Below are 56202 nucleotides of genomic sequence, written 5' to 3'. Positions count from 1 at the left end.
GGCGCTGGGGAAGGAACCGGACTGGTCGGCGATGACCGGCGAGGAGCTGGCCACTTTCAGCGAGACGGTGAATCGCAAGCGAGCGTCCCCGCTGGCTCGCGTGATCACCGGGTTCCCGGACCGCGGCGCCGAGATCCGCTGGGAAGAGGTCGCGTTACCCGGCAGGCTGCTCCCGGTCCGGGTGTACCGGCCGTCACCGAAGCACGGCGGTGAGAGCGCCGCCTTGCCGCTCGTGCTGCATGTCCACGGCGGCGGGTTCGTCGGGACGGCGGTGCAGAGCGACTGGGTGAACAGTCACCTCGCCGCCCGGCTGCCGTCGGTCGTCGTCTCGGTCGAGCACCGTCTTCTCCGTCCGGGGACTCCGCTGCTCTCGGCTGTCGACGACGGCTGGGACGTGCTGAACCACGTGGTGCGGCACGCCGCGCGATGGGGGATCGACCCGGAACGGGTCGCGGTCTTCGGCGAGAGCACCGGCGGTGCGATCGCCGCGCTGAACACGTTCCGGGCCAAGGAGTTCGGCCTGCGCCTGCGCGCACAGGTGCTGGTCAACCCCGCGCTCGATGTGACCGACGAGGGATTCGGCCATGCCTCGATGACCCAGTACGCGGACAGCCCGACGCTGAACATGGCGCAGATGCGGCTGCTTCAGCGGTTGGCCGTTCCGCCGGGCAGGGATCCTCGGGCGCTGTCGCCACTGCGGGCCGACGAGCTGAGCGGGCTGCCCCCGGCGTTGCTGGTGGTACCGACCTTCGACCCCCTTGCCGATCACGCCCGCCGGTACGCCGAACGGCTGCTGGAGGCCGGGACGCCCGCGGTGCTCACCGAGCATCCCGGGGCCACCCACGCGTTCCTCAGCATGCCGGGCGTGGTGCCGCAGGCCAAAGCGGCGCGGGCGGAGATCACCGAATTCCTCCGGAGCCGTCTGTGCACGACGGGCCAGGAACCTGACGGCACGTCTGGTCACAACGGGGGCTGACGCGGGGGAACTTGCCGGGCGGCATTCTCGGTCGCCCGCGCCACCCGGGACCGGGCGAATGGCAGGAATGTGTCGGGAGATGTCTTTTCCGATACTGGGACTGGAAGCCGGGCCCGGTCACAGTGATCCCATGGGTGCGACGGAAGCAGACATCGTGCGGACCGCGGCCCGGGTCGAGGGTGAGACGGCGAGCTATCTCACCGTGCGCCAGGACGGCCCGGTGGTGCTGCTGTTGCACGGAACATATTGGAGCCGCGTCTGGCTTCCCGTGCTGGGCAGCCTGGCGAGGGCGGGGCTGCGGCCCATCGCGGTCGACTTCCCCGGGACGGGGCGGTCGGGAGGAGAGTTGGCCTTGGAGACGGCCACGGTCCCGGCCCTGGCGGAGTGGACGACGCGTTTCGTGTCCGTACTCGAGGTTTCCGGGCCGATCGCCGTGGTGGGGCATGACATCGGTGGCGCGGTCGCGCAGCATCTCCTCGCGCGCGAACTGATGCCGATCCCCCGGCTGGCCTTGGTCAACTCGGTCATGTACGACTCGTGGCCGTCGCCTCACGTGGCGCGGCTTCTTCGGGTGGCGGCCACCGGCGAAGAGTTTCTCACCGCTCGCCGCAAGGCTTTGACCACGGATCTGGCCGGAGCCGCCACCGAACAGCGCATCGCCGAATACCTGGATCCGTGGACGGACCCTCGGGTCCGCCGCTCCTGGCTGGCCATGGCGGGTGCGGCCGCGAGCCGCTACACGCTGGATCTCGTTCCCAGGCTGCGCCGATCCGCGACGCCCAAGTTGCTGATCTGGGGCGAGGACGACCGCTTCGAAAAGGTGGAATACGCCGAGAAGTTCGCGCTGGAGATCCCGCGAACCACCCTTGTCCGCATCCCGGGCGCGAGCCACATTCCCACCGAGAACGCCCCGGACCGGATCGGCCGCGCTCTTGCCGATTTCCTCGGGTCTCAGTGCTGATTGCCCCGCTTCCCAAGGAAATCAGCCGACGGTGTCGATCAGCCGGGCTGGGCGCGTGTCCACATCGAACAGTGGTCGAGGGAGAACCCGTTGACGTCGCGGAAAACGGGTTGTGGGCAACGCCTCGTGCCGGCGGACGGGTGTCATGCCGCCGGTTCGGTGAATCCGCGCTAGGCTCACCAGCGATTGTCGATGCGGAGGACCTCCCGCGGACCTGGTGAAAGGCTCTTCATGGCTCAGAAAGTCGTCGTCCAGATCGTGGACGACCTCGACGGCGGGACCGCGACGCAGACGGTTCCTTTCGCGCTCGATGGTGTCACGTACGAGATCGACCTCTCGGACGAAAACGCCGACGCGTTGCGCGAGGAGTTCGCGCGGTACGTCGAAAACGGCAAGCGCGTCGGTGGCCGTCGCGTCAAGGTCGCGGCGGGACAGGCGACCGTGCCCGGCGCCTTCGACGGTGCGAAGAAGCCGACCGACCGCGAGCGCAACCAGCGGGTGCGCGCCTGGGCGGGGGAAAACGGTTACTCGATCGCCGAACGCGGCCGGATCCCGAACGACATCTACGAGGCCTTCGACGCCGCGGAGCAGGAAGCCGCCAAGCCGAAGCCCGTCGATGACGCTCCGGCGCGTAAGCGTGCGCCCAGGAAGAAGAAGACCGCGGTCAGTTAAGTCCCTTCTCCTGTGGTGGCCGCGCGACGCGGCCACCACAGGAGCCTGGAACAACGCCGCTCCGGGCGGCCGCGCACGCGGAAGCGAGCAGAGCGGCCGCGAACAACACGTACGAGGTGAAGAGCCCTCCCGTGCCGGCTGACGAGCTCAAGGTGCCGCCGATCGCGCGTCCCCAGAGCTGCCCGAGGCATTCGGCCGTGATCACGGCGGTGGCCAGTTCCGCGGCGGTGAAGCCGCTCGTTCCCGCGGTGGTCGCCCGGAGGTACAAACCGGGATAAGCGAACCCGACCCCGATTCCGCCCAAGGCCCACGCGACGAGCGCCACGGCGAACGAGCCGCCGACGGCGAGTTCGATCGCCAGCACGGCCGTGGCCAGAGCGGTCAAGCCCAACCCGGCGACGGGGAATTTCCGCGCCGCGGTGAATCGTGTGGCAACCAGGCTCGTCACCGCCCAGCAGAGCGGGGCGGCGGCGAGGACGATCGCCGCCTGCCCGAGACTCACCCCGAACCCACGCGTCAACAGCACGGTGATCAAGCTGTCCGCACCGAAATAGCCGACCGCGAACAACACCATCGCACCGAGGGCGGCGGGAGTCCCGTGCCGCAGACGCGTGGTTCCCGCAGGCAGGATCGCGATCATCCCGGCCACCGTGAGCACCGCACCGAGGGCCGCGAGCGGCCACCATCCCACGCCGAGCACGACACCCGCCGCGCCCAAGGGCACCAGCAGAGTCCTGCCCAGCGGCCGCGGCGGTCCCTCCTCGGCCGGAGCGTCCCGGATGGCACGCACGACCAGCAACCGTCCGAAAAGGACGAAGGGCACCGGCAGCAGCAACGTCCAGCGCCACCCCACGAGATGGTCCAGCGCGAGTGTCGCGGCCGGACCCACCAGTGCCGGCAGGATCCACATCGCCGACGACGCCGCGATCACCCGGACGCGCAGCCGCTCGTCGAGATGCCGGATCGCCGAACTGATCCCGAAAACGGCCAGGAGCCCGCTGGCGAGCCCGGCGGTGAGCTGTCCCAGTGCGAACATCCACGCGACCTGGGCGCAGGCCGCGAGCGCGAGCCCGCCGAGGTAGGCGCACATCCCGGCGGCCAACGTGCCGCGCGGCCCCCATCGCCGCAACACCCGGCTCGCCAACGGAAGCGCGACGAACAACCCCAGTGACGAGCCGGCGATCAGCAACCCGAGATCGCTTTTCGCGGCCAGATCATCGGCGACGATCGGAAGCAGGCTGGAAGCGACGAAGCCCGTCACCGCCGCCGCGAACTCGAGCACGACGACGCCGGTCGCGATGGCCAGCGGCCTCGTTCGCCCCGCGAGGCGGCCTTCGGTCATGTGTAGAGGTCTCGGTCGTACAGGTTGAGTTGCACCCAGACGCCGTCAGGATCCTGAACGCGCAGAGAGTGGCCGAAGCCTTCGTCGACGGGCGGCTCCGGCGCGAATCCGGCTGCCCGCAAGCGTTCCGCCACATCCTCGAGCGGCTCGCCGACTTCGAAGGCCAATTCGCAGCGGCCGACGTCTTCGCCGGACGCGCGATGAATGGCCAGCATGCCGCCTTCCGCGGGCATTTCGATCCAACCGCCGGGGCGCGACGTCGACCCGACGCGCAAGCCGAGCGCCTCGTAGAACCGGGTCATGGCCGCGACGTCCGAGCTGTAGCGGATCGGCATCACTCGCATCATGATCGTTCCTCGCTGGGGGAGTGGCTCTGTCGCAGGTGGTCCTCGAGCACGCGCTCGACGAACGCCGAGAGCGATTCGTCGGCGTCCACGGACGCGTGCTTCACCCGCCTGATGAGGTCGGCCGGCAGATACACGCTGAATTGCCGCTTGGCGACCTGAGTCATGCCAGTATGCTAGCAAATGAGCATGCGGGCATACTAGCCATAGAGACCGTGATCGGCCCGGCTTCACCGTCCGTCGAGTTGCCGGTCGTGCACCCGGCGCCAGACGAGCAGGGAAAGCACCGCGCCGCACAGGCAGAGGAACATGTCCCACTGCGTGTCCCAGACATCTCCTTGGGTGCCGAGGAAATCGTCCGCACCCGACCCGGCGAGCAACGCGCTGAACCATTCCACGAACTCGAAACCGGCGGCGATCGTCAGGCAGACGCAGACGGTCAGGAACCCGGTCCATCCACCGGGTCGCAACGGTGTGCGGCGCAGGAGCACTTCGCGGACGGCGATCGCGGGGACGAAGCCCTGGACGACGTGGGCGAACCGGTCGTAGTTGTTCCGCTGGGTGCCCAGGAGGTGCTGAACCCATTCCCCGGCCGGGGTTTCCGCGTAGGTGTACTGGCCGCCGTAACACAGCACGATCGCGTGCAGTACCAGCAGCCAGCAGAGCAGCCGCGTCAACGGGAACCGGCGGCGCAGCGCCACCACCAGCGGCAGCCCGATCAGTACCCAGACGACTTCCATGAACCAGGTGCCCGGCGACCTGGCTTGGAGCCCGGTCGCGGCGAGCACGACGACCACCACGCCGGCCAGCAGTATTCCTTCGGCCCGGCCGACTCCGCGCACCATGGAAAAACCCTACAGCGACGTGAAGATCGCCGCAGGTTCGTCAGCTCCCCTGGTGGCCGGAACGGAGTTCATCTGGCGGGACGAACCGCCGGTGTTTGCCACGTACCGGGTGCGGCCGGATTCTCCTTATGTGCCAACAAAGTACGCGCTTCAGGCTGATCAGGGTGCTGATCACCTTCCGCGGGCGGACCGGTGGTGGCAAGGACGTCCCCTCGCCGCCACCGGAACCGAGATGAGCCGGTCAGTTCAGCTTGCGGGTGTCGGCGGGCAGGCCGCCGCCTGCGTAGACGTCCTCGGCGAGCTTGGCCAGCGCGGTGAGGGCGACGTTCTGGCTCCACGGACCATAGGAAACCCGGGAGACGCCGAGTTCCCGCGCGGTCGCCAGCGGGATCGAACCGGGGATGCCGATGAGGTTCACCTTGCGCTCGCCCAGCGCCTCGACCAGCCTGCCGACCTGCGTCTCGTCGAGTTTGCCGGGTACGAAGACGTTCGACGCGCCCGCGTCGAGGTAGGCGCGGCCGCGGGTGATCGCCTCGGCCAGCACCTCTTCGGGGTCGCGGTCGCCAGCCTTGAGGAAGGCGTCCGTGCGCGCGTTGAGCACGAAATCGACACCAGCGGACTGAGCGGCGGCGACAGCGGCCTCGACGGCCTTCACGGACTCGTCCAGCGGCTTCATCTGGTCTTCGAGGTTGCAGCCGACCGCGCCGACCTCGATCGCCCTGGCGACCGTGCCGCCCGGGTCGCCGTAGCCTGCTTCCAGGTCGGCGGTGACCGGGAGATCGCCAGCCGTGCGGACGATGAGCGCGACCTCGGCGATCATCTCGTCGCGGGGGATCTTCTCGCCGTCGGGGTAGCCACGCGAGGCGGCGATCCCGTGGCTGGGGGTGGCGAGGGCCTGGGTACCGGGGGTCTCGGCGACGACCTTCGCGGTGATCGCGTCCCAGACGTTGACGACGAGCAGCAGGTCGGGGGCGGCGTGCAGTTCCTGCAGTCGGGTGGCCTTGTCGGCGGTGGAAACCATGCCCCCAATCTAGAGCGCCGGGTCGGGACGGGTCTCACGCCGCCGCGATGAAGCGGTCCGAGCCCGCTCGATCCGGGTTTCCGTCACCGGCCGGTAACGGGAATCACCGGTCAGATCTCAAGACGGAATTCTTGTTACGCCTCGAGCCCGGGCCACGACCTCTAGGAAAGTCATGTTCGAGTGGAGGTCTCGTGGAGCTAACCATCAACGCCGGCGGTGACGAACAAGCGCTGAAAGAGTTCTACAACTGGCTTCGCGACGACGTGGACTTGGTCCGGTCCGCGACGATCAGCACCGCGGCGTCCCGGGGTTCGGAGGAAATGGGGGCCTTCGAGGTCATCTGCATGTCCATCGGCTCCCTGGCCGGCCTGGCCAACCTCGGCATCGCTTGGGGCGCTTTCCTCCGCTCCCGCAAGGAAACTCCGCCGTTCACCATCACTGTGGAGGGTGAGTTGACGGAGGAGCAACATGCCATGTTCGCGAACCTGGACCTCCCGCGGGTCGTGAGTGGCGATCCGGGTTAGTACATGATGGCCCCCTTCCTTGCGCTAGGCGCAGTGAAGGGGGCCTTCATGTACTGGGGCAGGTGTGAAGGTCGAGCCTAAGCTCCACTTCCCAGCCATCGCAACGTTTCCAACGCGACGGCCACGTTCACCGCGTTCTCCGCCAACGGCCGGGGGAGCAGCTCGTCGGCCCGCGCCAGCCGCCGGACGACGGTGTTCCGGTGGGTGTAGAGCCGTTCGGCGGTCCGTGTCGTGTTGCCGAGTTCGCGCACATAGGACCGGACGGTCTCCCGTGTTTCCGCGTCGGCGTGCCGGAGCTCGCCGAGGGTGTCGGCGACGAACTCGCCCGCCTGCGCCGGATCGCCGGTGAGCAGGGCGAGCAGCTGGATGTCCTGATACCGCGCGATCTGCTGCGGTGAGGTGAGCCGGGCGAGCATCCGCTGCGTGGCGGCGGCGTCCAGATGGCTGCGGCGGAAGCCGTCGATGCCGCTGCCGGGCCGTCCCAGCGCCACGCGGACGTCGGGGTGCGGCGCGAGTTCTTCGGCGAGCCGGTCCGCTCGCGGCGGGGTCCGGCCGGGCAGCCAGACCCAGAGGGCGGCGGCGCTGGCGACGACGGTCAGCCGGTGCGAAGCGCCACTGGCCCTCATAAGCGTTTCCGCGGCGGTTTCGAGCTGTTGGGACGACGGCGTGGCCGAGCCGCTCCAGACGATCGCGGCCGTATGGGGCCCGGCGAGCGGGTAACCCAGCTGCGCTTCGGCCCGCGATCGGCTGATGGGCGCGCCTTCCAGCAGCAGGGTGACCGCGGCGCGCCGTTCGGCGTGGGCGCCGCGGGTCAGTTCGGTGCGTTCGGCGGCCATCCGCTCGGACACCGCCGCCACAGTGTCCTCGATGAACGTGGTGATCGACAGCGACGAGACGTCCAGCAGTTCGCGGAGCAGCATAGGGTCGGCGGTGAGATCGAAGCAGATCTCGATCCACCGCCGCCAGGCCACGCCTTGGGCCCGCCGGTAGGCGTCGAGGCCGCCGGAGTCGAAGCCCCGGCGCACCATGTCGCGGGCGCCGTCGAGCACTTCCTGGTTCAGATTGGCGGGGACCCGCCTGCCGGGATGCTGCACGTTGGCGGCCGCCCAGTGCAGGAGGTTCGCCAGATTCGCGCGTTTGGTCCCCTCGGTGAGCACGGGGTCTTCGGCCACCGCGCGCATACTGTCCCCGCCGAGCGCGGCTTCGTGCAGCTCCTCGATCCATTCGGCGCGTGGATGCAGGACGATCTCCGCCCCGCGCCGGAAGAGGTCCCGCGCCTCCGGGGACAGGGTGGGCCATCGCGCTGCGGCACTTTGCACCATGGTTCCATGATGGTGGTGCGGATAGCACTAGCGCAATGCCTCCGTGAACCCGCATCGTGGAGGGAACCGAGACGAGGCTGGAGTACCGCATGACGACGAGCACCCCCGTCGAGCACCTCGACGTGGTCATCATCGGTGCCGGAATTTCCGGGATCGGGGCCGCGCGCTACCTGAAGACCGGGAACCCGGGCAAGAAGTTCGCCATCCTGGAGGCCCGCGGCGCGTCGGGCGGCACCTGGGACCTGTTCCGCTACCCCGGCATCCGGTCGGACTCCGACCTCCACACCTTCGGCTACGAGTTCAAGCCGTGGCGGGACAAGCAGTCCATCGCCGACGCGCCGCGGATCCTTTCCTACCTGCGTGAGACGGTCACCGAGAACGGACTCGAACCCAGCATCCGGTACCACCACAAGGTGGTCTCGGCCGACTGGTCGAGCGACGAGGCCCGCTGGCTGCTCGAAATCGAACGGACCGACACCGGCGAGCGCACCCGGTTGAGCGCGGGCTGGCTGTTCAACGCGGGCGGCTACTACCGCTACGACGAAGGCTTCACCCCGAGCTTCGAAGGCCGGGACCGCTTCCAGGGCACGGTCGTGCATCCGCAGCACTGGCCGGAAGAGCTCGATTACGCCGGCAAGCGCGTCGTCGTGATCGGCAGCGGCGCCACCGCGGTCACCCTGATCCCGGCGATGGCCGGGACCGCGGCGCACGTCACGATGCTGCAGCGCACCCCGACCTACGTGATGCCGGTGCCACGCGAGGACAAGATCGCCAACGGCCTCCGCAAGATCCTCGGCGAGGAGCGGGCCTACGCGCTCACCCGCCGCAAGAACATCCGCAAGGGCCTCGCGGTCTGGCAGTTCTGCCAGAAGTTCCCCAAGCTCGCCCGCTCGCTCATCCGCTACGTCAACAAGAAGCAGCTTCCCGAGGGCTATCCGGTCGACGAGCACTTCAACCCGCCGTACGACCCGTGGGACCAGCGGCTGTGCGCGGTGCCCGGCGGCGACCTGTTCGCCGCCATCCGCAAGGGGCACGCCGACGTGGTCACCGACAGGATCGCCACGTTCACCGAAAAGGGGATCCTGCTGGCATCCGGCCGGGAGCTGGAGGCGGACATCATCGTCACCGCCACCGGGCTGAACCTCCAGGTGTTCGGCGGCGCCTCGTTCAGTGTCGACGGCGAACCGGTCGTGCTCTCGGAAACCGTCGCCTACAAGGGAATGATGCTCTCGGGCGTGCCGAACCTGGCGTTCGCGATCGGCTACACGAACTCGTCGTGGACGCTCAAGATCGGCCTACTGTGCGAGCACTTCTGCCGTCTGCTCGCGCATATGGACGCCCATGGGCACGACGTCTGCCGTCCCGTCCTCGCCGACCCGGACATGCCGACGCGGCCGTTCCTGGACTTCGCCGCCGGGTACGTCCAGCGCGCTCTCGACCAGCTGCCGCGCCAGGGCGACCGTATGCCGTGGCTGACCTCGATGAGCTACCACTCCGACATCAAACTGCTGCGCGCGGACGACATCACCGATCCCGAGCTGCACTTCTCCCGCGCCGAGGTCCGGGAACCGGTGGGCTCATGACCGACGAGTTCGCCGACCTTCCCGGCGGCCCGCGGATCTGCTACCGCCAGGACGGGCCCGCCGACGGCACCCCGCTGGTGCTCATCGCCGGTCTCGGCCTCGACCTCACGTCCTGGCCGCGGCGGATGATCGACGGATTCACCGGCCAGGGATTCCGCGTCGTCCGGTTCGACAACCGGGACGCGGGCTGCTCCGATCGCATCAAGGCGCCGAATCCGGGCAAACTCCGGCAACTGCTGGCCAAACCCCTCCCGGGTGCCTACGACCTGGGCGACATGGCCGCCGACACCGTCGGTCTGCTGGACCATCTGGGCATCGAGAGCGCGCACCTGGTCGGTATGTCGATGGGCGGCATGATCGCGCAGACCGTCGCCGCCAGGAACCCCGGCCGCGTCCTGTCGCTGACGTCGATCTTCTCCACCACCGGGCACCGCAAGGTCGGGCAGCCGGCGCGGTCGACGTTGCTGCGCATGGCGAGACGGCCCGCGCGGACGGTCGAGGAATCGGTGGTCGGGCATCTGGCGATGATGGGCCACCTCGGCTCGGCCTCGTTCCCGCTGGACAAGGACGTCGAAACGGCCTGGGCCACCGGCCTGTGGGAGCGGGCGGGCGGGCGGCGGGCCCGCAGCGGCATCGCCCGCCAGATCGGCGCGATCCAGGCCAGCGGCGACCGCACCGCCGAACTCGGCCGCATCACCTGCCCGACGATCGTCGTCCACGGTGACGGCGACCGCATGGTCCACCACAGCGGCGGGCGCGCGACCGCCAAGGCCGTGAAGGGCGCTCGTTACGTGGAAATCCCCGGGATGGGCCACCACATCGCCCCGGACCTGGTCGATCGGCTCGTCGAGCTCACCACCGGCCTGGCCTCGAACCCGACAGGAGAAGTCCGATGAACGCCGTTCGTGGCAAGGTCGCCGTCGTCACCGGCGCGGGCTCCGGAATCGGACGGCAGCTGGCGCTGGAACTGGCGAGGCGTGGTGCCCGGCTCGCCGTGTCCGATGTGGACGAAACCGGTCTCGCCGAGACGGTCGCCGAAATCAAGGCCCTTGGTGCGGAAGCAGAAGGCACCACGCTCGACGTCGGCGACCGGGCGGCCTTCGTGGCGTACGCGGCCGCGGTCGCCGGGCGATTCGGTGTGGTGCACCAGGTCTACAACAACGCCGGAATCGCGGGCGGTGGTCAGACGATCCTCGAAACCGACTGGGAGAGCTACGACCGCACGCTGGCCGTCAACCTCTTCGGCGTCATCAACGGCACCAAGGCCTTCCTGCCGCACCTGATCGACTCCGGTGACGGACACGTCGTCAATGTCTCCAGCCTCAACGGTTTCATGGCCCAGCCGACGCTCACCGCGTACTGCGCCAGCAAGTTCGGCGTTCGCGGCTTCACCGAGGCGCTGCGCACCGAGATGATCCGCGACCGGCATCCCGTGCACGTGACGGTGGTGCACCCGGGCGGGGTCAAGACCGGCATCGCCTCGTCGGCGCTGAAGGAAGCCCAAGCCCGCGGCATCGAGCCCACCGCCGAGCAACTGGAGCGTGTCCGGCTGTACAACGAAAAGCTGCTGAAGATGCCGGCCGAACGGGCCGCCCGCATCATCGTCGACGGCGTCGAAGCGGGGAAACCGCGGGTGCTCGTTGGCAACGACGCCAAACTCGTCGACAGGCTCGTCCGGCTGTTCCCGCGCCATTACCCGAAGCTGATCGTCGACTTCGAACGGCGGCGCTTCGCCCGCTCGTGATCAAGGCCGGGAGGCGTCGATGCCCTGGTGCCCGAACAATCCGAGCAGCCAGGTGTAGCGGACGGCCTCCCGTGCCTGACCGTAGGCGTCTTCGGTGGCGTTCCAGATGGCCTGCGTGATCAGCTCGATCGTCGCGGCGACGACCGTCCGCGCGGTGAACGGCGGCGGTGCGGGTAACGCGGGATCGGTGGCACACAGCCATTTCGCCGTCCGGTCGAAGACGGCTTCCCCCGCGCGCAAGGTGGTTTCACGCGCTTCCAGCCCGGCGTCGCCCAGCGCGTAGATCTCCAGCAGGACCGCGCGGACGGCCGTCGGGCGGCGGTGCACGTAGTCGACGAGGAAATCGCAGCAGGCGGTGACCGCGTCCAAGGGGGTAGCGGCTTCGGCAGCCACGGCGACACCCTGCGCGATGAATTCGGCGGTGGTCTGGCGGTAGGCGGTGAGGAACGCGTCCTGCTTGTCGGTGAACTGCTCGTAGAACGACGTTCGCGACACTCCCGCGGTGGCGGTGAGGTGGCCGATGGTGGTGGCGACATAGCCGCGGGTTCCGGTGTTCTCCAGGACCGCGTCGATCAGCCGGGCGCGCTGGGTGCCCGCGACCTCGTCGCGGCTGAGGTTGTGCGGCCCCTTCGGCAGCTTGCGGCGTGCCGGAAGGGCGGCGGGTTCTCGCTCGGTCACCCGCAGCACGGTACCGGTCCGTGAAGGCCTCCTTCCCTACCCTGAGAGTAGGAAAGGAGGCCTTCACGGACATCCGTGCGCGCGGTCAGCCGACCGGCACCTCCGGCGCGAGGGAGTTGCCGGGCGCGATCTTCCCGCAGGAGGACGGCGCCGCTTTGCCCGCGAACCGGTCGTTGAGCCAGCCGATCGCCAGCGGCGCCCAGACGACGGCCGCCCCGACGTGGCTCAGCGTGTTGTACTGGTCGTACTTGACCGATTTGTTGCCGGTTTCGCAGTACTGCCGGGCGAGCGCGCGCACGTCACCCGCCACCATCACCCCGTCACCGGTCCCGATACCCGGCGGATTGCCGAAAGTGCCTTCCAGGACGCCGTTGTTGCCCTGCGCGATGAAGGCGGGGACGGTGGGCGTCGGCGCCGAACCGAGGTTGACCTTGTTCACGGCCTCGACGTACGGCAGCACCGTGTTCGGGTTGACGTATTCGGGTTTGACGAACTTTTCCCACGTCAGCCCGGGATAGCGGCCGATCGCGTCGACGATCGACGCCTTCTCCATGTCCTTGAGCACCTGGAGACCGTAGGAGTTCGCGTACGGCTTGAGATCGAGTTCGAACGACCGGGCGATGCCGATGAGCGCCATCGGGATTACGCCGGTCCACGCGACACTTCCGTTGACGTACTTGAGATTGTGCGAGGGTTTGACGAGCACCCCACCTTCGGTGAAGCCGACGAGATTCTTGTTGACCTCGGGTGCGTAACCGGGCGCGAGGGCCGCCGCCCACCCGGTCGCGATGGCGCCTCCCGAATACCCGAGGAGACCGAAGCGCGTCTTGCCGTTCATTCCCGTTTCCGGGGCGCGGGTGGCGGCGCGGATGGAATCCAGCGTGTTGGTGCCGTATTCCGGCCCGGCCGCGAAGTTCGCGTCCTGTCCTTCGGTGTCGGGAATGACGACGTTGTAGCCCTGCAACAGGGAAGGTGCGATGAGAAGCGACTCCGCGTTCGCGATCAGGCCACCGAGCGAGACGTCACCGGCGATCGCCCGCGACGGCCCGTGCTCGGGATTGAGTGAGTCGTAGAACGACTGGTACGAAACGGCTTTGGTGCTGTCTCCGGTGAGGCTGCGGATCACCGAAGTGACATTGGCGGACGGTTTCCCCAGCGCGTCGGTGGTCCGGTAGAGCAGCTGGGTCACCTTGAGCGGCGTGGAAATGCCGATGACGTGGTAATTCAGCGTCCGGGTCTTCAGCACGGTGCCGGGACTGTACGACGACAACGGTTTGCTGCCGTCATAGCGGTAGAAGGAATCGGTTCCGGGAGCGGCGGTGGCGGCGGGCGCGGCGATGAAAGCGAGGACGAGCGCGATCGCGACGGCCAGCAGGGGTGCGGGCTTTTGGATCATGACTCCCCTTTGAATCATGAAGTGGATCACAGTGGGATGATCCGGAACCTACCAGCCGGTAACTCATGATGTACAGATGCGTACACGATTTATCGACGCAATTTTGACACGGTTTCTTCGTGCGACGTTCCGGTTTGGACAGAGCCCGGCTCCGGCAGGGTCCGCGTTGTGATCCAGCACAAAGCCGGCAAGGCGATCAGTGGCAGCAAGGCCGTTTGAAGGGACGTGTGATCGGCGATCGTGCCGATGACCGGACTCGCGAGGCCGCCGATGCTGACCGTCAGGCCGAGGGTGACGCCGCTGGCGGTGCCGACCCGGGTGGGCAGGTAGTCCTGCGACAGCGTGATCTGCAGGGAGAAGGGGACGTACAGGCCCACCGCGGCCAGCAGGACGAACAGGAAGAAGCCTGGGCCGGGCACGAACACGACCCCGGCCACCGCGACGACCGTGCCCAGATACGACCAACGCACGAGGATGACCCGCCCCCACCGCTCCGCCAGCCTGCTGCCCAGCAGGGTGCCCGCCGCCCCGCCGAGAAAAAGCAGGAGCAGCGCGGCGCTGCCCGTCGTCGTTCCGCCGCCGGTCCGCTCTTGGGCGTAAAGCGAGACGAAGGTGCTCAGCCCGATGAAGACGATCGAGCGGAAGACGACGGCCAGCGACAGCTTCCCGAACGACTTCCAGTCGTCGGATCCCGCCGGCTCGCTGTCATCGCGACCTCCTGCCAAGGAGGGCTTGGCGAGTGCGCGCAGCACGGGCAGGCAGAGCACAGCGCCGGCCAGGGCCGGGACGACGAGCAGGGGAGAGGCCCGCAGCCCGCCGATCGCCATGACCGCCGCGACGAGGACGGGGGCGGCCGCGAACCCGATGTTCCCGCCGAGCGAGAACCAGCCCATCGCGGTATGGCCGCCGCCGCTAGCGCTCCTCGCGGCCCTGGCCGCTTCGGGATGGTAGGCCGCCACGCCGATTCCGGACACCGCGACGAAAATCAACGTCAGCGCGTAAGAATCGACGAACCCGCCGAATCCGATGCCGACCCCGCCCAGGATCGTGCTCGACGGCAGCAGCCACGGCATCGCCCATCGGTCGGTCAGCGCCCCGAACAACGGTTGCGCCACCGAAGACAACAGCGACGCGGCCAGCACGATGCCCGAAACCGCGGCGTATCCGTAGGCACGCTCGGCGGCGAAGAACGGCACCAGCGCGGCCACCGAACCTTGGTACACGTCGACGCAGGCATGCCCGGCCGACAGGAGGATGATCGTTCTGTGCTTCGGCATGCGGCCATGCTCGCCGCGGGTGGTCGTGTCGCGCTTCCGATAAAATGACAAACAATGACGGAAATCCGCCACTTGCCCGCGGCACCGACGCAGGTCCGGTCCCTGGCCTCCGGCGCGACGATCGACGCGCATCGCCACGACGAGCACCAGGTCGTCTATGCCGCCCGTGGGGTACTGGCCGTCACCACCGACAGAGGCTCCTGGGTCGCTCCGGCCACAAGGGCCATCTGGGTGCCCGCCGGAACCGTGCACGCTCATCAGGCGCACGGAGACCTCGAACTCCACCTCGTCGGCCTGCCCGCCGCCGAGAACCCGTTGCGGCTGACCGAACCGGGCGTGCTGGCCGTCGGCCCGCTCCTGCGCGAGCTGATCCGCGCCTACACCGGCCCGCCGCGCGCGGACACCCCGGAACGGCGCCGGCTGCGCGCTGTCCTGCTCGATCGGCTTCGCGCCTCACCACAGCAACCTCTGCACCTGCCGACGCCCGGTGACCCGCGGTTGCGCGCGCTGTGCGAGATCCTGAGTGCCGACCCGGCCGACAACCGGACGCTGGCCGCCCTCGGTGCCCGGGTCGGGGCCAGCGATCGCACTCTCGCCCGGCTCTTCAAGGCCGACCTCGGCATGACGTTCCCGCAATGGCGAACCCAGCTGCGGCTTTACCGCGCGCTGGTCCTCCTTGCCGACAACACCCCGGTGACCGCGGTGGCGCATGCCTGCGGCTGGGCGTCCACCAGCGCGTTCATCGACGTTTTCCGCCGGGCCTTCGGGCATACGCCGGGGACGCATTACGACCGGTGAACGAAGAACGGGGCCGGTCCACGTGGGCCGGCCCCGTTCTTCGTGGGTACTTTCTTACGCCTCGCTGCGGCGACGACGCACCAGCAGCACCATCAGCACACCCGCGCCGAGGAGCGCGCCGCCGATGGTCAGCGGCAGGGCCGCGGAAGCGCCGGTGTTCGCCAGCTCGTTGCCGCCACCCGACTCGGCGCCACCGGGGGTGGTGGGGGCCGGGGTGTCGGTGACGGGCGCGCCGCCCTGCTTCCAGCTCGCGGTGGCGTTCGCGACGACCGAGGTCTTCTCGGACTCCGCGACGATCAGCGACTGGGCGGGGACCTTGGCGTAGTTCTCGCCCACGAACAGGCGGCCGGTGTCGAGGTGACCGCTGACCTTCAACGCGAACGAACCGGAGCCGTCCTTGGCGTCCTTGGGAACGTCGACGAAGATCTTGGTGCCGTCCTTGATGGCGCCGGCCTTGATCTCCTTGCCGTCGGCGTCGGTGACCTTGACGCCTTCGGGCAGCTTGCTCGTCAGCGCGGTGATGTCACCGGTGGTGGCGACGCTGAACGGGCCGATCCGGGTGCCGGTCGCGCCCGAGGCCTTGGCCGGGCCGATGTCCAGGGTCGGCTTCGGCTGCTGTCCGATACCGACGTTGTCCTTGCCGGTGAGGTAGTCGTAGAGGGCCAGCACGTCGGCGGACTCTTCGGCGCTCTCGTAGGGCAGCGGCTTCTTGCGGTCGAGGTTCTTGCCGTCACTGAAGTGCCAGACCGCGGCCTGCGTCGCGGTGACGGCCTCCTCGACGGACAGGCCGTCGGTTAGCTTGACGTCCTTCTTGCCCAGTACGCCCTCGAGCGACTTCACGGCGACCGCCGGGTAGCCGTGGTGCAGGACCCAGTTGATCTTCTCGTTGTTCTTGTTGAACGGCGAGGCGGCGTCCGGGTACTTGTTCCAGGGACGTTCGATCATGTCCTGGTCGGTGCGCATGCCGACCTCGACCTGGACGCAGTACATCTTGAGCTTGCTGCCGTCGGAGAGCTTCAGCCCGAACAGCTTCGCGACGTAGTGCTGCCCGCTGTCGAAGTTGACGCTGAAACCCTCGGTGCCCGAGCCTTCGACGACCCGGCCACGCGCCGCGCCGTCGTCGGCGAGGGCGGCCGGAGCGGCCATCGTCAGCGCGACGGCCGCGGAAGCCACCGCGATCCCGCCGCGAACCAGAACTGACCTGCCGTGCATGTGTCTCCCATCCGAATACGGACCACGAAATGCCAGTGCCGTGTGCGACCACAGGCCCCGACCGCAACGGCTCGCCCGAACAGGGGATGAGTAATCCCATCGAGCGAGAGCGGAGCATACAGAGGTCACACAAGCGGCTACTCCTGGGCATGGACTATGTCCGAATTGCCCCGAAAGAAGGATGAACGCCACGGAAACGATCTTGGGCGAGTAGATGACGCGGTGTCACTGCGGTCTGAGCCCACCTGCGCCCTGCGCTCGGTCGTCCCGAACCCCACGACGCGGGCATTCAGGCGGAGTCGCCCAGTGTAAAAAAAGAATCAATCGGCATGTCCTGAAGCGCTTCTTGAAAAGGTTCCAGTATCGTCCCTTTTCCGGTCGATATCCGGCTCGCCGCAGGCCGCGGATTGCGGGATTGGCGACTGCGGAAGCGTGAGCGGGGTCGAAGTGCGCGAGATCACAGTACGTAGTGATGCCACTCGTCCCTCCTGCGTTCAGCGGTATCTATGCCTTCCGAATCGCGCAATAGCCTTGCTTCTTTCGGGTGGATGTACCGGGTTCGCCGGGGAAGGTCCTGCTCGGCGAGGTAGACAGGGAGATTCGGGGATTTGTCGGGAGTTCTCGGATGAGACGTGGCGGTACGGCACGATGTGGGTCCGTGTCCGGATGTTGTGCGGACAAAAGAATACGGCCGTGTAGGGGGATCACGAGCATGCGTTCTTCAGTGCGGGCGCCATCCGGGGGAACGCTGTTCCGGCCATCACTGAACGCGGTATTAATCCGAAAGGAATGGCGGCCGCGCAAATCGGTTTCGGCAGGCGACCGTTCGGGGTGCGGCCATGCGGGATGACATCGGCACGGTTTCACCGCAAATCGCCCTGCGCTCGTCTTCGCGGCCTCCCGTTCCCCGGCAGTTGCCTCCGGTGCCCGCGCATTTCACCAGCCGGATCGCCGAACTCGAGGCGCTCGACTCCGCCGCCGCCCGCCAGGAGGGTGACCCGGTCGACCGGTCACCCGCGGTGACCGTCGTGGTCGGCCCCGGCGGAGTCGGCAAGACCGCGCTCGCCGTCACCTGGGCGGTCCGGAACGCCGAACGTTTCCCGGCGGGCCAGTTGTACGCGGATTTGCGGGGGTTCTCGCCGGAGACGGCGGTCCCGCCGCAGGACGCCCTTGGCGCGTTCCTGCGCGCGCTCGGTGTCCCACCGGAAGGGGTACCGGTCGATCTGGCCGAGCAGGCCGCGCTGTTCCGGACCATCACGGCGGGCCTGCGGCTGCTGCTGGTAGTGGACAACGCGATCTCCACCGCCCAGGTGCGGCCGCTGATCCCGGCCTCGTCGGGTTGTGTCGTGGTGGTCACCAGCAGGTTGAGACTGGACGGCCTGCATGCGGAGGGCGCGCGGTTCGTCGACATGGCGCCCCTGCCGCAGGAGCACGCCGTCGAGCTACTGGAGCGCTCGGTGGGGAAGTCGAGGGTGGCCGCCGAACTGGCCGATGTGACGGCGCTGGCGATCCTGTGCGGCCGGCTGCCGATCGCCCTCCGGGTCGCGGGCGCGAGATTGGCGTCGCGGCCGAAGTGGCCGGTGGCCCGGATGGTGGCGGAGCTTCGCGACGAACGAGTGCGGTTGACGAAGCTCTCGCCAGTGGGCGAGGCGTCGTTGACGGCGACCTTCGACTCGTCATACGCCGCCCTGCCGCCGCACGCGGCCCGGATCTATCGCCTGATCAGCGAACATCCGGGCCAGGCCGTCGAAGTGGGGGTCGCGGCCGCGGCGGTCCGGGTCCCCGAAGACGAGGCCGCGGACGGGCTGCAGACGCTGGCGGACGCGAGCCTTCTCGAAGAGGTCGGCGAGGACAGTTACCGCTTCCACGATCTGGTGCGGTTGCACGCCAAGTCGATACCCGACGACGAACGCTTCGACGTCGTCCCCCGGATCGCGGACTGGTATCTGCACCGGATGACCCGGGCGAACCTGGTGGTGATCCCGATGAGATGGCGGGTCAGCCCTGTGCGGGCCCGGTACGAGGGTGGGCCGCCACTGTTCGATACGGGCGCCGAAGCCCTGCGCTGGCTGGACGAACGGCTGCCGGACATCATCGAGGTGCTCGAAGAGACGTTCGCGCTCGGGAACGACGAACTCACCTGGCAACTGTGTGAAGCGCTCTGGGAACTCTTCATGTACCGCAAGCACTATCAGAGGTGGATCCGGACGCACGAGATCGGCATCGCCGCGGCACAGCGGTGCTCTCACGCGGTGGCCGAAGCGCGGCTGCGCTGCCAGCTGGCCCGCGCCTATCTGGATCTGGGACGGTTCGAAGCCGCCGAACACGAATGCTCGAAAGCGGCGGAACTGGCACGAGGAGCGGGAAGCCGGCACAACGAGTCCGTGGCACTGGACCAGCTGGGCATGGCGGCCCAAGGGCGCGGCGACTTTGAGCGGGCGGTCGAGTTCTTCAGCGAAAGCCTGGTGATCGAAGGGGAACTCGGCATCGACCGTGGCGTGGCACTGCGACATCGCCGGATCGGTGAGGCCTTGCTCCAAGCGGGCCGGACCGCTGACGCCGTACGGCATTTGCGCCTCGCGCAAGAGATGTTCATCGAGATGGGTGAGGTGCAGGCCGAGGCCCGCGTCTGCGTGACACTGGCGCTGATCGGGGCGCGCGCCGGCGAGATCACCGCGGCGAAGCGCGAGCTGGAGCGCGCCGCCGCGGTGTTCGCCGAGTCAGGTTCACCCGTGTATCAGGCCGAGGTGCAGGTCGCCTTCGCCGAGGTCGCCGAGTTCGAAGGTGATTTCGACGCCGTCCGCGTCCGGCTGACCCAAGCGCTCGAGCTGTGCCGTCCGATCGGCGGGCCGCTGGTGGAAAGGGTCCGGGCTCGGCTGGAGGCCTTGCCCGCCCGACCTGATCGACCTCAGCCGCCGGAGACGGCGCCGGCCCAGCAACCATAGGTACGCGCCCGCGCCCGCCAGTGCGGCGGACTCGCAAGGGATGATGGCCAGGTCCCCCGTGCGGTCGCCTAGAAGGCAGTGCCCGGGTGGACACGGGACGGCGACGATCGTGAGACCGGGCAGCCGGTCGAACGCGCTCGCGATCACGGCGCGGGCGTCCGCGGCACGCCGCGGCCGGGAGTGGACCAGTACGTCGGCGAGAGAAGCGGGGATGCCGTCACCGACCGTGGAGAGGAGGAACGAGCTTCCTCCGGCGTCGATGTGGTGGATCCCGGGGTGCGGCGAGGAAGTGACGCGCAGTCGCGCCGCCGGGATCAACACGGCAGCACCTCCGCCATCGGCACCGGCGACACCGGGATCTTCCTGACGGGTTCGGTCAAGCCGAGGAGCCGGTACATCTCGGTGCGCAGGATCGCGGCGGCGCCGCCCGGACGCGAGGACAGGAGAGCCCGGACCCGCGTGGCGACGTCCGCCGCGTCCGTGTCGAACAGTTGGGGGACAAGAGGTCTGCTCGGATCCCAGCGCGGCGCGTGGTCGGCGATGACCGCGCTGGGCGTACCGGGCAACAGCGGCTGCGTGCCGTCCACGGCCAGGAGTACCGGTTTGCCGATGCCGGACGCGTAGCCGGTCACGGAGCCGTAGTCGCCGATGACGTGGTCGGCGGCGATCAAGGCAGCCCGCCAGCTTCCTTCTGGGCGAAGTAGGGTGAGCCCGGCCCGCAGGCTGTCGGCCAGCCACGAGCGAATCTGCCAACGGCTGTGGTGTGACCAGATCTGCGGGTGAAGGACACCGATGACCTGAAACCGGTCGGACGGGAGTTCGCCGAGAACTCGCTCGAACAGATCGGGGTGACGACCGTAGGCCGAGCGATCGGACCAGGTCGAGGTCACCATCACCAGGCGCCGGTCGCCGGGAACACCCAGTCCTCGCCGGTAGTGATCACGAAAGGGGAGGCTGACGGCGAGGCGATCCAGGGCGATGTCACCCGCGATGACCGCGGCGGGGACCGCCTGAGGGCAGGCCTCGGCGAGGACGTCCATCTCGCGGTCGTGAACGAGCACGATCGAGTCGGCGCGCACTCGGCCTTCCCGCATCAGCTGCCCGGCGCCGAGCCCGACCTGGGGACTCCAACCGTGGCCGGTGTCCGGCGGCCGCCACGGCCGGTACTGCGCGAAACCCCCGCCGTGCGGGATCAACAGCACCGGCCCGGTGACCTCGTCGATGCCACGCTGGCTGGCGGCCAGGACGAGGTCGTACTCGCCGCGCCGGGCCTGGGCCCATGGCAGGACGACGCCGCCTTGGGCGGCCACGAAATCGTCCGTCGCGCGCCAGGATTCCCATGGCTCCGGGATCGTGAAGATCACCTGGAGACGGTGGTCCGCCTCCAGGAGCGGGAGCAGATCGAGGAGCCGGTTTCCGGCGACGATGTACGGGATCATCACCAGTACGGATTTGACGCCCTTGCGGGTCGCCCAGTGCTGATCGCGGCTTCCCGCCGGACTACGGACCCAAGATAACTCGGTCATGACATTTCCCCTCGCCGGAACTTCGGTATCCGTAGCCAGCATGGGAGTGCACGTGAAGAAAACGACTTCGGCCGGTTGTCAGCTGATTGACAATTGATCAACGGTGATCGCCGATGTTTGACAATTACGTCGATGACCTGGCCATATGTGCCGCTGAGTGGAAAAATGATCCATCGGGACAGGGGTGGCGAACCCGGTTCGCCATGGGGAAGGGGAGTACTCGTGGAAATCGCCTTCGGAATTCTCGGGCAAACGGCCATGCTTATGCACGGGAATGTGGACGTGAACTGGGCGGGTCCCCGGCCGAGGCAGGTGCTGACCGCGCTTCTGACCGCGCCGAACCGGCGGATGCCGCTGGACGTCGTCGTGGACTGGGTGTGGGAGGAGCACGAAAACCCGCCGCGGAACGCGCACTCCACGTTGCACCAGTGCGCGACCAAGCTCCGCCAGGCGTTCCACGAAAGATCCGTACCCGCCAAGGTGAGTGTGGGAAAAGGGGGCTGTCTGCTGGAGACCGACCCGGAGCTGATCGACCACTTCGGATTCCTGGCTACCATGGACAAGGCGCGCCGGTTCCGCGAACTCGGACAGCACGAACGCGCGTTGATCGAAGCGTTGTCGGCCGTCCGGTTGTGGCGTGACGACGCTTTGGCCGATCTGCGGACCGAGCGTGCCGACGGGTGGCGCATCCGATGGATCCGCAACGAGTGGATTCCGGCCAACGCGTTCGTCGTCGGGGAACAAATCGAGACCGGGCAAGCCGACGCCGCGGTGCGGAAACTGGCGGAACTGGAACAGGCGCATCCGGGGGAGCTGAGATTCGCGAAATTGAAGATTCGTGCGCTGGCCGAAGCCGATCAGCCCGCCGAAGCCGCCGACTTCTTCCGTGCGACGTATGCTCGATACCGGGAAGCGGGGGAGACGAGAGCGGCGGAACAACTGCGGGCCGTCAATGAGGAAGTGCTCATCCGGCCGGACCGGATGATTCCGCGACGAAAGCCTGCCGCACCTGATTCCGACGAGCACGTGATCCGGCATCTGCCGCCCGATATTGACGACGTCGCGGGAAGGGCCGAGCTGCTCGCCCTGCTCGACGCCTGCACGACCGATACGGCGGGGGCGCCGCGGCGTGCCGTCGTGGTGGTGAACGGAGGGCCCGGAGTCGGGAAGACGACGCTGGCCGCGAAGTGGGCCCATCGCGCCGAACGACGCTATCGGCACGGCGCGGTCATGCTGGATCTTCGGGGGGACAGCCAGGCCGCGCGCGCCGACGCGGGCGAAATAGTCGACACCCTCTTGTCCTTGTTCGACTTCCCGGTGGACCAAGTGGTCAACCCGATCGCGCGCGCGGCGAAATTGAGCGCGTTGCTCGCCCGGCGCTCGATGCTCGTCATCCTCGACAATGTGCGCAGCACCGACCAGGTCGCGCCGCTGCTGGGGGTCCTGTCCTCGTGCACCGTGCTGATCGTTTCCCGATGGCGGTTGAAGTCCTTGTCGGCGAAGCTGACCCCGCCGGTGATCGAGGTCGGCCCTCTCGAAGACCGCTACTCCTCCTCGCTGCTGACCCAGCGGATCGGCCCCCGCGCGCGCGACGACGCGGAGGGCGTCGAAGAACTGGTGCGGCTGTGCCGGGGCAACCCGTTGGCACTGACCCTGGTGGCCGAACGCGCCAGCTCGCGAGCGGGCACCCGGATCGGGACCTTGGCGGGTCAGTTGCGCGCGGCCGACATGCTGCTGGACCTCGGTGACGAGGGAGACTGGCCGGGTACGAGCCTGCGCTCCGCCTTCACCCTCTCCTATCAGGCGTTGCGGCCGGCCGAGCGGCGGGTGTTCGCCCTGCTCGGTCTGCATCCGGGCACCGAGATGACCGGCGACGCGATCGCCGCGGCCGACGGGCGCCCGGTGGGGGAGGTTCGACGGTCGCTCGACATCCTGGTCGCCGCACATCTCGTCGAGCATCCCGCGGATCTCGATCGTTATCGCATACACGATCTCTTGCATTTGTACGCCACGTCCCTGGCCAGGCAACTGTCCGATGTGGACACCGCTCGGCGGCGGATGTTCGAGTTCTACCTGCGCATGGTCATCGACGCGTATCGACTGCAGTATCCGCACAAAGGACTGCTGGAGTTGCCTCCGATGTTGCCGACAGCGTGGACGCCCGGGTTGCGTACCGTCGCCGAAGCGCGGCAATGGGTGTTGAGGGAAAGAAATACCCTCATGTCGATCATCGCCGCCTCGGAAGGCATTTTGAACCCCATCGCGTGCGCCATTCCCGCGATGACCGCGGAATTCTTCCTGCTGCAGGGCCGGTTCCCTGACGCGGTCGAGGGATTGACCATCGCCGTCCGCGCGGCGACGGCGCAAGGCGACGTGGGTTCACTGGCTTCCTGCCTCAACGATCTGGCCGTCGTGCACATGCTCATCGGCGCTGACGACGCGGCCGAGCGGTGCCTGCTGCGAGCACTCGAACTGGTCGACGCCCACGGGATCGCGATCGGTGGTGTCACCGTCAGGCTGAATCTGGCCCGCGTGCATCTCCATGCCGGTCGCGCCGCCGAAGCGGCCGCGATGTACCGGAAGACCTTGCCGTCCGTCCGTGAACTGGGCATGCCGATGGTGTGCGCCAGCGCGGAACACCGGTTGGCCGACGCGCTGGTCGAGATGGGCGGCCACGACGAGGAGGCGCTCGGTCTGTATCGGCAGGCCTTGCGGCGCCGGCGCGCGGTCGGCGACGCCACCGAGCTGCTGTGGACCCACATCGCACTCGGGGAGCTCTTGGTCCGGCTCGGCCGACTAGCCGAAGCCTCGGCGGAATGTGATGCCGGATCGGCGCTGGTCGAGGCCAGTCAAGATCTTCCGACGGTCATGAAGCTCAACACGGTGCTCGCGCAGCTGCGGCATGCCGAGGGTGATGACCGGGCGGCGCTGCGGCATGCCAACCGGGCGGTCGAGCTGGCGAATCGGTCCCAGCACGCGACCGGCCAGGCGCGGGCACTTTCGGTCCTGGCGGTGATCGTCTGCGATCACGGCAATCCCGATGCCGCGCGGGAGCTGTGGCGGGACGCCGCGGAGCTTTTCCGCGGTCGGGCGCGGACGGCCAAGGCCGACGCGATCGAGGCGCTGTTGGCCGAACTCGACGCACGCGGGCCCCTTGTCCCAGCGGCCCGTGAAGGTGACGGGGACACCATGGCGATGCCCTCGCCGCATCTGCGGATCCTCCGTGGTCACCGCGCCTGAGGCTCTGCGTCCCCAGGAAAGGTGCCGGTGGATCGTCACCGAAGCGTGAGTTAAACCTGGTCAATTGCTACTCTGAGCAGTTTTACGGGCCACCGTTAACTCGTTAGTGTTGAATATTTTTCGTAAAGTAGGCCTACTTGGCAGTAGTTTAGCGGCGCCTGCGCCCGGGGTCGCGACGACCGGTCAGTCGTGGCTCAGACCGACTGCGCCCGGAAACCGTGAAGTCTTGCGCGACCGCAGAGGGAAACCGCAGTTCAGGCCTTCGTGTGGCGTGTCGCTACAGCGATTGTGCGGAAGGGTGACGCCCCCATTTCAGGGCAACTCGAGCAATGTGTACTCTTCCCTCACCCACCCGGCTGGGTATCTCGGTCAAAATTCGCTCGGACTGTGAATCAGTGCTTCGCGAACTCGGAGATTCGACCGTATCCGACCCGGCCCGGAGTGGTGGCCAGGCGGTATTCAAGAGGAAAGGAGCGCTCGTCCGTGCACGACATTTGGATCATTTTCGCGGCGTGATGACGAAGTCATGTGCTGCGCGGGGGAAGTCTTGGGTTCTCTGGGCGGGTGCGGCCGCGCCCGCCCCGAGAAACCGGCGTCAGGGAAGCGGGGTTATTGCCCACCTCGGGGGCGAAGTACGACACCTTCCGCCAGCAGAATCCGGCGGGTTTGGTTATAGCTCATGCCGTGGATGTCCGCAAGTTGACGAATGCTCCGGCCGGACAGGTAGGCGTTCACGAGTCCTGGAGGCGTGGGCGGTAGCTGGATCTTCGCCGGCCGCAAGGTCACCCCGGCGGCCAGTAGAGTGGTCCGCACCTTGCGATAGCTCAGCGCGTACCGCTCAGCCAAGCTCTCGATCGTCGCGCCGTTGTTGTAAAGGCGGACGAGTTCGGCAGGCTCGCCCGTACCCTCGTCGCCTTCGGTCACCGGATCATCGCCGCCCCGCACAGCTGATCGATCGTTGCCCGACATGAGGAACCCGGCCGCCCAGGCTCCATCCCGATCCTCCAGACAAGGGCACGAACGGCCAGTCTCACACCGCCGAGCGGGTAGTTCACCCGAATGTGGTGGCGCTCACCGGCGGGTCGCCTGCCGGGCACTCCGGGCCGAACACGGCTCATGGTGTCCATTCCGCGTTTGTCTCGCCGCATCACAAGGGCCCGAGATGTCCTTTCGGAGGAAACAAACTGACCGGATGTTCGCGGATGGGGGTACCACCACTGCTCCAGCCGCTGTTGAATTGGACCAGACCATTCAACGGTGATTGGAGTCCACATGACGCGACGGCACCTTCGCCGGGGGTTGTCCCTGGTGGCCGGGCTCGCCTTGGCCGGAGCACTCCTCCCGACCGCGAGCAGCGCGGAACCCCAGGCTGCGCGGGGTGTTCCGCTCACCGAGCTGACCGCCACGGCGACCCAGGTCGCGTCCGGGCTGGTGAATCCGACCGCGATCACGGCGCTCAACGACGGGAGCGGCCGGATCCTCGTGGTGGAGAAGAGAGGCGTAGTCCGGGCCTACCATCCCAGGACCGGGCTCGCCGCCAAACCGGTCCTGGACATCAGCGACAAGGTGAACGGCGCGGACGTCGAACGCGGGTTGCTCGGGCTGGCCGTCGCCAAGGACAAGCGGGTCTACGTCGCCTACACCCGCAAATCCGACAGCGCGGTGACGCTGGGGCGCGTCCGGCTGGACACCGGCGAACTCACCGAGCTGCTGACCCAGCCGCATTCGGAATTCCCCAACCACAACGGCGGTCAGCTGGCGTTCGGCCCGGACGGGTACCTGTACTGGGGGATCGGCGACGGCGGCGGCGCGGCGGATCCGCTGGCCAGCGGGCAGCGGCTGGACACGCTGCTCGGCAAGATCCTGCGCATCGACGTCAACCGCGCGTGCCGTCCGCTGCGGTACTGCGTCCCGGCAAGCAACCCGTTCGTCGGCGTGGTCGGCGCGCGGCCGGAGATCTGGTCATACGGGCTGCGTAATCCGTGGCGGTTCTCCTTCGACCCGGCAGACGGCTCGCTGTGGATCGGTGACGTCGGCCAGGGCAGGTTCGAAGAGGTCGACCATCTCGCCGCGGGCAAGGGCGGTGCGAACTTCGGCTGGTCCTGCAAGGAAGGCCCGGTCGTGTTCGACCAGACGCGGTGCAAGGACGGCGTGGCCTACACCGATCCGGTCTTCCACTACATCTCCGGCGCCGAAGGCTGCGCGGTGATCGGCGGGTACGTCTATCGCGGCAGGAAATACGCCTCGCTGGCAGGCGGGACCTACCTCGCCACCGACTTCTGCCAGGGCACGGCCTGGGCGGTGCGCAAGAAGGCCGACGGGAGCTACGAAAGCGCCCGGATCGGCGAGTTCCCGCTCGACGCCACCACGTTCGGCACCGACCAGAACGGCGAGCTGTACCTGGCCGACGAGACGCCCGGCGGACTGCACCGGATCTCGTTCGCCCGCAAGGGGTGAGCCCGGTCCTCGGCCGCGTCCGCCCGGCGCGGCCGAGGATCCGGCCGGCGTTTCATCAAGTTTTCATCATCCCTCCATAGCGTGATGCCGTCTGGTGAATTCAGCGATGGAGGCGACGTGGAGCACACATTCCCACCCGAAGGCGCGCAGTGGCCGCCGCAGGGCTGGGTCCCCCGACCGGCCCCGGCGCCGCCCGCCCGGAAACCCCGGCGGTGGCTCCTGTTCGGTGGCATCGCCGGAGTCGTGGTCGTGCTCGTCGCCGGGCTGGTGACCTGGCTGTTGTGGCCTTCGAAGGCGGGCCGTGAGCCCTTCGAGCAGGCGCTCGCGGGACTCGCTTCGGCGCCCGCGGTCCGCAACAGCACCTCCGCGGTCGGCGGGATGATCAAGACCGACGTCAAGACGACGGCGTTCGGCGAGACGTCCGGCACGATCTCCTTTCAGGGCCGGAACATCGAGATCCTCGTCGTCGGCGGCAAGGTCTACTTCAAGGCACCCGACGGCATGCTGCCCGGCTCGCAAGCCGACCCCTCGGCGACCGAAGACCTCAAGGACCGCTGGATCACCGGCGAAGAAGCACTGTTCGGCCCGGTGCTGCAGCAGTTCGAAGCGCCGGAGAAACTCGCCGCCCGGTTGCGCGAGGCATTCGAGCGGGCCGGGGAGATCGACGGCGACCAGAACGAGACGGTCCGCGACGTCCCGGCGATCAAGGCGAGCACGCCCGCCGGCGACCTCTACGTCTCGAAGGAGGCACCACATCGTTTGCTCCGGTACTCGGTGAAGGTGCCCGGCGGCATGCCCTCCCTTCCTAAGCTGCCGACGATGCCCGGCCCTGAATCGCGGCCTCAGCTCCCCTCCGGCACGGGCATGGGCGAGTCCGATGTGGACGCTCTTTCGCCGCAGGAGACCGACGCCGTCTACGAGGATCTGTTGTCGAACACCAAGAAGCTCTCCGGTGCGGTCGACACCGGCGTGCGGTTCGACATGGACGGCGCGGCCACGGTCGCCTGCGGCACCTCGGGATGCACGGTGACCGCCAACGTGTCGAACTCCGCGTCGGCGAACAGCGGCGGGAAGGTCACCGGCCAGGTCAACGCCACCATGACCGCGAACGTGACCATCGAGGGCCGCGGTGCGGGGAGCTGCCGGAACACGGCGACCCTGCCGCTGAACGGATCCGGTTCGATCAGTTGTGTCAACGGCGGCGCCGGCGGTGTCTTCGCCTCTGTCGAAGCGGAGAAGAAGGCGGACGCCGAGGCGCGGTCACGGGCCTCCGGCGGCGTGCCGGTCCAGTATCAGATCCAGAGCATCGCGGCGGTCTCCGTGCTGGCCGAAGCGATCGGCGAGGTCGAGATCACCCGGCTCGTCGACGAGTTGGGGCGGAGGCGGGCCGAGATCGGCGGCCGGTGATCCCGGCCCGGTCCTCGACCGGATGACAGAACAGCGCCGGGCGAACGGCTTCGATGCCGCGCGCCCGGCGCTTTCGCGTCCCGTTGGTCCGGGTCAGTCCGTGCCGAATTCGATGGCCGCGTGGTCGAGCAGCTCGTCGTCGCCCGAAGCCTTGCCGCGTGAGGCGATCGCCTCGGCGCCGCCCGCGTCCATCGCCCCGATCAGCCCGGTCGACGCCGCCTGCGCGGCGCCGATCAGCGTCGGGTGCGTGCCCCCGACCATGCCGAGCTCGGCGTACTGCTCGAGCTTGGCGCGTGAGTCGGCGATGTCGAGATTGCGCATGGTGAGCTGGCCGATCCGGTCGACCGGGCCGAACGCCGAGTCCTCGGTGCGCTCCATCGACAGCTTGTCCGGGTGGTAGCTGAAGAAGGGGCCGGCGGTGTCGAGGATGGAGTAGTCCTCGCCGCGCCGCAGCCGCAGGGTGACCTCGCCGGTGACGGCCGCGCCGACCCAGCGCTGCAGCGACTCGCGCAGCATCATCGCCTGCGGGTCCAGCCAGCGGCCCTCGTACATGAGCCTGCCGAGCCGCCGTCCCTCGTTGTGGTAGCTGGCTAGGGTGTCCTCGTTGTGGATCGCGTTGACGAGCCGCTCGTACGCGGCGTGCAGCAGCGCCATCCCCGGCGCCTCGTAGATGCCGCGGCTCTTGGCCTCGATGATCCGGTTCTCGATCTGGTCGGACATGCCGAGTCCGTGCCGCCCGCCGATGGCGTTGGCCTCCAGGACCAGGTCGACCGCGGTGGCGAACTCCTTGCCGTTGATCGCCACCGGGCGGCCCTGCTCAAAGCCGATCGTGACGTCCTCCGGCGCGATCTCGACCTCGGGGTCCCAGAACCGGACGCCCATGATCGGGTTCACGATCTCGATGCCGGTGTCGAGGTGCTCCAGCGACTTGGCCTCGTGCGTCGCGCCCCAGATGTTCGCGTCGGTGGAGTAGGCCTTCTCGGTGCTGTCCCGGTACGGCAGCCCGTGGGCCTGCAGCCACTCGGACATCTCCTTGCGGCCGCCGAGCTCGCTGACGAACGCGGCGTCCAGCCACGGCTTGTAGATCCGCAGGGACGGGTTCGCGAGCAGGCCGTAGCGGTAGAACCGCTCGATGTCGTTGCCCTTGAAGGTGGACCCGTCACCCCAGATCTGGACGTCGTCCTCGAGCATCGCGCGGACCAGCAGGGTGCCGGTGACCGCGCGGCCGAGCGGGGTGGTGTTGAAGTAGGTGCGACCGCCGTTGCGGATGTGGAACGCGCCGCAGGACAGCGCCGCGAGCCCTTCCTCGACCAGTGCGGCCTTGCAGTCGACGGCACGCGCGATTTCGGCGCCGTAGGCCTTCGCCCGGCCGGGGACCGAGGCGATGTCGGGCTCGTCGTACTGGCCGATGTCAGCGGTGTAGGTGCACGGCACTGCACCCTTCTCGCGCATCCACGCGACCGCTACCGAGGTGTCGAGGCCGCCGGAGAAGGCGATCCCGACGCGTTCGCCGACAGGCAGAGAGGTGAGTACCTTGGACATGATGGAAGTATATGCATAGGCGTGTATGACCATGCAAGCCGGGGTGAGCAGGGCAACTCGGGTGGCTGGTCGGCGTTAGGACATCCCCGTCGCCCCCGGCTGGGCCGTGAAGGCCTTCGTGGGGGAATCAGAGTCCCTCAAGGAGGACTTCACGGACGTTGACGCTTGGGTGTCACTGTGAGCCGTGTCCGTTTCGTGACCTATCCGAGTCCGTGCCCGCTCCGAATACTCCACGAGACGTTCTGCGGAATCGCGTTTTCCCTTGTATTCCAATAAAAACCAATCCGTAACCAGCTGGGCCGCGAATACCTGACATGAAGACTTCGCGAGCGAGCCAGGACCGACGCCTCCCGCTGTTCGGGGCGGCGTCGCTCGGCGTCGTGGCTCTCGCCGCGGCACTGGCGGCCGGGCATCTGGTCGCCGGCTTTATCAGCGCCAACGCCTCGCCGTACCTGGCGGTCGGCAACGGGGCGATCGACCTGACGCCGGTGGAGCTGAAGGATTTCGCGGTCCGCACCTTCGGCGTCTACGACAAGCTCGTCCTGCTCGGCGGCATGGCCGTGGTGATGGTGCTCGCCGCCGCGGCGGCGGGGGCCGCCTCACGCCGGACACCCGTTCCGGGGCTGGTACTGATCGCCGCGTTCGGTCTCCTGGGCGGATTCGCCGTCTCTCAGCGGCCTGACCTCGCCATGGTCGCGCTGCTGGCGCCGCTGGCCAGTCTGGTCGCCGGGGTGGGCGTGTTCTTGTGGCTGCACCGCCTGGCCATGGCGAGGGTGCTCGCGGTGGAAGAGGCGCCGGACGGCGAGGCCTCCCCGTCGCGCCGGTCGGTGCTGCTGGCCGGGGCGGGCGCGGTGGTCGCGGCGGGTGCGGCAGGGGCGGGAGGGCAACTCCTCGCCGGAAACCGCGACGCCGAGTCTTCGCGGGCGGCCGTCGGGCGGCTCGTGCCGGTCCGCGCGGCGCCGCCGATCCCGGCCGACGCGGATTTCGCCAAACTGGGCACGCCGGCGTTCCTCACCCCGAACCGCGACTTCTACCGCGTGGACACGGCCCTGTCCGTGCCGCAGGTCCGGACCGAGGACTGGAGTCTCCGCCTGCACGGCATGGTGGCCGACGAAAAGCGGTACAGCTATTCCGACATCCGGGACCGGCCGCTGATCGAACGCACGATCACCATGACGTGCGTGTCCAACGAAGTCGGCGGGTCCTATGTGTCCACGGCGAACTTCATCGGCGTCGATCTCGGGGAGCTGTTGCGCGAGGCCGGGATCCTTCCCGGTGCCGAGCAGGTCTTCTCCACCAGTGTCGACGGCTGGACCTCCGGCAGTCCGGTCGCCGCCGCGCTCGATCCGGAGCGGGGCGCGATGCTGGCGATCGGGATGAACGGGGAACCGCTGCCGGTCGAGCACGGTTTCCCCGCCCGCCTGGTCATCCCGGGACTCTACGGCTACGTATCGGCGACGAAATGGGTCAAAGACCTCGAGATCACGACCTGGAAAGCGCGCCGGGCCTACTGGCTCGACCGCGGCTGGGGCGAACAGGCCCCGATCAAAACGCAGTCCAGGATCGACAGTCCGAAAGGATTCGAAACGGTATCCGCCGGCAAGGTCCGTATTTCGGGTGTCGCGTGGGCACAGCCCACCGGTATCGACCGCGTCGAAGTCCGCGTCGGCTCCGGAACCTGGCAGCCCGCAACGCTTTCCCGTGAGGTGGGCCGCAACACCTGGCGCATGTGGTGGACCGAATTCGACCTCCCCGCGGGCAGTCATCAGGCCGTCGTCCGCGCGAGGGACAAATCCGGCTACACGCAGACCGACGCCCGTGCCGGAACGGTCCCTGACGGGGCGACGGGCTGGCACACCATCAGTTTCACCGCCCGGTGATCGGCGTCACTCGAAAGAGGGGCAATCCGATCCAGGGACAGATCCGAATACCAAGTAAGAGCCCGAAAAAAACAAATGGAGTGATTTTCCGTGAGCAAGCTTCGCGTCGCAGGAATCGGTTTCACCGCGGTCACCGCGCTGGCCCTGGCCGCCTGCAGCAGCAACGACAGCGCTTCGTCCGGCAGCTCCAGCAGTGCCCCCGCGCCCGCCCCGTCCTCGTCGATGTCGGCCCCGATGTCGAGCGCCGCTTCCGGTGACGGGGTCACCACCAACGCCGACGTGTTCGGCCCGGCGTGTTCGAAGCTGCCGCAGGGCAGCGAGCCCGGTTCGCTGGACTCGATGGGCCCGCAGCCGGTCGCCAGCGCCGCCTCGACCAACCCGCTGCTGACCAAGCTGGTCGCCGCGGTCAAGGCCACCAACCTGGTCGACACCCTCAACAGCCAGCAGGCCATCACCGTGTTCGCGCCCGCCGACCCGGCCTTCCAGGCCCTCGGTGACGCGAAGTTCGCCGAGCTGGCGGGCAAGCCGGACCAGCTGGCCCCGATCCTGCAGTACCACGTCGTCGGCAAGCGTTACGACGCCAAGGGCCTGGAGTCCGCCAAATCGGTGGAGAGCCTGAACACCGCGGGTGGGCCGGTCAAGATCGAAGGTTCCGGCGAGAACATGACCGTCAACGGCGCCAAGGTGCTGTGTGGCAACATCCCCACCAAGAACGCCACCGTCTTCGTCATCGACAAGGTGCTCACCCCCGGTACCAACAAGAACTGACCCCCACCGATCGCGGTGGCCACGCCCTCGGGCGCGGCCACCGCGATCGTCATGTGTCAGTGGGTCAGCGCGGCGGCGTCCACATCGGTCACCACGAGCCGCAGACTCGCGTTCTCCCAAGCGGTTCCGGCCATGACGGCGCGCAGGACGGCGCCGGCGGTCTCGGTCAGCGGCGGGATCGGCACGCTCAGCGCGACGACGCGGATCTCGACGACGTTCTCGGAGATGTCGACGGCCATCACGTCGATGTCCCACGGCAGATTCGCCGCGACGGCCGTGGTGGACGGCGTCGCCGCGCGCAGTCCCGGTATGTCGCGGAGCGCGCTGAGCAGCGACGCGGTCAGTTCGGCACGGGCGGTCACAAGAGTCCTCCACGGATTTCGATGTCCAGAACGGTCACCGAGACGGCGGAGGGGGTGAGCCCCGTCGCCTCGGTGACGGCGCGGCTGACCGCGCGCTGTACCGCCTGCGCGGTCGCGGCGGTTTGGTCCAGCCCGGTGACCGAGAGGTCGATCTCCACCCGCACGTCCGGCGGATCGTGGTCGACGAACGCGCGGACCCCTTCGGTCGGCGCCGGGTCCAGCCCCTTGATCCGCTGCCTGGCGATCCGGGTCAGCGAACCGGCGAGCCCGCGCAGGCCGGGTTCCAGGCGGGCCACCCCGGGGACCTTCGCCGCGGCGTGCGCGGCGACCGCCGCGATCACCGGCGGGGTGATCACCGTTTCGACCAGCTGCCCGGCCGGGGCCGTCGGCTGCTCACGCGTCATAGATGTCCTCCACCACCAGATCCAGCCGGGCGAGCCGGATACCGACGCGGGCGCCGGCGGCCGCGGTGACCCGTTCCCGGACGAGGTCCAAGGCGGCACCGTCGAAATCGTGCGCGATCGCGAGGCTCAGTTCCACGTCCACGCCCGGCGCGTCCGAGGGGTCTTCCGCCGATCGCCGGACCCGGCAGCGCCGGGCGCGGACGCCGTCGACGGTGTCGGCGGCGAACCGCAGCACCGCGGCGACGGCCTGGTCGCTCACCTGGACCTCACCCGGTTCGGGGCTGGTCAGCGGGACCAGTTCCCGGCGCCGTACCTCGGCGCGGACCGCGGACATGATCCGGCCGACGAGATCGGGCGACGGCTCGGTGTCGTCCTCGGCGAGCTCGTGGGTCAGCCCGCGCAGTACCCGGAGGCTTTCGCGGGTCGCCCGGCAATGCGGGCAGTCGAGTTCGTGGGCGTCCGCCCGGCCGGCGTCGACCTCGTCGAGCCGTTCCCAGACCTGTTCCACATCGCGCCCGCACGGCAGAAGGTAGTCCTGAGTCGCGTGGTTCATCGCCATGGCGCCATCACCTCCGCCAACTGTGCTCGTGCTCGTGCGATGCGTCCGCGCACCGCCGTGGTGGTCGCCCCGATCGCTTTCGCGATCTCGTCGTAGGACCGGCCGTGGACCTCCCGCAACAGCCAACAGGCCCGTTGCTCGGCGGTCAGCTGGTCCAGCGCCCCGGTCAAGGCCGCCAGTTGCGCGCTCGTCTCCGCGGCGCGGTCCGGCCGCCCGGCGGAACCGGCGGACTCCTGCTGGTCCAGTTCGACGTCGGCCACCGGTTTCCTGGCGCGGATGACGTTCAGGCACCGGTTGGTCGTCATCCGGTAGAGCCAGCCGACGAACGCCGCGTTCTCCTGGAGCTGGTCGAGCCGTTTCCAAGCGACGAGGAACACCTCCTGGACGACGTCTTCGGCGTCGCCCTTGTTCCCCAGCATCCGCAGCGCCAGCCGGTACATGGACCCCTGGAACCGCAGGACCAGCTGCTCGTACGCGCGGATCTCGCCGTCGCGGGCCCGCGCGACCAGTGTCGCGTCGTCCAGCCCCGTCTCGCCGGCGGCGGGCGCGGTCGCGTTCTCTCTCGCCGACGTCGTCATCCAGCGCACCTGTGCAGTGCCGCCATGCCGAAGCTCCCTTCACGCCACCCACGTCCGGTGACATCCGTTGGACACGGCTTCCCCGGAAACGTCACGCGGGAAACCCGATGTCCCGGTGACCAGCCGAACACGGCGGACCGGATCGCGCACCCGGACGTCGGGTGAAGGGAGCCCCTCCGTCAGGTCGCCGCGGTGAGTCAGCCCAGCCCGACGAGCGCGGGATAGTCGTCGAGGACGATGTCGGTGGCGAACTTGCCGGTCACCCACAGCATCCCCCGCAGGAGGGACCGGCGGCGGAAGATCTGGTTGCGCAGGCTGATCCGCAGTTTCGTCGACGGCGCGAGGAACGGTCCGGCGTTGGCGCCGCGGGCGACCTTCGCGTAGCCGTGGAGTTTCTCGTCGTACCGGCGGAAGGCGACCTCGTGGTTCCCGTTCGCCGCGGCGAGTTCACCCGCGAGGACGTACGCGCCCACGACGGCGAGGCCGCTGCCGAAACCGGCCAAAGTGTTGCCGTAGGCCGAATCGCCGACGAGCGCGACCCGGCCGCGGGTGTAGTGCTCCATCGTGACCCGGCTGATCGAGTCCAGGTAGACCTCGTCCGACCGCTTCACCGCCGCCATCAGTTCGGGCAGCCGCCAGCCCCCGCCGTCGAACCTGGTGACGAGGATCTCCTTCTGCTGAGCCATGTCGTAACGGTCGTAGGTGAGTTCGGGGGAGGCGAACACGAAGAACGCGGAAGCCTTGGGCCCGCCGGTGGCGGCCATGCGGCCGGGTTCGTTGTACATGAGGGAAACGCCGCCCGCGCCGCGGAAGTCGTCCTGCTCGCCGGTTTCGACCAAGGCGTAGTAGTGCCCGAGATGCCGCACATAATCGGCTTCGGGGCCGAACGACAGACGGCGCACGGCCGAGTGGATGCCGTCCGCGCCGAAAACGAGATCGAACCGCCTCGGGGCGCCCCGCCGGAAGGTGACGTCGACCCCGTCGGAGGTCTCGGTGAGCGAAGTGACGGAGTCGCCGAAGACGTACTCGCAGTCCTGAGCGGTCCGTTCGTGAAGGATCTCGGCCAGATCGCCGCGCCGGATCTCGACGTCGCCGCCGGTGAACTCGCCGGGAATGACGGCGAGCGGTCGTTCCTCGGCGTCGATGATGGTCTGGTCGTGGCCGCCGGTCTGGCGACGGTGGACCTCGTCGAGGATCCCCATCCGGCCCAGCACGGCCCGGTGCGTGGCGCCCTTGAAATCGACCGCTTGGCCGCCGGTGCGCGGCGCCGCCGACCGTTCGACGACGGTGACCGCGTAGCCCTGACGGGAAAGCCAGAAGGCGAGCGACGGCCCGGCGATGCTAGCACCGGAAATGAGGACTGTCTTGTTCGTCATGACCGGGAGCTTCGCGGCCGTCGTTGACGAAGCGCTGACGATCCGCTGACCGTCGCGCGTCAGTCCCAGCCGGGCAAGGGGAGGGTGAGCTGTCCGGGGTCCTCCGGCGGTGCCGTCTCGTACCGGGGCGGCGTCGCCGACAGCCCGATCGGATTACGGGTCAGCCGCACCGACGTGCCGTCGGGCCGGGGGAGATCGACCGTCGGGTTCAGGCCTAGCCGCTCCGCGAGGGCGAACGCGCCCGCGACGTCGTTGACTTCTCCGGCGGGTACCCCGGCCGCGCTCAGCTCCGCGGCCCACTCGGCGGCCGTGCGGCGGCTCAGGTGCTCTACGAGCAGCGTGCGGAGTTCGGCGCGGTGCTCGACGCGGGCCGGATTGGTCGCGAACCTGACCTGTCCCGCCAGCTCCGGCAGGCCGATGACCTCGCACAACGTGGCGAACTGGCGGTCGTTGCCGACGGCGAGGGCGATCTCGTGATCGGCGCAGGGGAGGAGCTCGTACGGCGCGATGCTCGGATGCCGGTTGCCCATCCGAGCCGGGACCGTGCCACCCGAGGTGTACGCGCTGCCCTGGTTGACCAGCGCGGCGAGCAGGCTGGACAGCAGGTCGATCTCGACGCGCTGCCCCTCGCCAGTCCGGTCGCGGTGGCGGAGGGCGGCGAGGATCCCGACACTCGCGAACAGTCCGGCCAGCACGTCGACCAGCGCGACCCCGGCCTTCTGCGGTTCGCCGTCCGGGTCACCGGTGATGCTCATCAGCCCGCCGACGGCCTGGATCAGCAGGTCGTACCCCGGCAGCGCGGCACCGCCGCCGGAACCGAACCCGGTGATCGAGCAATAGACCAGCCGGGGGTTGGCGGCGCGGAGCGCGTCCGGGCCGAGACCGAGCCGGTCCATCACGCCGGGCCGGAAGTTCTCGACCACGACGTCGGCCGCCAGCGCCAGCGCCCGGGCCTTCGCGAGGTCAGCCGGATCGCCGAGGTCCAGCGCCGCACTCGTCTTGTTGCGGTTCACCGACTGGAAGTAGGTCGCCTGGCCGGCCGCGTCGTAGGGCGGCCCCCAGCTGCGGGTGTCGTCGCCGGTACCCGGCCGCTCGACCTTGACCACCTTCGCGCCGAAATCGGCGAGGAGCATGGTGGCGAACGGGCCGGCCAGCACCCGGGAGAAATCGAGGACGCGCAGCGGGCCTAGTGCGGTGTCGGGCATGGGCCCGACCCTAAGCGGCCGTGAAGGCCCGAGAAGCTGTGATCACGGTCACGAAAGGCCGGATTTCCCATTACTTTCCTCTAGGTACCTACTATCCCCGCGAAGGTAGCTTCGGTCGCGTCAAGAGCACGCGGACCAAGGAGCGAACATGATCGTGGTGACCGGAGCGACCGGGAACGTGGGCCGACGGCTGGTGGAAACCCTTGCCGCGGCGGGAGAAGAAGTGACGGCGGTGGCCCGCCGGATCTCGGCGGCGGACGTCCCCGATGGCGTGCGGCCGGTGCGGGCCGACCTCACGGAACCTGCCGGGCTGGGGCCGGCGTTCGCCGGAGCGGACCACGTTTTCGTGCTGACGTCAGGGGATTTCATGGCCGCGGGTGGCGATGTCGCGGACATCGTCGCGGCGGCGCGTGAATCCGGTGTGCGGCGGATCGTGCTGCTGTCCTCCCAAGGCGTCGGCAGCGGGCGGCACGCGCCGTCGTTCGAAGAGGCGATCGAGAAGTCTGGTCTCGAGTGGACGGTGCTGCGGCCGGGTGGCTTCGCTTCCAACGCGTTCCAGTGGGCGCCGTCGATCCGGGCGGACCGCGTCGTCGCCGCGCCGTTCGGTGATGTCGCGTTGCCGGTGATCGACCCGTTCGACATCGCCGATGTCGCGGCCGCCGTCCTGCGGGAATCCGGGCACGAGGGAAAGACCTACGTGCTGACCGGTCCCGAGCCGGTGTCGCCGAGGCAGCAGACGGTGGCCCTCGGCGCGGCGCTGGGCGAGCCGGTGCGGTTCGTCGAGCTGACCGAAGACGAAGCGAGGACGGAGATGTCGCGGTTCATGCCGCCGGTGGTCGTGGACGCCACGCTCGCCATCCTCGGCGCGCCGACGGCGGACGAGCAGCGGGTCGACCCGGCCGTCGAGCGGGTGCTCGGACGGCGGGCGCGGACCTTCGGCGAGTGGGCGGCACGGAACGCGGTGGCGTTCGAATGAGCTGAGCGCGGGCGCGAACGGGCCGGACCTGAAGTCGCGACAAGCGCGTATGTCTAGAATGAGGTCTAGTTAAGGGGCCCCACGTGGACCAGCTCACTCTCGGCGTCATTTCCCGCTCGCGCAAAGAAAACGAGCGACGAATTCCCATCCATCCACGCCACCTCGAGCGGATCGACCCCGCGCTGCGGCGGAATATCCACCTCGAAAACGGGTATGGCGAACGATTCGGCATCTCCGACGAAGAGTTGAGGCCGCTCGTCGCCGGCCTGTGGTCCCGTGAACGGCTGATCGCCGAATGTGACGTCATCCTGCTGGCCAAACCGCTCGCGGAGGATCTGGCAGACCTGCGGAACGGTCAGATCCTGTGGGGCTGGCCGCATTGCGTCCAGGACGGAAAGCTCACTCAGCTGGCCATCGACAAGAAGCTTACGTTGATCGCCTTCGAAGCGATGAACCACTGGCGGAGTGACGGTTCTTTCGGGCTGCACGTATTCCACAAGAACAACGAGCTGGCCGGCTATTGCTCGGTGCTGCACGCGCTTCAGCTGATCGGCTCGACCGGTGACTACGGCCGCCGTCTGCGTGCCGTCGTGATCGGCTTCGGGGCGACAGCGCGGGGTTCGGTGACGGCACTGAACGCGCACGGAATCCACGACGTGCACGTGCTCACCCATCGCGGCGTCACGGCGGTCGGCTCACCGATCCATTCGGCGGACATCGTGCATCTCGACCACGATCTGAAGGGCCCGGCCGATCTTCGCCGCAGTCACGCGATCACCGAGGAGGGCCGGGTGCCGCTGGCGGACTTCCTCGCCGGACACGACATCGTCGTCAACTGTGTCCTGCAGGACCCGAAGGCGCCGTTGACGTTCCTCGACGAGGAGGACCTCGGGGCGTTCAAACCCGGCAGCCTCGTCGTCGACGTTTCCTGCGACGAGGGCATGGGGTTCAGCTGGGCGAAGCCGACGACGTTCCTGGAGCCGACCTTCGAGGTCGGCGGCCTCACCTACTACGCCGTCGACCACAGCCCGTCCTACCTCTGGGACTCGGCGACGTGGGAGATCAGCGGCGCCCTGCTGCCGCATCTGGAACAGCTGCTCGGCGGCCCGGCCGCCTGGGCAGGCGACCCGACGCTGGACCGGGCCGTCGAAATCAGCGAGGGCACGATCCGCAATCCCGACATCCTGGCCTTCCAGGACCGGGTGCCGGAGTATCCGCACGCCCGGCGGTGAGCCCGCCGGATGAGAAAGTTCTCATCCGGCCCTCATCGACGACTCACCCGCACCGGGCACGCTGAACCGCATGCGAGCCCGAATCCTCCTGCTGGTCGGCGCCGCCACCGTCGTGGTGGCGGCCGCCGGCACATTCGCCGTGGTCGCGGCCACCGCCGCCGCGCCACCCGACCTCGGACCGGCGGTCGTCGCCCCCGCGGGGCAGCGGTGCGGACGACTACCTGGCCAAACCGTTCGCCTTCGAGGAACTCCTGGCGAGGATCCGGTTGCGGCTGCGCGGGAACCCGGAGGCCGAAGCGGCGGTGCTGCGCGCCGGAGACCTCACTCTCGACCTCCGCACCCGGAAGGTTTCGGTGGCGGGAACGGAGAAGGACCTCACCGCGAGGGAATTCGCCCTGCTGGAGACGTTGCTGCGCCATCGCGGTCAGGTGCTGTCACGCGAGCAGTTGCTGGGCGGTGTCTGGGGCTTCGACTTCGATCCCGGCTCGAACGTCGTGGACGTCTACATCCGCTATCTGCGCGGAAAGATCGGTGCCGAGCGGATCGAAACCGTCCGGGGGATGGGATACCGGCTGGGCGAGTCCGGATGAGACTGTTCTCATCCGGCTCTCACGGTGCTCTCTTTTCCCGGCGGCACAGTGGTTTCCATGACCACGACACTGCTTCATCTCGCCGTCGACCTCGTCGTCGCCGTGATCCTCGCCTACGGCATCTACGCCCGTCGTCACCACCGCGGTGACCTCGCCTGCGCCTACCTCGCGCTGAACGTCGGCGTCTGTGTTTCGGTCGCCGTGCTCCTGTCCGTGTCGACCGCGAGCGCGCTCGGCCTCGGCCTGTTCGGCGTGCTGTCCATCATCCGGCTGCGGTCCGACTCGATCACCCAGCAGGAGGTCGCGTACTACTTCGTCGCGCTGGTGCTGGGTTTGGTGAACGGGCTGCCGTCCGCGGACTGGCGGATCGTCGCCGTCTTCAACGTCCTGTTGCTCGCCGTCATGTACGTCGCGGACCACCCGTCCCGTACCCGTGGCCCGCAACGGCGGACCGTCGTGCTCGACACCGTCCATCCCGACGAGCAGACCATGCTGATGGAACTGCGGGCACGACTGGGCGGGACCGTCGTGCGGCACACCGTGTCCGAAGTGGACTACGTCCGCGAGGTCACCGTCGTCGACGTCCGGTTCCGGCCGGACGCCGCGCCGGTCGTGCACGGCGACCCGGCGGGTACCCGATGAGCGCGCGGGGAACGGCCACCGTCGCCGCGGTGGCCAAAGGACTTCCGCCGCTGTCGCTCACCGAGGTCGTCGCCACGAGCGGGCTGATGCGCCGGACGGACCGCAAGTACGTGGTGCGGCTCGACGATTTCCTGGCCGTCGCCCAGGCCATCGGCCCATCGCTGTACTGCCTGGAGATCGACGGGCGACGGGTGTTCGGCTACTCGTCGACCTATTTCGACACCCCGGATCTGGCGATCTTCCGCGCGCACCGGCAGGACCGGCGGCGCCGGTTGAAGATCCGCACCCGCACCTACACCGACTCGGCCGACACCTACTGCGAGCTGAAGGTCAGCGGCCGCCGGGACGAGACGGTGAAAGTGCGCCGCCCGTATCCGGCGGAGTCGGCGCACGGCCTGACGGCGCCCGCGCTGAGGTTCCTCGACGACGCCCTCACCGCCGCCTACGGCCGCCCCGCGCCCCGGCCGCTGCACCCGGCGCTGATCACGGACTACCGGCGGAGCACCCTCGTCACCGCCGACCGCCGCACCCGGATCACCTGCGACACGTCGCTGGTCTGGCGCGCCGGGCCGCGGAGCCTCGCCGCCGGGAGCGACCTCGTCCTGCTGGAGGTGAAGTCGGCGACCGAGCGCAACAGCGTCACCGAGGCGCTCGCGAAACTGCGGATCCGGGAACAGCCGGTGAGCAAGTACTGCGCGGGCCTGGTGGCGCTGGGGCTGGCGACCGGCGGTAACCGGTGGCGTCCGGCGCTGCGGCGACTCGGGGTGGTTTGAGTGTCCCCGAGCGCGAGCCACCAGATCCGAAGCACTCGTGGTGCGGCTGGAGAGGCAGGCGTGGATATCACCGTCCCGCCGCACTCGGCGTTGGTCCTTGCGACCTGGACGAGTGAGCGTGCCCCCGCGGAAGAAACCAGCTGATCGGCCTAGGCCGCGGCCTGGACGATCGCGGCTGGTGAGCGCTGTGATAACTTGGAGCGAACTGGGACTTCTGTGCTTTAGCAAACCCGCTGGCGGGCCGGTGACGGTCCCGTGGAGGTCCTGGGACACCGTTGGGGCCGGTAGCTCAGTTGGTTAGAGCAGGGGACTCATAATCCCTTGGCCGTCGGTTCGAGCCCGACCCGGCCCACCACATCGACATCGCTGCCGACCTGCGGGAATGTAGGTCTTTCGGCGGCATTTTCGCCTCGGCGTTAAGCGCGACTGGGCTCCGTTATGTCTCCGTTTGCTCTGGTGTGCTGATAGGTGGAGGAGTGCTCTGCGGAGCCGGGTGGTGGTGTAGCAGTCTTTCTGCTTTCTCGTCACAACCGAACGACCCGGCGTCGGGTGGAGACCAGGTACCGACGGGGATCAGTCAACCGGAGGGTTCACGCTGCACGCGATCGCAATCGGATCCGCCGCAGCACTGGTCGTCGCTGTGCCGGCGACCGTGTCCGCCACGCCGAAGACCGGCCAGAGCGGCGTTCCGCTGCCGGTGTCGTGGACACCGCCGGCCCGGGTGAACCGCACGCTGCCGGGGTGGCGGCGGACCGCGTCCCAGTCAGACCGTTAGTCGCGGTGCCGAAGGCTCCCCGCCGGAGTCGTGTGCCACCTACGGGACCCGCCGAGGAACCCAGTCGTGGTTCCCGATGGACCGCTACGCGATCTCGGGTCGGACGGAGCTGCTGGTCAAACCGCTCGACCGGCAACGCGGTGATCACCGACCGCGCTTTGACGGTCAAGGGCGCCGGCCTGGACATGTCCTTCGACGCGGTATACAACGGCCGAGCCTTTGACCGAGGAGCACTCGGTGACTTCTGCACCACCTCCAGCGGCCCGGACATCAACCTGGAACTCTGGAGCAACGGCATCGTCTTCCAGGACGCCACCGGCTACTGCGCCTGGTACGCCGACAACGGCCCAGCCGGGGCCGTTCCGGAGGAGTGGCCAGGTCGACGACGTCCGCTGGATGCAGATCGACCAGCGGGGCGACAGTGAGACCGACGTGAACAAGCCTCCGCGCAGCGTCCGCGCGGAGGATTCGCCATGCCGCTCGTTCCTGTGACAGTTGTCGAGCGGCTCCGCGGCCAGAAAATCCACGGAGTAGTGGCCTGTCGATGTTTCTATCCTGATTTGATGAACCAATAAGACACAAAGACCGTCGAGAGTAAAGCTGCCACCACAAAGACGGGGACCGCGATTTTTGCAGAAATGATACCCGAAGCCAGGAGGAACGTTGCGATCGCTATCGCAGCGAGAGCGGCCCAGGATGTGATCCTCTCGACCTTCGAGTCGGATTTGCCCATTCGAAGGAAAAGTGAATGTTTGAATAACCTTCTACGTCTCGGCATGCGTGCACTCTCACACTTGTGTCGTCAGCAGGTCGCGGCGGCAGCGATGCCGGTACCGATGCCGAACCCTGCTCCGACGGGACCGCCGAGCAATGCGCCTCCTGCGGCGCCGGAAATCGTAGCAGCTGTACCGCACCAAAAAGAGCTCCAGTTGAAGCGGGCCCTGTCTCCTTCCTTGACGGTGAATCTGAACTTCTCGGGCCCCAGGACGGTGAATTCTCCAGTAACCGTCCCGCCGGACTTGACGGCTATCGCCGGTGGCACGTCTTCGATGACGGTGCCGGGCGCCGTCAAGGACCTGTAGGTGGCCACGGGAAGTGCCCAGCCGGTATGCCTTGTCGAAAGTGATGTGGAAGTGAGCGGTCGGGTCATTCGTCGCGACCAGCTGAAGCGTGTACTTATTTGCCTTCGCCTGGGCGACGCGCTCGTTCGGCGTTTTCGGCTCGGCCGACGCGGTTTCGACGGTCAGGCTTCCCAGCAAAGTAAGGATCGCAACGTCAGCGCTGCTGTCTTCATCATCTTTTGATGTTCACTTGACTCCTCGAGTATGTGCAGAACTAGCAGCGGGATAACGAAGATACAAGATGGTGTACTGAGAAGGGTAGTGGAAAAGTTCACGACCACGCGTGAAAAGTTCGACCAGCTGGGTCGACATCTGTCCGTCGCAGCTGCGAATCGGCTCGCCGCGACCGCCCTATCGGGGCGCCGGCCGCCGCCCGCGCAAAGGCAGCCTCGGCGTTCTGCACCGGCACCTCTCCGCGGAGGATCACGCTCGGCAGATCGAACCGGGGAGCGCTCGGAGGCCGGCTCGGTCCGACCCTGTCACTTGCTCGCCGAATGAGACGCTTGCCGACGTCGGCGCACGGTGCCGGCGGTTCCGCATCTCCGACGTGCCGGTGACGGATGCCACGGGTGTGCTCGTCAGCATCATCCTGAATCGAGACATGCCGTTGGGGAAGTCTAAATCCAGCCGTTTTCCTTGGCTATCCGGATGGCATCCACCTTGTTGCGTGCCCGCAGCTTTTGCAGTATTCGGGTCACTGTGTTGGACACCGTACCCACTGCGATGTGCAACTCGCGGCTCACCTCTTTGGCCGTCTCGCCGCCGGCCAAGAGCGTCAGTACCTCCCGCTCGCGACTGGTCAGTGGGTTCAGTTCGCCGGACAGGGCGGCCGAGATCAGCTCGGCACCAATAACGGTTTCGCCGTCATGCACCCGCCGAACCGTTTCGACGAGCTTGTCGATCGACACACCTTTCGGCAGAAACGCCTGCACGCTGTTGCTCAGCGCGGCTCGCACCACTGCGGGCTTGTCGAGGGCGCTGAGGACGACGACCTTGGTGCCGCACCCATGCCCACGCAGCTGGCCGGCGATGGCCAGCCCGTCCACCACCGGCAGTTCGACGACGAACCACAAGGCGGTTCTGCCTGGGCGACTCGCGCGCACCTCGCTGACATCCGTCACCCGCGCCCGCTCGAGATCAGGTGCGCGGACATCGTCGTTGTCAACAGCGAGTACGAACCGGTCACCTCGGCTGACAGAGATCTTGTTGTCACGCGTCTGTTCCGTCGGACTCGGGCGTCGCATCGCGAGTTGTAATCACCATAATGAGCGCGACGGCCAACCCGGCGGTCGGGGCGACGGTTGCGCCCAGCGTCGCATGCGGGACGATCGCGCCAGGCGAGGTCAGCAGCACCAGCAAACTCAGTCCGGCCACGACTGTCCACACCGCGAACACCCGGCCCGCTTGCTCCCCGGCCACCAGTACTCGCGGGCACCGCCAACGCTAGCATCGGGGTTAGAACGAGCAGCAACGGCGATCGCATCAGAGACACCGCCAGGAACAACCCGCTCAGTGGGTCTTCACTCCACTCCCGCGCGACGCGACCAACCTGACCACTGCCGGGTAGCCGGTCAGCACACTTGCCGTCAACGCCGAGCTGACGATCAGGCCCAGCATGCGCCGCCACAACGCGCCTCGCGGCTCACCCGGCGAACACTTTTCGACCATACCGTGAGCTCGGGACGCGAGGAAAACCGAGTTTGTCCGCCCTGTCGAGGGGGGTGCTCACAGCAAACGATGAGGACGTAGCCCATTGCCGACGTCGCCAGGACCGTCAGGCTCAGCTTGCGCATCGTGGTCACGCAGGGCCTGCGCCGGCTATCGGCCGGTGGAACCCAGCCAGCGTTGCCCGGTGCTGCACTCGCGGTGTCGCCCAGTCGGTCTCGCCGCACAACGACCCCCGAAATTCGAGACGATGGGCTGGCGAAGCAGCCTTATGCCCACGAGAACCCCGTTGCTTGGGGAGCTCGTTCTGCTGCAGAAGTACCGCAGCTACCGGTAGCGGGTCTTCGGTGGATGATCACACGCTTCCTGCTGCTAGACCGCAATGAGAGCCGGCGCCGGATGGCCCGTCCTCGGACAGCCGGGTCGTGTGTCGACTCGGCCGGAGACCGATGTGGGAAAGCCACATCGATCGTGCGGCGTAATCGGCGTCTCAAGATCGCACACCGTCAGTAGAGGGTCCTCATCGTCCCATACTCGCACCGCTAGCTGCTAGCGGTTGATCGCAGTAGCCGGCCGGGTCGTGCAGTCAGTTGAAGATCACGTCCGAGCAGGAGTAAAACGCCTCGCCGGAGTCGGGCCAGTGGCGTTGCCAGATCGAGTAGATCAGGTGCCTGCCTGTCCGCCCGCCGGGCAGGTTCGCTTGCAGCCGGTAAGTGTTGCCGACGATCGGCGGGTTGTCCTGCTTGTAGAACGGAGTGTTTTCCAGATCCGACCACTTGAGCGGTTTCGTCGGGTCGTAACCCGGCTTGGTGACGTACAACTCGAAGGTGCCCTCGTGCGCGGCGGTCAGCTGATACCGGAAGGTGTACGGGCCGCTGCCCGGCATCGTGGTCGCCGGCCAGTCGTTGCGGGCCAGGTCGAGCCCCTTGTACTTGCCGCGGCCGGCGCTGCACAGCTTGCCGTCCGGGATGATCTCACGGCTGCGGCCGCTGGCGTCGCCGATGTTGACCTCGTCCCAGTCGTAGATCGGCCAGCTGTCGCCCACCGCGATGGCGGCCTTGCACGCGGCGGACCGCGGATTCTCCGGACCCTCCTGGAAACACTGCATGATCCGGCTGATCGGGTTGCCCATCGAGCCGTGCGCGACGGCGGGGACGGCGGTGAACACCGAGACCGTGCCGAGCACGGCGGTCAGTATCGCGACTTTGACGGCGGAGCGGGAAAACTTCATCGTAGTGCTCCTCTCCTCAGAGGTCTAGACCACAACACGGTAGAGGTCCCTGCGCACCGACTTGTAGGTCCGAAAGTCGGGTGCGGACGAGTTCGGGGTGGCCGAGCGGCCGGCGCAGGCCACGAATCCGTGATCTTGCCTCTTTTTGGCTTCACCCATGAGTCGGTGGAGGGGTCGGTGGCGCCTCGACCGGAGGCGTTCTTCCGCAAGGCGCGTCACGTGTCGATCCGAGTCTTCGCCACGCAGGAGAGCTCGTCGATCGGATCGGTGACGGCAAATGAGACTATTACCCTGAAGGTAGCGAAGGGGGCCTTCGGTACTTGGTTGCAGTCAAGTTCTCTCCGTCCACAAGGGACGCTATCAGCCAACTCCGTGTCCGATTCAGGCCTGTGTGTGCGGTTTCGGGGTGGGGTCGTGAGTGCTGATTAGGGTTAGAACACCACTTAGCACTCACGCCCCCCTGAAAAAACGTGCATACTGCCCGATTCGGACACTTAGCCGCTAGAGAGTGTCCTTTATGGACACCCTTGTTCTCGTACGGCTTCCGGTAGCCGGTCCGGACCTGCGGGAGGGCATGCCATCTTTGGCCTACCCACCAGTAAGTGCAGTGTGCCCGGTTCCTCGGCCGAAGGGGGTGTGGTGTTGTGGCTGATCCAGCGGTGCATGACGTCGGCGGCGAGCCAGTGCCCTCGGGCTTCTGCTTCCTCGGCGGCCGTGACGCCGTTGCGCGCCGGAGCGGGTCGGGTCCGCGGGCGAGCAGGAACGCGGTGGTGTCGCCGGTCTGGACGTGGCTGTCGTGTTCGACGTCGATGGCGAGGCGTAGTAGGGGTCAGCCGTCCCAGGCTGGACGGTGATCACCGGGCCGATGTATCCGACGTCGGAGTTCACCCCGGTTATGGCCCAGTCGGCTACTCGTTCGAGGCGGCGGGGTGCATGTCGCGTGTAGGAGGCCGACCCTGATGTTTCGGCTTGACGATGCTGTGGCCTCGCCGATTGTGGGAGTTTCAGAACGGCAGGTGTGAGCATTCAGCAGATCGCGGGAGGCTCGGCTGGGTGGTGGCGGAGCTGGTCGATGACGTGGGTGGCGATCCCGCGCCGCTGGTCATGGGCAAGGCGGATCTCGCCGAGCAGACCATCTGACAGGAGTCACACATCTAGTAGTCGACGCGGCCGATAACGGTGCCTCGTAGCGTGAGAGACCGCCACTACGCCATGGAGGTGCGGAGGCAAGGTGCGCTGTTCGCCGGTCCCGCCAGAGTCGCGATTCCCGTTTACTGCTCCCACTAGGTGCACAAGCTGGGTCTCGACGGAGAGGGAGCGACGTGGTCGGGGAGGGGCGAGCCGTCCGATGGGGGATCGCGCGGACGACGGTGGCCGTTGTGTCGCTCGCGTCGATGGTCGCTTGTGCGGTACCCCCCGCCACGCCGGTGGCTCCGGGCGGTAGCCCGGTCGCCGGATCGGCACCTTCCGTTCCCGTGGCCGAGGCGCAGAAGCTGCTGGGGACGTTGCAAGTCGCGGTCCGCGGGAATCTGGATGGGTATGACCGGGACAAGACGTTCCCGCACTGGAAGACAGTGTCCGGCAGCTGCAACGTCCGGGAGGAAGTGCTGAAGCGTGCCGGCGAGAACGTCGAGGTCGATGAGCGATGCGCTCCGGTGTCCGGCTCATGGCATAGCACTTACGACGGTGAGACGTCGCGGAAAGCCTCCGATGTCGACGTGGACCACGTGGTGCCATTGGCTCATGCGTGGGTCAGTGGCGCGAAGTCGTGGGACCAGGCCAAGCGGGAGCAGTTCGCCAACGATCTGACCCGCCCACAGCTGTTGGTGGTGACCGACAACGTCAACCGGGAGAAAGGCGACAAGGCGCCGGAGCAGTGGAAGCCTCCGCTGGTGTCGTTCTGGTGTACTTATGCGACCGACTGGATCGTGGTCAAAGCCGGGTACGGGCTGTCGATCACCGTGCCGGAGAAGACAGCATTGTCGAGCATGCTCGACCGTTGTCGATGACACCGCCGTCGCCCGGCAACTCGGTCGGGAGCGCCCGTCGCGCTGCCCGCGAGAAGGTGGTCCGCGAAGCCGATGCACTCGACGCTCTCACAAGCGGAGTTGGTGTCCTGGCCGATGTCTGCGACGCCGGGACCCGCGCTCAAGTGCGGCTACATGGCGATCATCGATCGCGGCTACTCGGTGTACGTCAAGCAACGGCGTGACGGACGGCCCCGCTCCAGCCGACGATGACCTGCCGAGAAGATGACCGGGAGTCGCTCAACGGCGTTTCCACTCCTGCCGCTGCCATGCGGGCGTCGCGGAGCAGGGCGAGCTGGTCCGGGTTCGCCAGCAACACGGCCGTGCCGAGGGCGATCATCGCCGCGGTGGTGTCGTGCCCGGCCACCAGAAGCAGCTGGCCCAGCGTGGCGATTTCCCGCGCGGTCATCTCGCCCGTCCGGTACCGCTCGACGGCCAGCGTGCTGAGCAGATCCTCGCCGGGCTCGGCGTTCTTCCCGGTGACCAGCCGTTCCAGGTAGGCGTTGAGCTCCTCGCTGGCGGCCATGGCCCGTCCGGGATCGGCCTCGTCCATGACGAGGGTGCGGGCCACGTCGTGGAAGAAGCCCCGGTCGGCGTAGGGCACCCCGAGGAGTTCGCAGATCACCTGAGAAGGGACCGGCAAGGCGAACGCCGTCACCAGATCGACCGGTTTCGGGCCGTCGAGCATCCGGTCGATCAGGTCGTCGACGATCCGCTGGATCCGTGGCCGCAGAGCCTCCATTTTCCCCAGCGTGAATTCCGGGGCCAGCACCCGTCGATGGGTGGTGTGTTCCGGCGCGTCCATCTGCATCAACGTCTTCATCGTCGTGTCGCGTGCCTTGCTCACCGCGTTGGTGTGCGGGAAGCCGGGCAGGGTGGCGTCGACACTGACCCGGGGATCGGCCAATACCGTGCGCACGTCCTCGTGCCGGGTGACGAGCCACGGTGTTTCGCCGTCCCAGAGTTCCACCCGTGACACCGGATCCTCCGCGGCTCGCCGCGTCAGCTCGGGTGCCGGGTCGAAGGGTCGGTCCGCTGCGCGCGGCATGGGGAACCGCGTATTCGCCTGATCGTCGTCCATGCGTTTCTCCTTGCTGTCGAGTGCTTCGCGCTCGCAGCATGCCGGTGGGGGAGACACCGGGAATCGGACAAATCAGACGTGAGTTGTATCACATTCGTCCTGGGGAAAACTACCGCACCACTGCTGCTGGAGACTCATCGACGGCGGCGGAAGGCGGGTCAGTGCCCACGTCCGGTCTGGTCCTGTAGCCGGTCGATCAGCTCCGACGCTTCCGCTTTGGTCAAGGACTCCGGGATCGTCTCGCCCGCCTCCTGGGCGAGAGTGCGCAGGTAGGAGCGCTGAGGCCCAGTCATCGGCTCATCACCGGTCGCCCAGTCTTCGCGGGGTTTCTCCGGGCTCGGAGTGTCGCTCGGCTGCGTGTTGTCATTCATCTGGCGTCCTTCGGCTGGGCACACGGTCATGCGGCGGTTACCCGGTCGGCGGGGAAAGCACACCTCTGGTCATGAAGGTGCTCGTGAGTTCCGGCCGCCGCACTCCGTGAGAAGCGAGGTGTGAACGACGACGGCCGCGCCCGTCGTGTGCCCGCAGCCGCCCTGTCCATAGTGGACCACGATCTTGCCTGTCGTCGCGAGGCGAGACGAATGCGGTCAAAGACCATGATCGCCTGGGTTTTGACAGTTCCGGCGCGACCGAACGGTGGTTGCGCCGTCCGACGGTGTGGCCAGACTGAAGGAACGGTGATGGGCGCCGGCGGCCGCCGTTGCCCGCGCCGACAGGTCTTTCGTTCGGCAGGAGGACGGATGAGACTCGACCGAAAGGTGGCCGCCGTCATGGCGGCTGTCGTGCTGGTGACGCCGTTGGCCGGCTCGGCCTCCATGGCCGTCGGCCTGAGCGAAACGAAGCAGGCCGCACAGGTCTGTTCGCCGGGTACCACGGTGACGACCGACGACGGCCCGGTGTGCGGTGTCGCGGGCGCCGAGGTCACATCGTGGCAAGGGATCCGTTACGCCGCACCGCCGACGGGGGAATTGCGCTGGCGGCCACCTCGGCGGCCGGTTCCGTGGACCGAGCCCTTCCCGGCGACCGCCGAGGGCAACCAATGCGCGCAACCGGCAGGCACGGGCCCGGGTTCGGAGGACGAAGACTGCCTCAATCTGACCGTCCGAGTGCCTGCCAAGCGTGGACCCGGCCCGCTCGCGGTCATGGTGCAGATTCATGGCGGCGGGTTCCTGCTGTGGAAACCGCAGGACGCGAGCCGCCTGGTGACGGCGGGCAACGTCATCAGCGTGGAGGTCAACTACCGCCTCGGGATCTTCGGCTTCCTGGCCCACGAGGCGTTCGGCGCGCACGCGGGCAACTACGGGCTGCAGGATCAGCAGGCCGCGTTGCGCTGGGTGCAGCGCAACATCTCACGGTTCGGCGGAGACCCGCGCAACGTGACGATCTACGGTGCTTCCGCCGGTGGATCGAGCGTCTGCGCCCACACGGTCTCGCCGGCCTCGGCGGGATTGTTCCAGCGCGGTATCAGCCAAAGCGGTGAGTACAACTCGCTGCTCGGCGTGGACACGGTGTGGCAGCCGCAGGACTGCAAAGCGAAGCTGCCCACCGAAAAACAGGCCCAGAGCACCGGGGCGCGATTCGCCGCCGCCGTCGGCTGTCACAACGTCGCCGAGGCCGCGGCCTGCCTGCGTAAGGCGCCTGCCTCGACGTTGCTCAAGCAGGCGGATCATGGGAGGAACCCCGACAACGGGACGGTCGCGCCGATCGTGGACGGAAAGACCTTGCCGATGTCGCCGGGGGAGGCCTTCGCCGCCGGGCGCGTCAACGACGTCGCACTGATGCACGGGGTGGACCGCGACGAAACCCAGTTGCCTTCCGCGTCGACCACGGAGGACTACGAGAAACTGGTGCGCCAGCAGTACGGTCGGCACGCGCCCGCGGTCCGCGGCACGTATCCGCTTGCCCGGTTCCCCGCGCCCGCCCCGTTCCTCGCCTTCCGGACCATCGTGGCCGACTCCAACTCCGTCTGCCCTTCCGCCCTCAACAACGCGCGGTTGGCGCGGCACATCCCGGTCTACGCCTACCAGATGGACGCCACGGACGTCCCGCCGCAATTCTTCGTCGACCCGGCCAAACCGAACGGCGCTTATCACATCGCCGAATGGCTCCTGCTGTTCCCGGACGGCGTCGAGCTCAATCCGAATCAGCGGGTGCTGTCCGACCAGCTGGTCGCGCAGTGGACCGGATTCGCCCGGACCGGCGACCCGACCGTGGACGGGACCCCTCGTTGGGATCGCTACACCGAGGCCGATCCCGTCGTCATGTCGCTCAACTCGGCGGGGGACAGCAGACTCACCACCGAGATCCCGCGCCAGCATCATTGCGCATTCTGGAACGACCTGACCCCGTTCACCGGCGATCGATAGCCTGATCCCGACGACCGCTGGGCGCGCTCCGCCACTGTCTTCCTCTCCCCGCTCTGAGCAACGGAGGCAAGTGAGACAGTGAGCCCGCGGGTCATGTCCTAGGGATGTTCGGAGGTCGGCAGTGCGCCGCTGGTGTTGACGATGTGGTGGGCGATGTCGCTGATGCGGCGCCGGTGGCGGCGGGCGTGGCCGCGCATCATTTCGAAAGCCTGGTCCACGCTGGTGTCGCGTCGAGCGGCGAGGATTCCCTTCGCTTGCTCGATCAAAATGCGGCTATGCAGGGCGGTGTGCAGCTGGGTGACGAGATCGACCTGCTGCCGCATGACTCGTTCGTGCAGGATTCCGATCGTCGCGGCGTCGGCGAGCGCCTGCGCCAGCCGCACGTCGCTCGCCGACAGTTTCCCGGAAGGGACGTTCAGCAGGAGTAGCGTGCCCAGGACCTCGTCACGCAGACGCAGTGGGACGGCACACATCTCCCGGTAGCCCGCCCGCTCGGCGAAATCGGGCCACCGTGAGCGCGCCCCGTCCAGATCGACCGGGCCGATGCCGGTCACGTCGCGATGGCTTTGCCAGGCCGGACCGTCGTGCTGGGCCACGGCCAGCACATCGGACAACGCGTAGCCCGAATCCGATGCCGCTATCGGGCGCAGTTCGGTGCCGGGAGGCGCGAGCAGCAACGCCGCGGCCGAAACACTGAGCAACTCCGTGCGCCGCGTCGCGAGAAGGTCCAGCAGTTCGACGAAATCGAAGTCGCTCACGAGGGTGTCGGCGAGTTCGACGAAGGTAGCGGCCAAGCGTTCGTCCCGGTTCACCATCTCAAGGTCCTCGCCCGGCCCGTTGGCCGTTTCTGTGTCCTGGCCTCGGGCAGGTCAAGAACGGTGGAAGTCTCGTGGCAACCTGAGGCGCCGGTCGACGATATCCCGTGCCACCTCGACGATCGGGCGTTCCTGACTGAGCGCGTAGGCCCGCAGCTGGGACAATGCCTCGACCAGCGAAACGTCCAAGAACACGCTGATGAAGCCGGCGGCCTGGTGCACCTCCGCCCGATGGAGATGCTGCGACCATACTTCCTCCGCCGAGTCGTCCGGATCGGTCAGCAGCGCCGGGGTGAGGGAATCGGCCAGCGCCAGAGCGGTGGTCACCGCGGCTCTGCCCATGGACCCGGCCGCCCGCCGATGACACATCAGCGCGCCGATGCTGATCGCGCCGAGCATCACCGGGAACGCGAACACCGCGTGCACGTCCCTTTGCAGCGCGGCGGCGGTGAAACCGGGCCAGCGCGCGGTCACTTCCAGCGCCGAGCACAGCACCGGAGCGCCCGTGTCGATCGCGTCGACCACGGGGCCTTCTCCGAAGGTGAACTGCTCGTCGTCGAGCCTGGCACAATCGGCTCGAGGCCCCGCCACCGCCGACCTCGACACCGCACTGTTCGGCCCGCCGTACATCTACATCGCCGCCGACAACACGGCCGTCGCCGCGGTTCAACAACACCCCGCCCACGTCAGCGATGTGCCCCCAAACGCTGTCACCACAGTCGGCACCCTCCACCCAGCTGCCTGCGGAATCGACGTCGACCCCGGCGACAACGGGGCCCCCGCCGAAGCCGGACACGCCTTCGGCGACGCCCTGGTCTCCTGGTGCGAACGCCTCGGCCTCCCCTGGCTACGCCGCTCCTCCGGCCGACCCGGCCATCTTCACCTCATCGCCCTCGTCCCGGCGCAGCTAAGACACGAACTGCGCACACTTTGCACCCAGCTCGCGCGGCACCATGCGATCTCAGCGACGGTCCGGAGCACACTTCGTCTCATCACAGCACCGCACCGCCTCGGTCTCCCCTGTCCGATCATTGACGGCACCCTGAACGCACGCGACCTACCCACGCCCGCCCAAAGCCGACATCGGCGTGCCTATCGGTCTCGCTCCCGTCGTTTCCGTGCACGATCACCGCACACCGCAAGCCGCTCCGAAAGCGAATACGGCGACGCTCTCGCACGGGCCCGCGCTGGCTGGTCCACCGATCAGGTATGGCGCGCCGCGAACCGCGCCGGAACCGCGGCAGCCGACATCGGCAAGCAAGCCTGGCAACGCTGGATCTGGGCCCCGGCACGCACAATCGTCGATGCCGAGCAGCATCTCCCAGAAGAGACCGCATGGCAGCAGTTCATACAAGCTTCACCCGTACAAGCACGGCACTTGGGCCGCTCGCGGTGGCTCACGGAGCGTTGGCTGCCCGCGATCGACGAGGCGCGCACCCACCGTCCTCGCCGCCGCACCACTCGAACTCAGCAGCGTTCCCAGACGGCGTCCGCTATGTACGACCAAGGGAGCCAGATCGCCCAAACACGTCGGCTCCTCCGCATCACAGCGTCACTGCATCTTCAGCGTTCGCCCGCCACGCAGATCTCCATAAAACCTTCCACACTGTATGCCGCTCTCGATGCCCTCGCAGCCGCAATCGTCACCCGGTCTGGGTCGCTCTCGATTCGCTCATGGGCCGAAAGGTCCTTTCTTGACCCGAAATCAGTGCGCCGAGCTCGCGATGCAGCTGAACAGTTCGGTCTCATCCAACGCACCCATCGTTACTGCGGCGGGCCCAGCGACTGCGACAGCTGGCAACTCACAAAGGCCCTTAACGACCTATTATCGCGTCTCCGAGGCCAATCCCCCACTATTCTGTACACCCCCCACACGCCCAGCTTTGGTGCAGCAAACTACGAACGCCTAAAACGCACCCATCTACGCGAACAGAACCAATGGCGTTTACTGTGGGTGTCGCGGACAGATCACAACGCCTCCACTAATGGACATACGTCACCGGCCACCACGCGTCATCCCTTCGAACACCGACACATGCCCCTCGGATCTAATACGCCACTAAAAACAGCAGCCATCAAAATAGCGGGCGCAAGTCTCATCGATGATCGACATTAAACGAGAGCAAAACTACTCCAGACAAATACGCGGCCCTTAACTCAATTTCCAGGAATCCACGAAATTGACGCCTTACCAGGAAAACTGTAAGTTCACTCGATCGAGGCAGCAATGAGAAACTTAGACGATCAACCCGAGAAGCCGCGCTTCTACAGCGTCACCGAGTCCGCCGCAATCCTTCGCATGTCACCAATGACATTGTATCGCGCAATCGACTCTGGTTCGTTTCCAGCCATTCGGATTCGAGGTCGACTAGTCGTGTCGGCGCGCGCAATTGACAAGATGGAGAGCGCAGCTCTGTTCCGCGATGAGGCAGTCGACGCCGCCGAATTCAGTTGATGCCAGAGCTATTTAAGTCTTCTTCTAATCGCCGAGCACTACGCACATGCCCGCGAGGGGATTGAACCGCGGGGAGAGTCGAACGCAGTGATCGCGCGATTGCCTGCGCGACAAATTCGGTGGCCCGAACCGAGCCATGAGGCGAATCATCGGCGCGGTGACCACGGCCGGGCCGAGCGGAGGTCGTCCGCCATCAACCGGGCGACAAGATCGATTGACTTCCTCCTGGCCGGGAGTACGACCTCGTACCGCTCGCACGCCACGGCCACCAGTTGCTTCAGAGTCCCCTCCCGCTCACCCGACGGCTCAGCCCGCCAGCTCGGCGAATCTCAGGATCTTCATTTCCTTCCAGAAGCAGTCTGACCGCGACATCCGGCCAGCCCCCGGCCGCAGAACTCCGTGCGACTCCCCCACCATCGCCACCAAAAGCACATTCACACTGGGACATCGGGTGTAGCGTTCGCCCGTCATCTGGCTGCTCAGCGGGCTTCGTAACCACCATCTCATCCACACCGCCAAGGCGCTTCTGCCGCTTCGCGACGATCTTAGGCTCAAAACTGGCGTCCCGATCTCGCGGCACGTCGATCTCGACTGGGCCGACATCAGTCGGCACGGTCTTCGAGCGGATGCCGTTGCGCGAGTTGCTGGTCCCGCGGCCGGCCGGGTCGTGCTTGTCATAGCCGAGGTGATCGGTGATCTCGCCCTTGAGCGCGGACTCCAGCAGCCGCTTGGTCAGCTGCTGCAGAGACTGGAGGCCGGGGGTGCCGATCCGGAGGCGGCGGCCGAGCAGCTAACGTGTCTCCGCGATCACGCCGGTCAGCGTCAGGTCAGCGTCCGGGTTCGTCCGCTGACCGCTCCCTGCACGCCAGAGCCGTTGGACCGGTTCACGATCACCACCGACGCCCGCGGTCGCAGTATGGTGTTCGTCGAGGCGCGAGAGCCCAGCGGGCTACTGATCTTCCGGGACTCGGAGCACATCGAGCTCTATCTGCGGATCTTCGCCGGGCTGTGCCGAGACAGTCTGGACGAGAACGACAGTCGTCGTCGGATCGCCGACGGGTGCGGAGTCCAATCCGGCGCCTCGAAGGACGCTGTCTGCCGCTGACACCGGGCGGGCGCTGTGCTTGCCGGCTACGGGCGCTCTGAACCCGGGCGGAGCGCGTGCCTGCCAGTGGGTCCGTTTAGGGTATGCAGGTCGGTGAGGAGAGCGTTGAGATCGAGCGGGAACCGGCATCGGGTCCGGCGGCGCCAGGGCGGCCGGGGACAGGCCATGCAGTCACCGTGACTGTCGACCTGGTGCTGTTGCAGCATCGTGCGCAGTGCTCCGGTCAACAGCGGAACCCCACGGGCCAGCTGGGTCAAGGATTCCAGGTCGGTTCGGTGGGCGGCCGCGTCGTAGTCATCGAGCCGCTTGCCGACCTCGTCGGCGAAGACGTGGGCGAGAAGTTCTGGTCGTGGACCGAGCCCGGTGGCGACCTGCATCGGGTTATTACCCGGGATGAGCTGCTC

The 56202-nt window shown here is 67.7% G+C and carries 51 protein-coding genes, 1 tRNA gene and 3 pseudogenes (1 of these 55 only partly in view); 28 read left to right on the top strand and 27 right to left on the bottom strand.

What is annotated here, in order from left to right:
• From AVL48_RS13860 to AVL48_RS13850, 3 genes are all read left to right on the top strand, one after another.
• Positions 1-976, top strand: partial view of an alpha/beta hydrolase gene (locus tag AVL48_RS13860; protein WP_074038125.1) — the 3' portion only. 53 nt of this gene lie to the left of the window's left edge; 976 of the gene's 1029 nt are visible here — the last part of the coding sequence; its start codon lies beyond the left edge, outside the window; its stop codon occupies positions 974-976.
• Between the two features lie 130 nt (positions 977-1106).
• Complete coding sequence (locus AVL48_RS13855) at positions 1107-1937, top strand: alpha/beta fold hydrolase (protein WP_061982784.1); 831 nt, start codon at positions 1107-1109, stop codon at positions 1935-1937.
• A gap of 231 nt (positions 1938-2168) precedes the next feature.
• Positions 2169-2609, top strand: a complete 441-nt coding sequence (locus AVL48_RS13850; RefSeq protein WP_061982785.1) for a histone-like nucleoid-structuring protein Lsr2 — start codon at positions 2169-2171, stop codon at positions 2607-2609.
• On the opposite strand, the gene AVL48_RS13845 is transcribed toward AVL48_RS13850, so the two are convergent.
• From AVL48_RS13845 to AVL48_RS13825, 5 genes are all read right to left on the bottom strand, one after another.
• Positions 2602-3951: an MFS transporter gene (locus AVL48_RS13845; RefSeq protein ID WP_082857638.1), complete on the bottom strand. Its 1350-nt coding sequence runs from the start codon at positions 3949-3951 to the stop codon at positions 2602-2604. The genes AVL48_RS13850 and AVL48_RS13845 overlap by 8 nt on opposite strands.
• Positions 3948-4286 carry a VOC family protein gene (locus tag AVL48_RS13840; protein WP_244162379.1) on the bottom strand — a complete coding sequence of 113 codons (339 nt, stop codon included), beginning with the start codon at positions 4284-4286 and terminating at the stop codon, positions 3948-3950. The genes AVL48_RS13845 and AVL48_RS13840 overlap by 4 nt, the downstream gene beginning before the upstream one ends.
• Before the next feature lie 8 nt (positions 4287-4294).
• Positions 4295-4462: a hypothetical protein gene (locus AVL48_RS13835; RefSeq protein WP_061982786.1), complete on the bottom strand. Its 168-nt coding sequence runs from the start codon at positions 4460-4462 to the stop codon at positions 4295-4297.
• 63 nt (positions 4463-4525) lie between these two features.
• Complete coding sequence (locus AVL48_RS13830; protein ID WP_061982787.1) at positions 4526-5140, bottom strand: DUF2238 domain-containing protein; 615 nt, start codon at positions 5138-5140, stop codon at positions 4526-4528.
• 241 nt (positions 5141-5381) lie between these two features.
• On the bottom strand, positions 5382-6161 hold the full coding sequence (locus AVL48_RS13825) for an isocitrate lyase/PEP mutase family protein (RefSeq protein WP_061982788.1): 780 nt from the start codon (positions 6159-6161) through the stop codon (positions 5382-5384).
• 191 nt (positions 6162-6352) lie between these two features.
• Between AVL48_RS13825 and AVL48_RS38305 the strand changes: the two genes are divergently transcribed.
• The gene (locus tag AVL48_RS38305) at positions 6353-6685 is read left to right on the top strand and encodes an effector-associated constant component EACC1 (protein ID WP_082857637.1); all 333 of its coding nucleotides are present in this window, start codon (positions 6353-6355) and stop codon (positions 6683-6685) included.
• Between the two features lie 77 nt (positions 6686-6762).
• On the opposite strand, the gene AVL48_RS13815 is transcribed toward AVL48_RS38305, so the two are convergent.
• A complete protein-coding gene (locus tag AVL48_RS13815; protein ID WP_061982789.1) occupies positions 6763-8007 on the bottom strand; it encodes a PucR family transcriptional regulator in 1245 nt (414 codons plus the stop codon).
• An 89-nt stretch (positions 8008-8096) separates the two neighbouring features.
• Between AVL48_RS13815 and AVL48_RS13810 the strand changes: the two genes are divergently transcribed.
• Genes AVL48_RS13810 through AVL48_RS13800 form a run of 3 tightly spaced genes read left to right on the top strand, consistent with a single transcriptional unit; the run spans position 8097 to position 11334 of the window.
• Positions 8097-9590 (top strand): flavin-containing monooxygenase, encoded by a 1494-nt coding sequence (locus AVL48_RS13810; RefSeq protein WP_061982790.1) that lies wholly within the window; start codon positions 8097-8099, stop codon positions 9588-9590.
• On the top strand, positions 9587-10486 hold the full coding sequence (locus AVL48_RS13805) for an alpha/beta fold hydrolase (protein ID WP_061982791.1): 900 nt from the start codon (positions 9587-9589) through the stop codon (positions 10484-10486). Before AVL48_RS13810 ends, AVL48_RS13805 begins: the two co-directional genes overlap by 4 nt.
• Positions 10483-11334, top strand: coding sequence for an SDR family NAD(P)-dependent oxidoreductase (locus tag AVL48_RS13800; RefSeq protein WP_061982792.1), 852 nt, complete (start codon positions 10483-10485; stop codon positions 11332-11334). Before AVL48_RS13805 ends, AVL48_RS13800 begins: the two co-directional genes overlap by 4 nt.
• Here AVL48_RS13800 and AVL48_RS13795 read toward each other — a convergent pair whose 3' ends face one another.
• From AVL48_RS13795 to AVL48_RS13785, 3 genes are all read right to left on the bottom strand, one after another.
• Complete coding sequence (locus AVL48_RS13795) at positions 11335-12012, bottom strand: TetR/AcrR family transcriptional regulator (RefSeq protein ID WP_082857641.1); 678 nt, start codon at positions 12010-12012, stop codon at positions 11335-11337.
• A gap of 85 nt (positions 12013-12097) precedes the next feature.
• Positions 12098-13408, bottom strand: coding sequence for a lipase family protein (locus AVL48_RS13790; protein ID WP_061982793.1), 1311 nt, complete (start codon positions 13406-13408; stop codon positions 12098-12100).
• 89 nt (positions 13409-13497) lie between these two features.
• Positions 13498-14685 (bottom strand): MFS transporter, encoded by a 1188-nt coding sequence (locus AVL48_RS13785; RefSeq protein ID WP_061982794.1) that lies wholly within the window; start codon positions 14683-14685, stop codon positions 13498-13500.
• 54 nt (positions 14686-14739) lie between these two features.
• Between AVL48_RS13785 and AVL48_RS13780 the strand changes: the two genes are divergently transcribed.
• On the top strand, positions 14740-15483 hold the full coding sequence (locus AVL48_RS13780) for an AraC family transcriptional regulator (RefSeq protein WP_061982795.1): 744 nt from the start codon (positions 14740-14742) through the stop codon (positions 15481-15483).
• A 54-nt stretch (positions 15484-15537) separates the two neighbouring features.
• Here the strand turns inward: AVL48_RS13780 and AVL48_RS13775 are convergent, their stop codons facing one another.
• Positions 15538-16695, bottom strand: a complete 1158-nt coding sequence (locus AVL48_RS13775) for a thioester domain-containing protein (RefSeq protein ID WP_061982796.1) — start codon at positions 16693-16695, stop codon at positions 15538-15540.
• Between the two features lie 839 nt (positions 16696-17534).
• On the opposite strand from AVL48_RS13775, the gene AVL48_RS13770 reads away from it, so the two are divergent.
• Positions 17535-19640: a tetratricopeptide repeat protein gene (locus AVL48_RS13770; RefSeq protein WP_061982797.1), complete on the top strand. Its 2106-nt coding sequence runs from the start codon at positions 17535-17537 to the stop codon at positions 19638-19640.
• A 314-nt stretch (positions 19641-19954) separates the two neighbouring features.
• On the opposite strand, the gene AVL48_RS13765 is transcribed toward AVL48_RS13770, so the two are convergent.
• Positions 19955-21166, bottom strand: a complete 1212-nt coding sequence (locus tag AVL48_RS13765) for a hypothetical protein (protein ID WP_061982798.1) — start codon at positions 21164-21166, stop codon at positions 19955-19957.
• A 222-nt stretch (positions 21167-21388) separates the two neighbouring features.
• On the opposite strand from AVL48_RS13765, the gene AVL48_RS13760 reads away from it, so the two are divergent.
• Positions 21389-24406, top strand: a complete 3018-nt coding sequence (locus AVL48_RS13760) for an AfsR/SARP family transcriptional regulator (RefSeq protein ID WP_063816536.1) — start codon at positions 21389-21391, stop codon at positions 24404-24406.
• Between the two features lie 609 nt (positions 24407-25015).
• On the opposite strand, the gene AVL48_RS13755 is transcribed toward AVL48_RS13760, so the two are convergent.
• Positions 25016-25375 carry a helix-turn-helix domain-containing protein gene (locus tag AVL48_RS13755; RefSeq protein ID WP_063816537.1) on the bottom strand — a complete coding sequence of 120 codons (360 nt, stop codon included), beginning with the start codon at positions 25373-25375 and terminating at the stop codon, positions 25016-25018.
• A gap of 303 nt (positions 25376-25678) precedes the next feature.
• Here AVL48_RS13755 and AVL48_RS13750 point away from each other — a divergent pair, with 303 nt between their 5' ends.
• Together AVL48_RS13750 and AVL48_RS13745 are read left to right on the top strand one after the other, a co-directional pair.
• Positions 25679-26863, top strand: a complete 1185-nt coding sequence (locus tag AVL48_RS13750; protein WP_061982801.1) for a PQQ-dependent sugar dehydrogenase — start codon at positions 25679-25681, stop codon at positions 26861-26863.
• A gap of 117 nt (positions 26864-26980) precedes the next feature.
• Positions 26981-28270 carry an SON protein gene (locus AVL48_RS13745; RefSeq protein ID WP_244162380.1) on the top strand — a complete coding sequence of 430 codons (1290 nt, stop codon included), beginning with the start codon at positions 26981-26983 and terminating at the stop codon, positions 28268-28270.
• A 93-nt stretch (positions 28271-28363) separates the two neighbouring features.
• Here the strand turns inward: AVL48_RS13745 and argG are convergent, their stop codons facing one another.
• Entirely contained in the window at positions 28364-29812 is a 1449-nt protein-coding gene (gene argG / locus AVL48_RS13740) for an argininosuccinate synthase (RefSeq protein ID WP_061982803.1), read from the bottom strand.
• Positions 29813-30126: 314 nt separating this feature from the next.
• On the opposite strand from argG, the gene AVL48_RS13735 reads away from it, so the two are divergent.
• Positions 30127-31692 (top strand): molybdopterin-dependent oxidoreductase, encoded by a 1566-nt coding sequence (locus AVL48_RS13735; protein WP_061982804.1) that lies wholly within the window; start codon positions 30127-30129, stop codon positions 31690-31692.
• Between the two features lie 90 nt (positions 31693-31782).
• Positions 31783-32460 (top strand): fasciclin domain-containing protein, encoded by a 678-nt coding sequence (locus AVL48_RS13730; RefSeq protein WP_061982805.1) that lies wholly within the window; start codon positions 31783-31785, stop codon positions 32458-32460.
• A gap of 56 nt (positions 32461-32516) precedes the next feature.
• Here the strand turns inward: AVL48_RS13730 and AVL48_RS13725 are convergent, their stop codons facing one another.
• The 6 genes from AVL48_RS13725 to AVL48_RS13700 form a co-directional block, all read right to left on the bottom strand.
• Complete coding sequence (locus AVL48_RS13725) at positions 32517-32822, bottom strand: hypothetical protein (protein ID WP_061982806.1); 306 nt, start codon at positions 32820-32822, stop codon at positions 32517-32519.
• Entirely contained in the window at positions 32819-33226 is a 408-nt protein-coding gene (locus AVL48_RS13720; RefSeq protein ID WP_061982807.1) for an Asp23/Gls24 family envelope stress response protein, read from the bottom strand. The genes AVL48_RS13725 and AVL48_RS13720 overlap by 4 nt, the downstream gene beginning before the upstream one ends.
• Complete coding sequence (locus AVL48_RS13715) at positions 33216-33785, bottom strand: hypothetical protein (RefSeq protein ID WP_061982808.1); 570 nt, start codon at positions 33783-33785, stop codon at positions 33216-33218. Before AVL48_RS13715 ends, AVL48_RS13720 begins: the two co-directional genes overlap by 11 nt.
• Complete coding sequence (locus AVL48_RS13710; protein WP_061982898.1) at positions 33776-34363, bottom strand: RNA polymerase sigma factor; 588 nt, start codon at positions 34361-34363, stop codon at positions 33776-33778. The genes AVL48_RS13715 and AVL48_RS13710 overlap by 10 nt, the downstream gene beginning before the upstream one ends.
• A 197-nt stretch (positions 34364-34560) precedes the next feature.
• Positions 34561-35739: an FAD-dependent monooxygenase gene (locus tag AVL48_RS13705; protein WP_061982809.1), complete on the bottom strand. Its 1179-nt coding sequence runs from the start codon at positions 35737-35739 to the stop codon at positions 34561-34563.
• A gap of 59 nt (positions 35740-35798) precedes the next feature.
• Entirely contained in the window at positions 35799-36944 is a 1146-nt protein-coding gene (locus AVL48_RS13700; protein ID WP_061982810.1) for a CaiB/BaiF CoA transferase family protein, read from the bottom strand.
• 148 nt (positions 36945-37092) lie between these two features.
• On the opposite strand from AVL48_RS13700, the gene AVL48_RS13695 reads away from it, so the two are divergent.
• The 8 genes and pseudogenes from AVL48_RS13695 (at position 37093) to AVL48_RS39030 (ending at position 43236) form a co-directional block, all read left to right on the top strand.
• Positions 37093-37920: an NAD(P)H-binding protein gene (locus tag AVL48_RS13695; RefSeq protein ID WP_061982811.1), complete on the top strand. Its 828-nt coding sequence runs from the start codon at positions 37093-37095 to the stop codon at positions 37918-37920.
• Between the two features lie 83 nt (positions 37921-38003).
• Entirely contained in the window at positions 38004-39152 is a 1149-nt protein-coding gene (locus AVL48_RS13690) for a N(5)-(carboxyethyl)ornithine synthase (RefSeq protein WP_061982812.1), read from the top strand.
• A gap of 206 nt (positions 39153-39358) precedes the next feature.
• Positions 39359-39742, top strand: a pseudogene (locus AVL48_RS13685) (winged helix-turn-helix domain-containing protein); the annotation flags it as partial.
• 57 nt (positions 39743-39799) lie between these two features.
• Positions 39800-40384, top strand: coding sequence for a DUF4956 domain-containing protein (locus AVL48_RS13680; RefSeq protein ID WP_061982813.1), 585 nt, complete (start codon positions 39800-39802; stop codon positions 40382-40384).
• Positions 40381-41157, top strand: coding sequence for a polyphosphate polymerase domain-containing protein (locus AVL48_RS13675; protein WP_061982814.1), 777 nt, complete (start codon positions 40381-40383; stop codon positions 41155-41157). Before AVL48_RS13680 ends, AVL48_RS13675 begins: the two co-directional genes overlap by 4 nt.
• 278 nt (positions 41158-41435) lie before the next feature.
• Positions 41436-41512: transfer RNA gene (locus AVL48_RS13670), tRNA-Ile, on the top strand.
• Between the two features lie 560 nt (positions 41513-42072).
• Positions 42073-42357, top strand: coding sequence for a hypothetical protein (locus AVL48_RS39035; RefSeq protein WP_061982815.1), 285 nt, complete (start codon positions 42073-42075; stop codon positions 42355-42357).
• A 657-nt stretch (positions 42358-43014) separates the two neighbouring features.
• Positions 43015-43236 (top strand): hypothetical protein, encoded by a 222-nt coding sequence (locus tag AVL48_RS39030; protein WP_143105019.1) that lies wholly within the window; start codon positions 43015-43017, stop codon positions 43234-43236.
• 434 nt (positions 43237-43670) lie between these two features.
• On the opposite strand, the gene AVL48_RS13665 is transcribed toward AVL48_RS39030, so the two are convergent.
• From AVL48_RS13665 to AVL48_RS13655, 3 genes are all read right to left on the bottom strand, one after another.
• Positions 43671-44174: a response regulator transcription factor gene (locus AVL48_RS13665; RefSeq protein WP_158070213.1), complete on the bottom strand. Its 504-nt coding sequence runs from the start codon at positions 44172-44174 to the stop codon at positions 43671-43673.
• A gap of 88 nt (positions 44175-44262) precedes the next feature.
• Positions 44263-44427, bottom strand: coding sequence for a hypothetical protein (locus AVL48_RS39535; RefSeq protein ID WP_169812900.1), 165 nt, complete (start codon positions 44425-44427; stop codon positions 44263-44265).
• Positions 44428-45304: 877 nt separating this feature from the next.
• Positions 45305-45949, bottom strand: a complete 645-nt coding sequence (locus AVL48_RS13655) for a lytic polysaccharide monooxygenase auxiliary activity family 9 protein (RefSeq protein ID WP_061982818.1) — start codon at positions 45947-45949, stop codon at positions 45305-45307.
• Between the two features lie 969 nt (positions 45950-46918).
• Here AVL48_RS13655 and AVL48_RS39025 point away from each other — a divergent pair.
• Together AVL48_RS39025 and AVL48_RS13650 are read left to right on the top strand one after the other, a co-directional pair.
• Positions 46919-47089 carry a hypothetical protein gene (locus tag AVL48_RS39025; protein WP_156515767.1) on the top strand — a complete coding sequence of 57 codons (171 nt, stop codon included), beginning with the start codon at positions 46919-46921 and terminating at the stop codon, positions 47087-47089.
• A gap of 254 nt (positions 47090-47343) precedes the next feature.
• Positions 47344-47958, top strand: a complete 615-nt coding sequence (locus AVL48_RS13650) for an HNH endonuclease family protein (protein ID WP_082857640.1) — start codon at positions 47344-47346, stop codon at positions 47956-47958.
• 187 nt (positions 47959-48145) lie between these two features.
• On the opposite strand, the gene AVL48_RS13645 is transcribed toward AVL48_RS13650, so the two are convergent.
• Together AVL48_RS13645 and AVL48_RS13640 are read right to left on the bottom strand one after the other, a co-directional pair.
• Positions 48146-49057 carry a cytochrome P450 family protein gene (locus AVL48_RS13645; protein ID WP_244162381.1) on the bottom strand — a complete coding sequence of 304 codons (912 nt, stop codon included), beginning with the start codon at positions 49055-49057 and terminating at the stop codon, positions 48146-48148.
• Between the two features lie 158 nt (positions 49058-49215).
• Entirely contained in the window at positions 49216-49428 is a 213-nt protein-coding gene (locus AVL48_RS13640; protein WP_061982820.1) for a DUF3072 domain-containing protein, read from the bottom strand.
• A gap of 369 nt (positions 49429-49797) precedes the next feature.
• On the opposite strand from AVL48_RS13640, the gene AVL48_RS13635 reads away from it, so the two are divergent.
• Complete coding sequence (locus tag AVL48_RS13635) at positions 49798-51423, top strand: carboxylesterase/lipase family protein (protein WP_061982821.1); 1626 nt, start codon at positions 49798-49800, stop codon at positions 51421-51423.
• A gap of 98 nt (positions 51424-51521) precedes the next feature.
• Here the strand turns inward: AVL48_RS13635 and AVL48_RS13630 are convergent, their stop codons facing one another.
• Entirely contained in the window at positions 51522-52238 is a 717-nt protein-coding gene (locus AVL48_RS13630) for a GAF and ANTAR domain-containing protein (RefSeq protein ID WP_061982822.1), read from the bottom strand.
• 54 nt (positions 52239-52292) lie between these two features.
• Positions 52293-52829 (bottom strand): ANTAR domain-containing protein, encoded by a 537-nt coding sequence (locus AVL48_RS13625; RefSeq protein WP_143105020.1) that lies wholly within the window; start codon positions 52827-52829, stop codon positions 52293-52295.
• Positions 52830-54465: 1636 nt separating this feature from the next.
• Between AVL48_RS13625 and AVL48_RS40535 the strand changes: the two genes are divergently transcribed.
• Entirely contained in the window at positions 54466-54693 is a 228-nt protein-coding gene (locus AVL48_RS40535; RefSeq protein ID WP_074038129.1) for a helix-turn-helix domain-containing protein, read from the top strand.
• Positions 54694-55183: 490 nt separating this feature from the next.
• Here the strand turns inward: AVL48_RS40535 and AVL48_RS40055 are convergent.
• Positions 55184-55459, bottom strand: a pseudogene (locus tag AVL48_RS40055) (transposase); the annotation flags it as partial.
• On the opposite strand from AVL48_RS40055, the gene AVL48_RS39020 reads away from it, so the two are divergent.
• The gene (locus tag AVL48_RS39020; RefSeq protein ID WP_061982824.1) at positions 55361-55798 is read left to right on the top strand and encodes a Scr1 family TA system antitoxin-like transcriptional regulator; all 438 of its coding nucleotides are present in this window, start codon (positions 55361-55363) and stop codon (positions 55796-55798) included. The pseudogene AVL48_RS40055 and the gene AVL48_RS39020 sit on opposite strands and share 99 nt — an antisense overlap.
• Positions 55799-55974: 176 nt before the next feature.
• Positions 55975-56202, top strand: a pseudogene (locus AVL48_RS39780) (hypothetical protein); the annotation flags it as partial.

Origin of the sequence: Amycolatopsis regifaucium, from assembly GCF_001613935.1 — a bacterium.
GTDB lineage: Bacteria > Actinomycetota > Actinomycetes > Mycobacteriales > Pseudonocardiaceae > Amycolatopsis > Amycolatopsis regifaucium.
This window is presented reverse-complemented; position numbering and strand designations above follow the sequence as displayed.

What these genes read in the sequence shown, in the direction of transcription:
- AVL48_RS13790 (WP_061982793.1), bottom strand. Translation starts at nt 13,408, where the DNA reads ATGATCCAAAAGCCCGCACCCCTGCTGGCCGTCGCGATCGCGCTCGTC.
- AVL48_RS13755 (WP_063816537.1), bottom strand. Translation starts at nt 25,375, where the DNA reads ATGTCGGGCAACGATCGATCAGCTGTGCGGGGCGGCGATGATCCGGTG.
- AVL48_RS13750 (WP_061982801.1), top strand. Translation starts at nt 25,679, where the DNA reads ATGACGCGACGGCACCTTCGCCGGGGGTTGTCCCTGGTGGCCGGGCTC.
- AVL48_RS13815 (WP_061982789.1), bottom strand. Translation starts at nt 8,007, where the DNA reads ATGGTGCAAAGTGCCGCAGCGCGATGGCCCACCCTGTCCCCGGAGGCG.
- AVL48_RS13800 (WP_061982792.1), top strand. Translation starts at nt 10,483, where the DNA reads ATGAACGCCGTTCGTGGCAAGGTCGCCGTCGTCACCGGCGCGGGCTCC.
- AVL48_RS13655 (WP_061982818.1), bottom strand. Translation starts at nt 45,949, where the DNA reads ATGAAGTTTTCCCGCTCCGCCGTCAAAGTCGCGATACTGACCGCCGTG.
- AVL48_RS13825 (WP_061982788.1), bottom strand. Translation starts at nt 6,161, where the DNA reads ATGGTTTCCACCGCCGACAAGGCCACCCGACTGCAGGAACTGCACGCC.
- AVL48_RS13735 (WP_061982804.1), top strand. Translation starts at nt 30,127, where the DNA reads ATGAAGACTTCGCGAGCGAGCCAGGACCGACGCCTCCCGCTGTTCGGG.
- AVL48_RS13785 (WP_061982794.1), bottom strand. Translation starts at nt 14,685, where the DNA reads ATGCCGAAGCACAGAACGATCATCCTCCTGTCGGCCGGGCATGCCTGC.
- AVL48_RS13775 (WP_061982796.1), bottom strand. Translation starts at nt 16,695, where the DNA reads ATGCACGGCAGGTCAGTTCTGGTTCGCGGCGGGATCGCGGTGGCTTCC.
- AVL48_RS13845 (WP_082857638.1), bottom strand. Translation starts at nt 3,951, where the DNA reads ATGACCGAAGGCCGCCTCGCGGGGCGAACGAGGCCGCTGGCCATCGCG.
- AVL48_RS13805 (WP_061982791.1), top strand. Translation starts at nt 9,587, where the DNA reads ATGACCGACGAGTTCGCCGACCTTCCCGGCGGCCCGCGGATCTGCTAC.
- AVL48_RS13770 (WP_061982797.1), top strand. Translation starts at nt 17,535, where the DNA reads ATGCGGGATGACATCGGCACGGTTTCACCGCAAATCGCCCTGCGCTCG.
- AVL48_RS13715 (WP_061982808.1), bottom strand. Translation starts at nt 33,785, where the DNA reads ATGGCGATGAACCACGCGACTCAGGACTACCTTCTGCCGTGCGGGCGC.
- AVL48_RS13700 (WP_061982810.1), bottom strand. Translation starts at nt 36,944, where the DNA reads ATGCCCGACACCGCACTAGGCCCGCTGCGCGTCCTCGATTTCTCCCGG.
- AVL48_RS13635 (WP_061982821.1), top strand. Translation starts at nt 49,798, where the DNA reads ATGAGACTCGACCGAAAGGTGGCCGCCGTCATGGCGGCTGTCGTGCTG.
- AVL48_RS13640 (WP_061982820.1), bottom strand. Translation starts at nt 49,428, where the DNA reads ATGAATGACAACACGCAGCCGAGCGACACTCCGAGCCCGGAGAAACCC.
- AVL48_RS13850 (WP_061982785.1), top strand. Translation starts at nt 2,169, where the DNA reads ATGGCTCAGAAAGTCGTCGTCCAGATCGTGGACGACCTCGACGGCGGG.
- AVL48_RS13710 (WP_061982898.1), bottom strand. Translation starts at nt 34,363, where the DNA reads ATGACGACGTCGGCGAGAGAGAACGCGACCGCGCCCGCCGCCGGCGAG.
- argG (WP_061982803.1), bottom strand. Translation starts at nt 29,812, where the DNA reads ATGTCCAAGGTACTCACCTCTCTGCCTGTCGGCGAACGCGTCGGGATC.
- AVL48_RS13765 (WP_061982798.1), bottom strand. Translation starts at nt 21,166, where the DNA reads ATGACCGAGTTATCTTGGGTCCGTAGTCCGGCGGGAAGCCGCGATCAG.
- AVL48_RS13705 (WP_061982809.1), bottom strand. Translation starts at nt 35,739, where the DNA reads ATGACGAACAAGACAGTCCTCATTTCCGGTGCTAGCATCGCCGGGCCG.
- AVL48_RS13720 (WP_061982807.1), bottom strand. Translation starts at nt 33,226, where the DNA reads ATGACGCGTGAGCAGCCGACGGCCCCGGCCGGGCAGCTGGTCGAAACG.
- AVL48_RS13835 (WP_061982786.1), bottom strand. Translation starts at nt 4,462, where the DNA reads ATGACTCAGGTCGCCAAGCGGCAATTCAGCGTGTATCTGCCGGCCGAC.
- AVL48_RS13830 (WP_061982787.1), bottom strand. Translation starts at nt 5,140, where the DNA reads ATGGTGCGCGGAGTCGGCCGGGCCGAAGGAATACTGCTGGCCGGCGTG.
- AVL48_RS13840 (WP_244162379.1), bottom strand. Translation starts at nt 4,286, where the DNA reads ATGCCGATCCGCTACAGCTCGGACGTCGCGGCCATGACCCGGTTCTAC.
- AVL48_RS13650 (WP_082857640.1), top strand. Translation starts at nt 47,344, where the DNA reads ATGGTCGCTTGTGCGGTACCCCCCGCCACGCCGGTGGCTCCGGGCGGT.
- AVL48_RS13695 (WP_061982811.1), top strand. Translation starts at nt 37,093, where the DNA reads ATGATCGTGGTGACCGGAGCGACCGGGAACGTGGGCCGACGGCTGGTG.
- AVL48_RS13855 (WP_061982784.1), top strand. Translation starts at nt 1,107, where the DNA reads ATGGGTGCGACGGAAGCAGACATCGTGCGGACCGCGGCCCGGGTCGAG.
- AVL48_RS13780 (WP_061982795.1), top strand. Translation starts at nt 14,740, where the DNA reads ATGACGGAAATCCGCCACTTGCCCGCGGCACCGACGCAGGTCCGGTCC.
- AVL48_RS40535 (WP_074038129.1), top strand. Translation starts at nt 54,466, where the DNA reads ATGAGAAACTTAGACGATCAACCCGAGAAGCCGCGCTTCTACAGCGTC.
- AVL48_RS13810 (WP_061982790.1), top strand. Translation starts at nt 8,097, where the DNA reads ATGACGACGAGCACCCCCGTCGAGCACCTCGACGTGGTCATCATCGGT.
- AVL48_RS13630 (WP_061982822.1), bottom strand. Translation starts at nt 52,238, where the DNA reads ATGGTGAACCGGGACGAACGCTTGGCCGCTACCTTCGTCGAACTCGCC.
- AVL48_RS13675 (WP_061982814.1), top strand. Translation starts at nt 40,381, where the DNA reads ATGAGCGCGCGGGGAACGGCCACCGTCGCCGCGGTGGCCAAAGGACTT.
- AVL48_RS13680 (WP_061982813.1), top strand. Translation starts at nt 39,800, where the DNA reads ATGACCACGACACTGCTTCATCTCGCCGTCGACCTCGTCGTCGCCGTG.
- AVL48_RS13645 (WP_244162381.1), bottom strand. Translation starts at nt 49,057, where the DNA reads ATGGACGACGATCAGGCGAATACGCGGTTCCCCATGCCGCGCGCAGCG.